This is a genomic window from Mesorhizobium salmacidum (SeqCode) (assembly GCF_037179605.1).
In the GTDB taxonomy this organism is placed as follows: Bacteria; Pseudomonadota; Alphaproteobacteria; order Rhizobiales; family Rhizobiaceae; genus Mesorhizobium; species Mesorhizobium salmacidum.
The window spans coordinates 171092-227619 of the sequence record NZ_JAPYKS010000008.1 but is presented as its reverse complement, the minus strand read 5'-3'; the positions used below and the strand labels follow the sequence as shown (position 1 = coordinate 227619).

57 protein-coding genes (2 of these 57 running past the window's edge) are annotated in these 56528 nt (G+C 60.9%); 24 read left to right on the top strand and 33 right to left on the bottom strand.

Going from position 1 to position 56528, the window contains the following annotated elements; genetic code table 11:
- The 6 genes from O7A60_RS13605 to O7A60_RS13580 all read right to left on the bottom strand — a co-directional run.
- Nucleotides 1–377 carry the 5' portion of a sulfotransferase family protein gene (locus O7A60_RS13605; RefSeq protein ID WP_337106755.1) on the bottom strand. 502 nt of this gene lie to the left of the window's left edge, so the window shows 377 of its 879 coding nt (coding positions 1–377); it begins with the start codon at nt 375–377; its stop codon lies off the left edge, out of view.
- A gap of 205 nt (nt 378–582) precedes the next feature.
- Nucleotides 583–1953 carry a polysaccharide biosynthesis/export family protein gene (locus O7A60_RS13600; protein WP_337106754.1) on the bottom strand — a complete coding sequence of 457 codons (1371 nt, stop codon included), beginning with the start codon at nt 1951–1953 and terminating at the stop codon, nt 583–585.
- 127 nt (nt 1954–2080) lie between these two features.
- Nucleotides 2081–3301: a glycosyltransferase gene (locus O7A60_RS13595; RefSeq protein WP_337106753.1), complete on the bottom strand. Its 1221-nt coding sequence runs from the start codon at nt 3299–3301 to the stop codon at nt 2081–2083.
- A 189-nt stretch (nt 3302–3490) separates the two neighbouring features.
- On the bottom strand, nt 3491–5122 hold the full coding sequence (locus O7A60_RS13590) for a nucleoside/nucleotide kinase family protein (protein WP_337106752.1): 1632 nt from the start codon (nt 5120–5122) through the stop codon (nt 3491–3493).
- Nucleotides 5123–5501: 379 nt separating this feature from the next.
- Nucleotides 5502–6062 carry a transcription termination/antitermination protein NusG gene (gene nusG / locus O7A60_RS13585; protein ID WP_337106751.1) on the bottom strand — a complete coding sequence of 187 codons (561 nt, stop codon included), beginning with the start codon at nt 6060–6062 and terminating at the stop codon, nt 5502–5504.
- Between the two features lie 14 nt (nt 6063–6076).
- Nucleotides 6077–8332: a GumC family protein gene (locus O7A60_RS13580; protein ID WP_337106750.1), complete on the bottom strand. Its 2256-nt coding sequence runs from the start codon at nt 8330–8332 to the stop codon at nt 6077–6079.
- Between the two features lie 253 nt (nt 8333–8585).
- Between O7A60_RS13580 and O7A60_RS13575 the strand changes: the two genes are divergently transcribed.
- From O7A60_RS13575 to O7A60_RS13565, 3 genes are all read left to right on the top strand, one after another.
- Nucleotides 8586–9176, top strand: coding sequence for a hypothetical protein (locus O7A60_RS13575; RefSeq protein ID WP_337106749.1), 591 nt, complete (start codon nt 8586–8588; stop codon nt 9174–9176).
- A gap of 449 nt (nt 9177–9625) precedes the next feature.
- Nucleotides 9626–10333 carry a Crp/Fnr family transcriptional regulator gene (locus tag O7A60_RS13570; protein WP_337106748.1) on the top strand — a complete coding sequence of 236 codons (708 nt, stop codon included), beginning with the start codon at nt 9626–9628 and terminating at the stop codon, nt 10331–10333.
- 720 nt (nt 10334–11053) lie between these two features.
- Nucleotides 11054–11488 carry a hypothetical protein gene (locus tag O7A60_RS13565; RefSeq protein WP_337106747.1) on the top strand — a complete coding sequence of 145 codons (435 nt, stop codon included), beginning with the start codon at nt 11054–11056 and terminating at the stop codon, nt 11486–11488.
- Nucleotides 11489–11628: 140 nt separating this feature from the next.
- On the opposite strand, the gene O7A60_RS13560 is transcribed toward O7A60_RS13565, so the two are convergent.
- From O7A60_RS13560 to O7A60_RS13535, 6 genes are all read right to left on the bottom strand, one after another.
- Nucleotides 11629–12369: a ribonuclease activity regulator RraA gene (locus O7A60_RS13560; RefSeq protein WP_337106746.1), complete on the bottom strand. Its 741-nt coding sequence runs from the start codon at nt 12367–12369 to the stop codon at nt 11629–11631.
- Nucleotides 12370–12391: 22 nt separating this feature from the next.
- Nucleotides 12392–13555: a mandelate racemase/muconate lactonizing enzyme family protein gene (locus tag O7A60_RS13555; protein WP_337106745.1), complete on the bottom strand. Its 1164-nt coding sequence runs from the start codon at nt 13553–13555 to the stop codon at nt 12392–12394.
- A 31-nt stretch (nt 13556–13586) separates the two neighbouring features.
- Nucleotides 13587–14684, bottom strand: a complete 1098-nt coding sequence (locus O7A60_RS13550) for an ABC transporter ATP-binding protein (RefSeq protein ID WP_337106744.1) — start codon at nt 14682–14684, stop codon at nt 13587–13589.
- A 10-nt stretch (nt 14685–14694) separates the two neighbouring features.
- Nucleotides 14695–15585 carry a carbohydrate ABC transporter permease gene (locus O7A60_RS13545; protein ID WP_337106743.1) on the bottom strand — a complete coding sequence of 297 codons (891 nt, stop codon included), beginning with the start codon at nt 15583–15585 and terminating at the stop codon, nt 14695–14697.
- Entirely contained in the window at nt 15582–16541 is a 960-nt protein-coding gene (locus O7A60_RS13540; protein ID WP_337106742.1) for a carbohydrate ABC transporter permease, read from the bottom strand. Before O7A60_RS13540 ends, O7A60_RS13545 begins: the two co-directional genes overlap by 4 nt.
- A 77-nt stretch (nt 16542–16618) precedes the next feature.
- Nucleotides 16619–18097 (bottom strand): ABC transporter substrate-binding protein, encoded by a 1479-nt coding sequence (locus tag O7A60_RS13535; protein ID WP_027145842.1) that lies wholly within the window; start codon nt 18095–18097, stop codon nt 16619–16621.
- 184 nt (nt 18098–18281) lie between these two features.
- On the opposite strand from O7A60_RS13535, the gene O7A60_RS13530 reads away from it, so the two are divergent.
- The 5 genes from O7A60_RS13530 to O7A60_RS13510 all read left to right on the top strand — a co-directional run bounded on the left by O7A60_RS13530 (nt 18282) and on the right by O7A60_RS13510 (nt 23269).
- Entirely contained in the window at nt 18282–18992 is a 711-nt protein-coding gene (locus tag O7A60_RS13530) for a GntR family transcriptional regulator (RefSeq protein ID WP_337106741.1), read from the top strand.
- A gap of 56 nt (nt 18993–19048) precedes the next feature.
- Nucleotides 19049–20215 (top strand): mandelate racemase/muconate lactonizing enzyme family protein, encoded by a 1167-nt coding sequence (locus tag O7A60_RS13525; protein WP_337106740.1) that lies wholly within the window; start codon nt 19049–19051, stop codon nt 20213–20215.
- Between the two features lie 56 nt (nt 20216–20271).
- Nucleotides 20272–21630, top strand: a complete 1359-nt coding sequence (locus O7A60_RS13520; protein WP_337106739.1) for a mandelate racemase/muconate lactonizing enzyme family protein — start codon at nt 20272–20274, stop codon at nt 21628–21630.
- Nucleotides 21631–21733: 103 nt separating this feature from the next.
- Nucleotides 21734–22060 carry an NIPSNAP family protein gene (locus tag O7A60_RS13515; protein WP_337106738.1) on the top strand — a complete coding sequence of 109 codons (327 nt, stop codon included), beginning with the start codon at nt 21734–21736 and terminating at the stop codon, nt 22058–22060.
- Between the two features lie 9 nt (nt 22061–22069).
- Nucleotides 22070–23269 (top strand): mandelate racemase/muconate lactonizing enzyme family protein, encoded by a 1200-nt coding sequence (locus tag O7A60_RS13510; protein ID WP_337106737.1) that lies wholly within the window; start codon nt 22070–22072, stop codon nt 23267–23269.
- A 136-nt stretch (nt 23270–23405) separates the two neighbouring features.
- On the opposite strand, the gene O7A60_RS13505 is transcribed toward O7A60_RS13510, so the two are convergent.
- Together O7A60_RS13505 and O7A60_RS13500 are read right to left on the bottom strand one after the other, a co-directional pair.
- Nucleotides 23406–23999, bottom strand: coding sequence for a DJ-1/PfpI family protein (locus O7A60_RS13505; protein WP_337106736.1), 594 nt, complete (start codon nt 23997–23999; stop codon nt 23406–23408).
- Between the two features lie 147 nt (nt 24000–24146).
- On the bottom strand, nt 24147–24848 hold the full coding sequence (locus tag O7A60_RS13500) for a GntR family transcriptional regulator (protein ID WP_140505842.1): 702 nt from the start codon (nt 24846–24848) through the stop codon (nt 24147–24149).
- 156 nt (nt 24849–25004) lie between these two features.
- Between O7A60_RS13500 and O7A60_RS13495 the strand changes: the two genes are divergently transcribed.
- The 4 genes from O7A60_RS13495 to O7A60_RS13480 all read left to right on the top strand — a co-directional run bounded on the left by O7A60_RS13495 (nt 25005) and on the right by O7A60_RS13480 (nt 29273).
- Nucleotides 25005–26231 (top strand): iron-containing alcohol dehydrogenase, encoded by a 1227-nt coding sequence (locus tag O7A60_RS13495; RefSeq protein WP_337106735.1) that lies wholly within the window; start codon nt 25005–25007, stop codon nt 26229–26231.
- Between the two features lie 17 nt (nt 26232–26248).
- On the top strand, nt 26249–27736 hold the full coding sequence (locus O7A60_RS13490; RefSeq protein WP_337106734.1) for an NAD-dependent succinate-semialdehyde dehydrogenase: 1488 nt from the start codon (nt 26249–26251) through the stop codon (nt 27734–27736).
- A 9-nt stretch (nt 27737–27745) separates the two neighbouring features.
- Nucleotides 27746–28555, top strand: coding sequence for an alpha/beta hydrolase (locus tag O7A60_RS13485; RefSeq protein ID WP_337106733.1), 810 nt, complete (start codon nt 27746–27748; stop codon nt 28553–28555).
- Between the two features lie 181 nt (nt 28556–28736).
- On the top strand, nt 28737–29273 hold the full coding sequence (locus O7A60_RS13480) for a hypothetical protein (RefSeq protein WP_337106732.1): 537 nt from the start codon (nt 28737–28739) through the stop codon (nt 29271–29273).
- Between the two features lie 22 nt (nt 29274–29295).
- Here O7A60_RS13480 and O7A60_RS13475 read toward each other — a convergent pair whose 3' ends face one another.
- The 10 genes from O7A60_RS13475 to O7A60_RS13430 all read right to left on the bottom strand — a co-directional run bounded on the left by O7A60_RS13475 (nt 29296) and on the right by O7A60_RS13430 (nt 37426).
- Nucleotides 29296–29859, bottom strand: coding sequence for a hypothetical protein (locus O7A60_RS13475; protein ID WP_337106731.1), 564 nt, complete (start codon nt 29857–29859; stop codon nt 29296–29298).
- Nucleotides 29856–30428: a L,D-transpeptidase gene (locus tag O7A60_RS13470; protein WP_337106730.1), complete on the bottom strand. Its 573-nt coding sequence runs from the start codon at nt 30426–30428 to the stop codon at nt 29856–29858. The genes O7A60_RS13475 and O7A60_RS13470 overlap by 4 nt, the downstream gene beginning before the upstream one ends.
- The gene (locus O7A60_RS13465) at nt 30415–31578 is read right to left on the bottom strand and encodes an AAA family ATPase (RefSeq protein ID WP_337106729.1); all 1164 of its coding nucleotides are present in this window, start codon (nt 31576–31578) and stop codon (nt 30415–30417) included. Before O7A60_RS13465 ends, O7A60_RS13470 begins: the two co-directional genes overlap by 14 nt.
- Nucleotides 31575–32210 carry a TadE/TadG family type IV pilus assembly protein gene (locus tag O7A60_RS13460; protein ID WP_337106728.1) on the bottom strand — a complete coding sequence of 212 codons (636 nt, stop codon included), beginning with the start codon at nt 32208–32210 and terminating at the stop codon, nt 31575–31577. The genes O7A60_RS13465 and O7A60_RS13460 overlap by 4 nt, the downstream gene beginning before the upstream one ends.
- Nucleotides 32204–32698: a TadE/TadG family type IV pilus assembly protein gene (locus tag O7A60_RS13455; protein ID WP_337106727.1), complete on the bottom strand. Its 495-nt coding sequence runs from the start codon at nt 32696–32698 to the stop codon at nt 32204–32206. The genes O7A60_RS13460 and O7A60_RS13455 overlap by 7 nt, the downstream gene beginning before the upstream one ends.
- Nucleotides 32699–32705: 7 nt before the next feature.
- Nucleotides 32706–34214 carry a TadE/TadG family type IV pilus assembly protein gene (locus O7A60_RS13450; RefSeq protein WP_337106726.1) on the bottom strand — a complete coding sequence of 503 codons (1509 nt, stop codon included), beginning with the start codon at nt 34212–34214 and terminating at the stop codon, nt 32706–32708.
- Between the two features lie 68 nt (nt 34215–34282).
- Nucleotides 34283–34558, bottom strand: coding sequence for a hypothetical protein (locus O7A60_RS13445; protein WP_337106725.1), 276 nt, complete (start codon nt 34556–34558; stop codon nt 34283–34285).
- Between the two features lie 4 nt (nt 34559–34562).
- Nucleotides 34563–36011: a type II and III secretion system protein family protein gene (locus O7A60_RS13440; RefSeq protein WP_337106724.1), complete on the bottom strand. Its 1449-nt coding sequence runs from the start codon at nt 36009–36011 to the stop codon at nt 34563–34565.
- Nucleotides 36012–36074: 63 nt separating this feature from the next.
- The gene (cpaB, locus tag O7A60_RS13435; RefSeq protein ID WP_337106723.1) at nt 36075–37115 is read right to left on the bottom strand and encodes a Flp pilus assembly protein CpaB; all 1041 of its coding nucleotides are present in this window, start codon (nt 37113–37115) and stop codon (nt 36075–36077) included.
- Between the two features lie 92 nt (nt 37116–37207).
- Complete coding sequence (locus tag O7A60_RS13430; protein WP_337106722.1) at nt 37208–37426, bottom strand: Flp family type IVb pilin; 219 nt, start codon at nt 37424–37426, stop codon at nt 37208–37210.
- A gap of 539 nt (nt 37427–37965) precedes the next feature.
- Here O7A60_RS13430 and O7A60_RS13425 point away from each other — a divergent pair.
- The 6 genes from O7A60_RS13425 to O7A60_RS13400 all read left to right on the top strand — a co-directional run bounded on the left by O7A60_RS13425 (nt 37966) and on the right by O7A60_RS13400 (nt 42817).
- Nucleotides 37966–39354 (top strand): CpaF family protein, encoded by a 1389-nt coding sequence (locus O7A60_RS13425; RefSeq protein WP_337106721.1) that lies wholly within the window; start codon nt 37966–37968, stop codon nt 39352–39354.
- Nucleotides 39354–40322 (top strand): type II secretion system F family protein, encoded by a 969-nt coding sequence (locus O7A60_RS13420; protein WP_337106720.1) that lies wholly within the window; start codon nt 39354–39356, stop codon nt 40320–40322. Before O7A60_RS13425 ends, O7A60_RS13420 begins: the two co-directional genes overlap by 1 nt.
- Before the next feature lie 18 nt (nt 40323–40340).
- Nucleotides 40341–41291 (top strand): type II secretion system F family protein, encoded by a 951-nt coding sequence (locus tag O7A60_RS13415; protein WP_337106719.1) that lies wholly within the window; start codon nt 40341–40343, stop codon nt 41289–41291.
- Between the two features lie 53 nt (nt 41292–41344).
- Nucleotides 41345–41884, top strand: a complete 540-nt coding sequence (locus O7A60_RS13410; protein WP_337106718.1) for a tetratricopeptide repeat protein — start codon at nt 41345–41347, stop codon at nt 41882–41884.
- A 2-nt stretch (nt 41885–41886) separates the two neighbouring features.
- A complete protein-coding gene (locus O7A60_RS13405) occupies nt 41887–42426 on the top strand; it encodes a prepilin peptidase (protein ID WP_140746011.1) in 540 nt (179 codons plus the stop codon).
- A 193-nt stretch (nt 42427–42619) separates the two neighbouring features.
- Nucleotides 42620–42817, top strand: coding sequence for a hypothetical protein (locus tag O7A60_RS13400; RefSeq protein ID WP_140505812.1), 198 nt, complete (start codon nt 42620–42622; stop codon nt 42815–42817).
- Nucleotides 42818–43125: 308 nt separating this feature from the next.
- Here O7A60_RS13400 and O7A60_RS13395 read toward each other — a convergent pair whose 3' ends face one another.
- From O7A60_RS13395 to O7A60_RS13360, 8 genes are all read right to left on the bottom strand, one after another.
- Nucleotides 43126–43419 carry a hypothetical protein gene (locus O7A60_RS13395; RefSeq protein WP_337106717.1) on the bottom strand — a complete coding sequence of 98 codons (294 nt, stop codon included), beginning with the start codon at nt 43417–43419 and terminating at the stop codon, nt 43126–43128.
- A 64-nt stretch (nt 43420–43483) separates the two neighbouring features.
- Nucleotides 43484–44002 (bottom strand): YciE/YciF ferroxidase family protein, encoded by a 519-nt coding sequence (locus tag O7A60_RS13390; RefSeq protein WP_337106716.1) that lies wholly within the window; start codon nt 44000–44002, stop codon nt 43484–43486.
- A 152-nt stretch (nt 44003–44154) separates the two neighbouring features.
- Nucleotides 44155–45156, bottom strand: a complete 1002-nt coding sequence (locus O7A60_RS13385; RefSeq protein WP_337106715.1) for an ATP-dependent DNA ligase — start codon at nt 45154–45156, stop codon at nt 44155–44157.
- Between the two features lie 60 nt (nt 45157–45216).
- On the bottom strand, nt 45217–45660 hold the full coding sequence (locus tag O7A60_RS13380) for a PPC domain-containing DNA-binding protein (RefSeq protein ID WP_337106714.1): 444 nt from the start codon (nt 45658–45660) through the stop codon (nt 45217–45219).
- A 26-nt stretch (nt 45661–45686) separates the two neighbouring features.
- The gene (locus O7A60_RS13375; protein ID WP_140505910.1) at nt 45687–46004 is read right to left on the bottom strand and encodes a plasmid stabilization protein; all 318 of its coding nucleotides are present in this window, start codon (nt 46002–46004) and stop codon (nt 45687–45689) included.
- Nucleotides 46005–46113: 109 nt separating this feature from the next.
- Nucleotides 46114–47826 carry an HAD family hydrolase gene (locus O7A60_RS13370; RefSeq protein ID WP_337106713.1) on the bottom strand — a complete coding sequence of 571 codons (1713 nt, stop codon included), beginning with the start codon at nt 47824–47826 and terminating at the stop codon, nt 46114–46116.
- A 10-nt stretch (nt 47827–47836) separates the two neighbouring features.
- Complete coding sequence (locus O7A60_RS13365) at nt 47837–48808, bottom strand: SDR family oxidoreductase (RefSeq protein ID WP_337106712.1); 972 nt, start codon at nt 48806–48808, stop codon at nt 47837–47839.
- A gap of 69 nt (nt 48809–48877) precedes the next feature.
- Complete coding sequence (locus O7A60_RS13360; protein WP_337106711.1) at nt 48878–49462, bottom strand: hypothetical protein; 585 nt, start codon at nt 49460–49462, stop codon at nt 48878–48880.
- Nucleotides 49463–49474: 12 nt separating this feature from the next.
- Here O7A60_RS13360 and msuE point away from each other — a divergent pair, with 12 nt between their 5' ends.
- Together msuE and fghA are read left to right on the top strand one after the other, a co-directional pair.
- Nucleotides 49475–50035: an FMN reductase gene (gene msuE, locus O7A60_RS13355; RefSeq protein WP_337106710.1), complete on the top strand. Its 561-nt coding sequence runs from the start codon at nt 49475–49477 to the stop codon at nt 50033–50035.
- A gap of 271 nt (nt 50036–50306) precedes the next feature.
- A complete protein-coding gene (gene fghA / locus O7A60_RS13350; RefSeq protein ID WP_337106709.1) occupies nt 50307–51170 on the top strand; it encodes an S-formylglutathione hydrolase in 864 nt (287 codons plus the stop codon).
- Between the two features lie 16 nt (nt 51171–51186).
- Here fghA and O7A60_RS13345 read toward each other — a convergent pair whose 3' ends face one another.
- Nucleotides 51187–52470, bottom strand: coding sequence for an NAD(P)/FAD-dependent oxidoreductase (locus tag O7A60_RS13345; protein WP_337106708.1), 1284 nt, complete (start codon nt 52468–52470; stop codon nt 51187–51189).
- Nucleotides 52471–52830: 360 nt separating this feature from the next.
- Between O7A60_RS13345 and O7A60_RS13340 the strand changes: the two genes are divergently transcribed.
- From O7A60_RS13340 to hutC, 4 genes are all read left to right on the top strand, one after another.
- Entirely contained in the window at nt 52831–53604 is a 774-nt protein-coding gene (locus O7A60_RS13340; protein WP_337106707.1) for an SDR family NAD(P)-dependent oxidoreductase, read from the top strand.
- An 80-nt stretch (nt 53605–53684) separates the two neighbouring features.
- The gene (gene hisD / locus O7A60_RS13335; RefSeq protein WP_337106706.1) at nt 53685–55007 is read left to right on the top strand and encodes a histidinol dehydrogenase; all 1323 of its coding nucleotides are present in this window, start codon (nt 53685–53687) and stop codon (nt 55005–55007) included.
- A 15-nt stretch (nt 55008–55022) separates the two neighbouring features.
- Nucleotides 55023–56051 (top strand): zinc-dependent alcohol dehydrogenase, encoded by a 1029-nt coding sequence (locus O7A60_RS13330; protein WP_337106705.1) that lies wholly within the window; start codon nt 55023–55025, stop codon nt 56049–56051.
- 1 nt (nt 56052) lies between these two features.
- Nucleotides 56053–56528, top strand: partial view of a histidine utilization repressor gene (gene hutC / locus O7A60_RS13325; RefSeq protein ID WP_337106704.1) — the 5' portion only. It continues 256 nt past the right edge of the window; the window shows 476 of its 732 coding nt (coding positions 1–476); it begins with the start codon at nt 56053–56055; its stop codon lies off the right edge, out of view.

Sequence of the window (56528 nt, the reverse complement as noted above, 5' to 3'; positions counted from 1 at the left end):
TGCCATTTAAGTTCCATCGAGCTTATGTAAGAAAAAGGATTTCTCGTTATATAGAGAAATATCCCGTCTGGAAATATCTTGTGAACAAACGGCACCCGCAGGACATTGGCAGGCGTATTTTCCATGATCTGTCTGTCGCCGTGTTGCGACTGATATTCAAGGAATCTGCCGCGAATGTAGCGAGCGACCCTATCAGTAGCGTCGGTTTCGACGAATTCGTCATGACGCCGCGCCGGATCGGCGTATAGCCACACTGTTTTCGGCTCGTACCAGGTAACGATGTCGGGGTGCAGCCCGATTAATTTTTGTGCGATTGTGGTTCCAGACCGATAGTTGCCGATCAGGAAAATCGGAGGTTTCAGCTCTGTTGCTGTCATGACAGGTCTCCGTCTCTAAAGGTTAGCCAGGATCGCGCCAACCGGCGTGAAAAGCTCCGCCGCGCCGCTACTGGTCTCTGAACGCACGCATGATCTGGTCCCTCAAAGGTCCGCCCGATCATGGCCCAACGAACCCACGATCGTTGCGGAGCGAGGCCGCAGCCTGAAGCGAAGCCGTGACCGAGGAAGCGGGCATGTGTTCTTGCTATTGACCGATAAGGCTTGGCTGAAGCGCCGGGCCTTTCGCATTCGGGATCGCCGTTGTTCCGGAAGTGTCCGGGGCGTAGAACCCTTTGTTGGCCACAATCGAGACTTCGATGACGTCGCCAGCTCTGACTTCCGTGTTTTCATCCGCGACGATGTCGTGGGCGGCTTTCTGGTCGCGCCTGAAGATCGAAATCTTCACGGAGCCTTGCAAGTCGTCGAAGGTCCTCTGTTCGCCATATGTAAATATAAAGAGAAGCTTGTCGGCGACATACCTTATTTGACTTTGAATTTTCCCCAGCTCGACCTGTGTGTCTTGGGTCTGCGAGATCAAGTCCATTTCATAACTCTGCTTCTTTTTTCGCAGCTCGCTTTCAGCGGTCAGCATCGCCTGCTGCGCCTGCTCCTGCTGCAGCTCGGTCTGCGAAAGTTCGGCGCGATAGCTGGTATGTGCTCGTTCGGCCGTCATGACATTGGAATTGGTGACCAGGCCTTTTTCCCGCAATGACCGGGCAGACTGCAGTTCCTCGAGTTGAATGTCCGCGGTCTTTTCCCGTTCCTTTCGAGTGGCAGCGACCATATCCGCTTCCTTCCTGGCCCGCTCCAACGAGACATCAAGGTAGGAAATGTCGTCCCGATATGCGGCAAGGCGCGCGTCCAACTGCGCTTGTTCGGATGCTACGATGTCGTCAATCAAGTGGACGCCAAACTCGACTGGCGGATCCGGCGGGGCAACGAAGGATTTGTCCTGTCGGCTTTCCGCCTGGAGCCGGGCAAGCCGAACCTTCAGACGGTATTCCTCAATCGCCAGACCTGCGCGCGCACTGCGTAGATCAGCTATTTGCAGCGCCGGCTCCGTGTTTCCCGCGGTCGTAGCCCGAAAGCCGCCTGCTATGGCGAGTGCATGGCGAACCGTAATGCCGGGTTGAAACGGGTACGATCCTGGATGAGCAACCGTCCCGGAAATAAAGAATGGCCGGTACTGGCCGATCTCCACTTTCACGTAGGGCTCGAGGATGAGCTTCTGCTGCTGGAATGCACGCTGAATGGCCTGCGAAAGGGCAACGCTGCTGAGGCCGCGGGCTTGGACATCACCCAACATGGGAAGTGATATCGAGCCCCGATCATCGACCACGACTTCCAGAGGATAGGCTGTCTCGCCAATCACGGATACTCGCAGGACGTCTCCGGTGTCGAATGTATAGCCATCGGCACGGGAAGCGTCTGCCGCGAGCAGAACAATGGCAATGGCGAGGCCACCAATCATTGCGAGCATGCGGCCGGCCACGGGGCCGGATCTTGGAAATAGCCATCGGGACCAATCCTGCAGCGAAGGCTTGGATGGAAATTGCTGGTTGGCACGCAAACGCATCGTCGTACTCCCGTTGTCATGCTGCCGTCAGGACCAGTCGACATTCATCGGCGGAACGTCACGGCAGGTATTCGTTGTCGAGAATTAAGCCTTGGAAATCCGGGCTCCGTCGAAGGAGCAAAAGGGATCAAAATCCGTGCAGTCCTACGGTCTGCTTGGCGAGGCCATCGCGAATTCGCGGGTCATTCGGCCTTGCGGCTGAGAGAGCCGACTCAAGAACGGACTGATAAATCGACTCGACCCTGTCGCACATGGCATCCATCCCCCATGACGAAAGGTCGGTGAATTTCGCGCTGGCAGCCAGTTGAGCGCGATAGCGCTCATTTTGCAGAAGGTCGGCGATCGCCGCCGCTGCGGCGCCAACATCTTCTGCTGGCGTCACAATTCCGTTCACGCCATGCTTCACCACTTCTTCCACGCCCGGCAGGTGCGAGACCACGCTGGCTCGACCACCCGCCAGATACTGCATTACGACCCGAGGCAGTCCTTCTCGCATGGACGTCAGAACACATACATCGGCCAGGCTGATTAGTCGTTCAGGCTCACAATGGTAGCCGATCATGCGAACGTTGTTTGCGAACGGGGATCGTTCAATCGCCGCTTCAACAGCGGACCGAGTCGGCCCTTCACCGGCTAGGATCAGTCGCACGTTTGGGATTCGGTCGACGACTTGCCCAAATGCTTCAATGAACTCTACATGGCGTTTTCTCGGTTCCAGTGCGGCCAGCATAAGGATTACCGGTGGCTTAGGCTCTCCGGCGGCCGTTCCCAGGAGCAGATGCGGCTCCTGCGGCCATTGCGCGTTCGCGAAGCGTGTCAGATCGAAACCGGAATGGACGACGTGGTGCTGATCGGGACTGCCCAAATGATTGGCGATGCAAATGTCTCGCATGGCCTGGCTGACATCGATGAAAGCGCGCGTGACTTTCGCGGCCAGGCGTTCGGCAGCCAGGAACATGAGCCTCTGCGCGTTGCCCACATGCACGAAAGGTAAAATGTGCACGCCATGTACGATGCAACGGACATTGGCTTCCTTGGCGGCAAGGCGACCGACGATCCCGGCCTTGCTTTGATGTGTGTGCACGATGTCAGGTTGCCAATCGCGTAGAAGGCGAGTGAGTTGCCCGAATGCGGAAATGTCACGGGATGGCGAAATCGAGTTGATCAGTTTTTCCAGAGTCACCACCCTGATGGCTCCGGCAACCGACGCCCGTAATCCAGCATCGTATTCTTGGCCGTGAACCAAAAGCACTTCGTGGCCATGCCGCGCCTGAGCGAGACAGCAGGCCAATGTGTTCTCTTCGGAGCCTGCCCGAAGCAGTCTGGTGAGCACATGAACAATCTTCATTTGCTTATACCTCAGGGGACATGAATCCGGGCGGCGCATCCGGGTGAGCGAGCGCCTGAAGGCGGAGCGTTGAGGGCTGCTCGGCGGCTTCCTTGGCGCGGCCTGGATTGGCTGTTGCTTGGCGCGATCGTGGCAAGCTGGCCAGCGCGTCTGCTGTGGTGAATGCCGGCGTTAAGCCGCCAGCTGTTCTTAGAAGGACAACCAGATATGCCTGAACAGTTCCTGGCCGACCGCCTCTATGCCGGCGCTCGCGTCAATGGTTCGGATGTTCTTGTCCCTGTCTCGCAACTCCGCCATCAGCGATAGCCGCGCATCGAACGCTTCCTTCCTGATCTCTCCCGGCTTGCGCTGCTCGGAGACGGCAAAATCTGAAACGAGATGCAAAGTGAGTTGTGGCCGGCATTCTGCCATCTTTTGATAGAGCCTTTGCTCGAGGCGGGCGAGAACCGACAGGCCGGGGACGGAGAAGAGGTGCGGTGGGACGGTTGGCCCGTCCAGATATCCGCTACACAGCGCCTGCGGCCACCTGTCACAAATGACGATCAGGCCGCGCGTAGCCCATCGATGCGCACGTTTCACGACAGCGTATCGCTCTAATGCGATCAAGACTGCCCAGAATGCCAGCGCGGCAGCGGCGAGTCCTCCCTTCGACCAATTTCGGCTGAAGGAATTGTTGCCATCGTGCTGGGCCAACGACTTTAGACGGCGTCTGTAGGGAAAAACCAGAGTCTGCAACGCCTTGCGGAGCCACCACCCATTGCCGTCTCCGATTCCGACATATGCTTGCGCACACCCGAATTTCCATCGAAATATCCGTGTCAGCCGATCAGCTTGAGTGCTCTTTCCCATGCCATCAGGGCCGACGAGCGCCACTACAAAACCGCCAGCCGCAGGCCGCCTCTTTGGTGGGAATGTGCCGGGCATCAGGCGCTGAAGGGACCTCAACGCCAGATATGAGGTCTTGCGGGCCAGATGAACGCCGGCATCGGCGATCCCGTAACCTCCTGTAAAACCGCAGGCTTCACGGATTGAACGCCGGAGTCTGGCAAGATCTCTGCGGTTTGCCATCAAACCGTCTACGCTTTGCAGAAACCTGCAGCTCGCCAGTCTGCCGCCGCCAAGCGTGTATTCCGCGACACCCAAGCCTTGCTGGCCTGACGGAAGTGGCGGGCGTGCAAACTGGTCCCTCCAACCACCACCGACGGTGATCCACTGTCGCCAAGGCAATGCCCAGGTCCGGAAGGCGAAGCGGGCAATGGTTATTCGAATCTCGTCCTCGGGTGAGACGACTGGAATCGACACCCCATCCACACAAATCGACTCCCATCGTGTAATCGCCGCATAGTCGAATACCGGATATCGCTTGCGAAATTCCCAGCCGACACGGATCCCGATATGCATGTCGAGATGGAGATAGCGGCCATTTGGAAAGTCAGGCAGGAACCAGTCCTCCCGGCCGGCACAGACATTGTCGTAGCAAGACAGGCTCACGCTGCGACAGCCGTGCAGCTTGCTCACGATCGAGCAGAAGACCGGGTAGTCGTGCTTGTCCAGAAGGAGATCCAGGTCGTCGCGGCCCGCAAGTCCGCTTTGCAGGGATGCGAGATCCTGAATTATTCCGTACTTCAGGCCGCTCTCATTGAATGCTCGAAACAGTTCGATGGCGATCGGGAGGGCCGGGACTGTTTCGAGGGGCAGCAAGGAGGCGCTTGCGTCGGTTTGAGAAACACCGGCATCTGCTTTGTTGATCGACGAGCTCGCCCCAACAACCCTGGCTGGCGCTGGAACATTCACCCCCGGCGTCAACGCTTCGACCAGCATGCTTGCCTTGGCTTTTGGAACCCAGCGACGATATTGTTGCGGCTGCAGGCCGTCCCGAGGCTCTCCGGGATCCGTCGGACGGTAGCTTCCGGGTTTGGATTTACGTGAAGGTTGCAAGGGGTTTCCCCTGGTTGATCGCGTCGAGCGTCATTCGCTCATCGTCGCCGGTCATCGTATCGGCGAGGTATATCCAACCTATTGGCGCTGATTTCGTTGAGACGCAGCACCCAATGTTTTCAACGCCGGCCTGCAGCCTTGGATGTCGCCTTGCAAGCTGCCGCATCGAGGGTGAATTGGGTGCCAACTCATCCTTCCTTTGCCGGGTGGTTTCGGCGTCTTTCGAGCAAAAAGATATTATACGAAAACTAACGTATAGAATTCAGGATATAACCGAAAGTTTATCTCGGTCGATCGTGATTGGAATCGAACGATTCATTATATCAAGAAGAATTTTGACTGCTCCAGAACTTCCTACATGATCAAGAACGCCAAGCTGTTCCGAAAACGGTCCATCTATGATTCGAATTCTTTGACCTGGCCTCAATAAGATATCGGGATGCAAAATTCCGTCGTCGTCGGTTGCGGCTATCAGGGACTCGATCACGCCGTATGGCGCCGGGACCGGCATTCCTTTGCTCATGACAAGTCTTCGCACGCCGACGGTCGAGTTGATCGGGTACCAACTTTGCTGAGCAGCCAGCGAGACGAACAGATAGCAGTCGAAATACGCACTGGCCACGGTTCTGACAATGCGAGCGTGGCGAACGGTTCGCCTTCGCTTGGGCAGGTATGTTCGGAAGGTTTGCGATAGCAGGTGCCGCTCCGCCAAGCTCTCGGAATGTTGGTGCGTCTGGACCACGTACCAACGCGCAAGGTCCCCGCCGTAAGTCTTTCCAACCGGCTCCGGGAAGCGATCATAGTATAATTCAGCGTGCTGCATGGCGAAACATTTCTCTAGTTGAGATAGTAACTGTCCGAAACACTACTTTCGAGGGACGTGTATCGGCCATATTTTGGCAGCTTTGGTTCGTCCACCATTGTCAGGGCGATGCCGGCAATCTTCGATCGACCGCCAAGGTGTCGAATTCCTTCTGCAACGGCCTCGCGCGCGGTTTCGCGCCACTTCACGACAAAGAGGACCTTGTCGACATACCGCGCCAGGATCGTGGCGTCGGCCGCGGCTCCAACAGGTGGTGCGTCAACGATCACCGTATCGAACTTTCCGCGAAGCTCTTCGAGAACCGAGCGCATCCGTGCCGAAGCAAGAAGGGCAGGCGGGTTCCGGGTCCTTGCGCCCGCAGGGAGCAGGGATATCCCCGAGCGTTCGTCCAGATGAATTGCGTTTGCTGCCTTCACCGGCAACGTCAGAAGGTCGACTAGGCCGACCTTGTCTGCCATGCCGAAGAAGGCCGTGGTGGCCGAAAGCCGCAAGTCCGCATCGACGACCAGAACCCGTTCGCCGTCGGCCGCTGCGGAGCAGGCCAAGCTCAATACCAGGGTTGTCTTTCCTTCGCCGGGCATCGCCGATGTCACCAGCATGAGGCGCGGCAAGCGGGCCTGGTCGGGCGTCGCATCGATGCCCAGGCGGAGCCGCCGCACGGCCTCGCTAAACCTCGATAGCGGTCTGCGCTCGAGATAAGCCACAGGTTGAGCTTGGGACTGGGCGTCTCTCGACCAGCCCGCCATCCGTGGGATGGATGCAAGAACCGGAACGGACAGCTCTTCCTCTATCTGCTTCTTTGCCAAGAAGCCGGAAGCGAAAAGTTCACGAAGAACGGCGCCTGCGCCCCCGACGAAGAAGCCGAGCACAAGTCCCAACGCCGCGAATAGAGGCCTGTTCGGAAAGCTTGGCGAACCCGGAATAACCGCATCGGTTATCACGCGCACGCCGCTGTTCAGCAGGGTAGACTTCTCCTCGGTGAGCTTGGCGCGTGAAAGGAATGTCTCAAACAGCTCCTTGTTCGCGGCCGCAATCCTTTCTAGGTCGCGCAACTGCACGCCAACCTGACCTTCGACTTCGGATCGGTTGGATACCGAATTCAAGGCTCGGCTGAGAGAAGCTTCCCGGGCCTCGGCAGCGTCCACTTCATTCTTCAGATTGCCGATAAGACGCTGGACTTCGGCGGTAATCTGCCCCTCGATGTCGCGGCGCTCGGCTTGCGCCGCCAGGACATCCGGATGCCGATCGCCATATTTCAATTTAAGGTCGGCTTCCCGCCGTGTCACTCCAGAGATCTGGGCCCGAAGCGCGCTGATAACCACGGACTGCAAGACGTCCGGCATCGACTGGATGTCGCCTCCGCTAGTCAGCAATTTGTCAACTTGTTGATATTGTGCCCGTTTCTCCGACAATTCGGCGCGTGCGGTGATTAATGCGACATTCAATTCAGACAGCTGCTGATCAGTCAAACTGCCTGCTGGCGTCGCCAATAGATTGTGATCGATCCGAAACTTCTGGACAGCTTGTTCCGAAAGGCTCAGTTCCGCTCGCAGAGATGCGGCCCGCTCACTGAGCCATGTGGACGCTTTCCTGGCCCCTTCGTAACGGGACCTTACTCGATCAGCGAGGTAGGCCTGGGAGATTGCGTTCGCCAGCGATGCTGCTTTCCCCGGGTCGTAGGCGGTCACCGAGATCTCAATAACATCCGCCAATCCGACACGCGAAACCCCAAGGGCGCCCTGTAGCCATATTAATGCCCCCGGCCCGATCTTCGGGTCTTCCGTCAGTTTTTCGCTGTCGACGACCTTCTGAAGAAGCGAGGCGGATCTCAGAACCGCAATCTGACTTTCGATAAATGTCGAATTGTCGGCAAAATCAGAATTGGAATAATCCTGCGGGGTCATATAGTCGACCGGGGAATCGAGTAAGACTTGTGCGACGCCCGTGTAGGATGGTGGAAGGAGATAAGCGGCGGCGACAAATAGGGCAAAGGTGATTACAGCAATGCTGCACACAAGCTTCCAGCGGCGGAGAAAGAAATCAAGAATCTCCCGCACGTCGAGCGGCAGTAATTCTCTGGTCATGGTCGGACTGTCAATTGAACTTGCCATTGCCGAATCCTTAGCGATCAACAGAACAACGCCACCCTTCAGCGTCGGCTGAATGTGCTTCACTTCAAAATTGTTTTGGGCAGTTGCCTGTGAGGCGCGATGAGGCTGCTGACAGGGTTCGCACCCGCCATCCGGCATGTCAAAATCGCTTCCGCCCACCAACGATCGCGTCGCCGGTCAGCCGAAAACATAACAGCTTCGCGCACACCGCCGCCATTACCATTATTGAGTAGTAATTCGGCTAAAGGTCGATCTGGTCTACCCGATGAGCCTTTCAGACCTTAGGACGTTCGCAGGGACATCTATCGCTCGTCCGGGTGCTCTATGACGCGACCACCGAGCCGGCGCGCGGGACGGCCTACGCTCCCACACGACGAAGAGGCCGGCCGGCCCCGTTTGTTTCGAGGTTGATATGGACACTTACAGCGACATTGTTCCGGGACTTGTAGATTGGGCGGTCAACAGACCGTTAGCCATTCTGATGCTGTCTGCAACCTGGCCGTTGATGCTTCTTCTAAACAAGGGCCGGTTGCTGGGCTATGGTGCCCTTGCCTTTTTTATTGGAGTTGGGGCCTTGATCGTGTTCGGCATCGAAAGCCCCGCAGGAGCAGCTATTGTCGTGCTCGCCTACAGTTTGCTGGTTTCAGTTGCCCTGATTTCCACCAGCAGGCGACTTGCCGAAATCGAAAATCGCCTTGCGTCCGCCATATCGGTGCTCGATGACCTGGAGGTTGCCGAGGAAAGACGGCAGACCTACAAGGCCAAGCATCCCTCGGCTTCGCGGCTTCGCCGGAAACCGGCAGCTAGAACAATGGAGTCGGTGGTTGCGGGGGGCATGACAGAGGGTCTCGAAAGTGGGACGCAGGTGATCCCTGGGCCTCCTTGGCAAGAGTTCCAACCGCTAGATCCGACAGTGGGATCGGCGGTTTCGGCATTAACTCAACCAACAGGATCCGACGTTCTTTCAGAAGAAAAACGTCGAACAAGACTGGTGTCAAGTTGAGTAGGTCTGCCTTGCGGTAGTTTCGCGGGCGGCAGGGTTGCTGCTGGCGGACCCACGGGCTACTTGCAGAAGTCGATCCGGTAGAGATCATAAGAGCCGGCTTCGGCGGAGATGCACGGCAGCTGGTTCGTCACAAATCCTTGCCGATGGACCGCACCGCTGCCGAGCGGAACAAAGGTGCCGCGGCCAAAACAATGAAAATCGTGACCCCCGACTGGCCCAGTGCGCCTGACGCTCTTGGCTTTCCGCGCTGTACCGGCATGAGTGGCCCCAGCAGGCATTGCGGCTCTTTATGACCTTTGCTGCATGCTGATATCCTCCGAAGGTGGTAAGGTAGTGCCCAACGGTGGTAGGTTGCGCCTCCATTCGGATGAAACTATAAATGGAACTTTATATGTAGCTGGTAGTTTGGACCTGAGGGACGATCACGGCTGGGGTAATCACACAAAATGAGCTTATCAAAGCAGGCTCTTGGATTGGCGAGGGAGCCTACCCTTGCTGAACCAATTTCAGAAATGGGAATCTCAGTACTGCCTGGAGCTGTCCGGCGCCTTTATCCGGCGAACACGACGATTGCACGGGAGTATCAGGCTAGATCCTTTATCCTAGTTATAACCGCGGGGTGGGCCGCATTCGCCAAAACGCTGCGGAATGGCTCTCGTCTCATCGTCGATTTTGCGCTCCCTCACGAAATTGCCTTCATCGAGTTCTGCGGAGACGGGAGCGAGACGGTAACGGCTCTCTCGGACGTGACCGCGATCGAATTGACGGGTCCGGTCCATACATGTTTTTCGCGCTATCCGCCGTCCATTTGCGAGGCCATCATGCTGGCTGAGGCACGGCGGTACTCAAGGATCACCGAACATCTGGCGGGAGTCAGTAGAAGAGGACCTATTGAACGCACGGCTCACCTTCTCCTCGAACTGGGCTGCCGCGCACATAGATCGGTCACAGGTTATCCGCAGCGCTTTGAATGCCCGCTGACCCAGGCCCAGTTGGCCGACGCGTTGGGGCTGTCTGCTGTGCATGTAAGTCGCGTGTTGAAGGATTTGCGAGAAAACGGGCTGGTTTCGTTCCGCAATGGTGTGGTCGAGTTGCATGACCACGCGGGACTTATCAAAATAGCTGGATTTGATCGGTCTTACATTTCGAGTTGATGGCGAATTCCGGTCTCAACTGCGCACCGGCCCTCGCCGAGGGTCAACTACCGAGCCGTAGTCGATGCAGAGCCGTAAAGGGAAATGGCCGGTGCGGAGGGGCAGCCTTCCGGGGACGTGAAGACCGCACCGGCCACTGCGGCGGGCTTAACGCTACGCACCCGTACTGGTCAATCTAACGCATCCTTGCAACCAGGCAATTACGCCAATCGGTGGTGTCCAGGTCAGGGAAATACAGAGGGAATCGTACGCCCTCCGTCTTGGCGAGTCTCTTTTCTAGAGCGATTTGTGGTGGCCGATACTTCGGTCGATGGCACATTTCCTATCGGGAGGTGCGCTATCAGTGCACCCGTCTGACGGTATGGTTGCGGAAGCTCCGGCTAGCTTGTCGGTCGCTGTCCCTGGCCAGGGGCGCCGCAGATCGTCGACGCCTCGGCCATGAACCCTTCCTGTCACCGCCATACGCAGGTCGTCGACTTGGGCGTAGCCGTCATGCTGCCGCGATCGCCTCAAACCAGGCCTGTCGGAGGCCACAACATCGATCATGATACCCCTGCGCATCCCAACTTCCGCAAACACAGCGAACACGCTCCTCCGTCTCAATCGGTCAACTAGGCGCGTCTAGTTCTTTTGCGTTGTGACCTCATCCAAGTAGTCGAATGGACTGGACGCCATACAAGGCCGTAACTTTTTTGTTTGGCTGCGGGGTTGGGAGGTCGTATGACCATACCGTTACAAATCAAAGAGTTGTTGGAAATCGAGGCGTACCGGCGAACCATCAAGATGCTCGACCACGCCTATGACGTCGACCTGGCAAATGCTTGCACGCCTGTGGAGCGGGAAAAGGCTCAGTACCGACATTATTGGGAAACATTACTGTACTATGAACAGATTGCAGAGATAAAAACGCGGCGGCTCATCCGGAAGGCGGAGCGTCTCAATCTGTCGATCGGCCCCGCGGACAGCGACAGCCCAATGTGGAGGAGATCGTCTCAGCTAAACAGCTGGATACTTACGACGGTTGGCTGTTCTGAAGTACAAAAAATAATCCGCAAAGAATACAAAGATCGACGAGCGCGAGACACTACCTGGGCTGGCGTAATCATCGGTCCACTCACCCGGCTAGCATCTGTTTGGCTGGTCGAGCGCGGGTAGCCGTACAGCAGCCAACGCACGCTCCCAGTCATGATCGCCGAGAAGGCGGCGGACATGATCCTATTTGGATCGCGCCGACAATGTTCTGGCGACGTGCGGCTGCCTGCATTGGAGGGGCATCCCATGACCTCGTCCGTTCATCAGAGTTTCAGGTTGGTTGTCCGCCAAGCTTCATACTCATCGTTCGCACTTGGGTGCAGCGGATAATAGCGTTGCAACGGCCCGCCCTCCATGAGTTTCATGCGCGAAAATTCCTCCCAGTCGTGATGCTTTTGGGATTCCTCGATCACCTTTGCGGCCATTGCGACGGGCAGCACGACCACCCCGTCGTCGTCGGCGACGATGATGTCGCCGGGGATCACCGTGACACCGCCGCAGGCAATCGGAACGTTGACGGCGTTGGGATAGATGCTGGTTTGCACATGGTAGTTGGGCGTCCAGCCGCGCAGCCATAGCGCCAGATCGAGCTTTTCGACGTTGGGCCGGTCACGCATGCACCCGTCGATCACGATACCCGCGCCGCCTCTGCCCTTGAAATACGTCGACATCATATCGCCGAAGACGCCCGAGCTCATGTCGCCGCGCGCGTCGACCACGACCACGTCGCCTTCCTGCGCGTGGTAGAGCACGTGTCGGTGCAGTTGCGTCTCCGGATCGGCATATTCTCCCTCGGTGAAGAGGTCCGGCCGCTGCGGCATGAATTGCAGCGTCAGTGCCGGCCCGACGATCGACTTGCCGTGGTTCTGCGCCACCGGGCCGACCATGTGCGGATTGCGGAAGCCCATATGGCCAAGCGTGCCGGCAACCGTCGCCGCGCCGATCTCCCTTAGCGCGTCGATCAGATCCTTGGGCGGCCGCGTGATGTCGGAAGTATGCGTCATTGTGGACTCCGATTGAAAGGAACTACCAGTTCGTGACAGAACCATCGCGGCGCTTGAGGTGGGGTGCTTCCCAGAAACGGAAGCTCTGCGCCTGGACCGCCTCTTCGTTGACCTCGACGCCGAGCCCCGGCAGATCGCTGACGGGATAGTCGGGGCCGTCGAGCCGCGGCTGTACCGGGAAGAATTCGGAATTGTCGAAGCCAAGCTTTGCTTCGGGCACCCTGGTCTCGAGCCACGCGAAGTTGGGTACCGCGGCGGCCAGATGCACGGTCGCGGCCGTGCACACCGGACCAAGCGGGTTGTGTGGTATCAGGTCCACATAGTGCGCCTCGCTCCAGCCGGCGACTTTCATCGCTTCGGTGAACCCGCCGACATTGCAGATATCGAGCCGGTTGAACTGGTGGATACCGCGCTCGATGTAGGGCAGGAACTGCCACTTGCTCGCAAATTCCTCGCCGATGGCGAAGGGGATGTCGGTCATGGTGCGCAGGGACTCGTAGGCCTCCGGCGTCTCGTCGCGTATCGGCTCCTCGAGGAAATCGAGCACGCCGCGGTCGAGCTTGTTGCAGAAGCTCGCTGCCTCCGCCACCGACAGCCGGTGGTGATAGTCGATGCCGAGGACGACATCGTCGCCCAGCGCCCGGCGCGCCTTGTTCAGCATGCTCGCGGTAGCGCCGATCGACTGGCGTGGCTCGAAGATGTCCCTGCTGTTTTGCCCGGCGGGAAAGAAGCGGATGGCCTGCCAGCCCTGCGCACATAGCTCGCGGGCCCGCTCGATGGCAATGTCGCCCTCGGCCTCGTCTCCGGTCGAGGCGAAGGTGGGGATCCGGTCACGCTGTTTGCCGCCCAGCAACTCGTAGACCGGCACCCCCAGCGCCTTGCCCTTGATGTCGTGAAGGGCGATGTCGATGGCGGATATCGCCGCCTGCAGAACTCGCCCGCCTTCGAAATACTGGCTGCGATAAACCTCTTGCCAGATGCGCCCGATCTGCATGGGGTCGCGGCCGACCAGGAACTCGCGATAGTGCTCTACCGCGCCGGCCACGGCCTTCTCGCGTCCGCTCAGGCCGCTCTCGCCCCAGCCGAATATGCCCTGGTCGGTCTCGACCTTGACCAGCATCTGGTTGCGCGTTCCCACCCACACTGGATAGGGCTTGATCGCGGTGATCTTAAGCTTCGTAGTCATCCACGCCCACGTTCCACACGCATCCGCCTGCTCAGCTGGCCTCGAGGGCCATTTCAGTTTCGCCGTCGAACAGATGCATCCGCTCTTGGTCGAACTCGAGCCAGATCCGCTCGTCGGGCGCGACGGCAATGTTCGGCGGCACGCTGACGTTGACGACGGCGCCGGACAGGAACGCCTGCACGAAGGTGACGTCTCCGGTTGGTTCCACCGTGTAGACCTTGGCCGGGATGCTGCCTGGCGCCGCACTCTTGTGCAGCTTGATCGTCGAGTGACGTGCGCCGAGCACGACTTTTTTGGTCGTTGCCTTCGTGACCTTCTGGACGTTGCGCGGCGAGAGCCCGAGGCTCCAGCCCTCCGCGCTGGTCAACACGGTACCGCCCGGTGCCGTCGATGCCTCCAGCGGAATAAGGCTCATCGCCGGGCTGCCGATGAAACTGGCGACGAACATGTTCACCGGATGGGCAAAGACCTGCGCCGGTGAATCGTATTGCTGCAGGAAGCCGCCGTTCATCACCGCCATCTTGTCGGCCATCGTCACGGCTTCGAGCTGGTCGTGCGTCACATAGATGATCGTCGCCTTGAGGTCCTGATGAAAGCGCTTGATCTCCGACCGCATCTGTACGCGCAGTTTGGCGTCGAGGTTGGAGAGCGGCTCGTCCATGAGAAACACGGCGGGGTCGCGCACAAGGGCGCGGCCCAAGGCCACACGCTGCTGCTGGCCGCCCGAAAGTTCGCGCGGCTTGCGTTCGAGCAGGTGCGTCATGTCGAGCACGCGCGCCGCTTCCTTGACCTTCTTGTCGATCTCGTCCCTGGGCAGTTTGCGCATCTGTAGCGGGAAGGCGAGATTCATATAGACCGACTTTTGCGGATAGAGCGCGTAGTTCTGGAACACCATTGCGATGTCCCTGTCCTTGGGATCGAGATCGTTGACCACCCGTTCCCCGATGACGATGTCGCCCGATGTGATCGGGGTCAGCCCCGCGACGAGATTGAGCGTGGTTGTCTTGCCGCAGCCTGAAGGGCCGACGAGCGCAACGAACTCGCCGTCATTGACCGTCAGCGAAACGTCGTTGACGGCCTTGAAGTTGCCGTAGGTCTTGACGAGATCTTTGAGGACCACGTGGGCCATCGGCAACTCCCTAATGCTTGACCGCGCCTTCTGTCAGGGCGCGTACGAAGTATCGTTGCAGGACGAGGAACAGCACCACGACGGGCACGCTCATCATGAAGCTCGCCGCCATCAGGCCCGGAAAGTCCGTCGTGTTTTCCGAGAAGAAGCGCTGGATGCCGACCGGCAGCGTCAACTGGTCGTTCTTGGAGAGGAAGGTGTAGGCGTAGATGTACTCGTTCCACGCGCCGATGAAGGAATAGATCGCGGTGGCGATGATCCCCGGCGTCGAGAGCGGCATCACGATCATGATGAAGGCCTGGAACCGCGTTGCCCCGTCGATGCGTGCCGCCTGCTCGAGCTGCACCGGGATATTGTCATAGAAACCCTTGAGCAGCCAGATCGCCAGGGGCAGGCCGAAGGTGAGGTAGGTCAGGATCAGCGAGCCATGCGTGTTCACCAGCCCGATCGCGCGCATCAGGATGAAGAGCGGCACGAGAAAGATCACTGCCGGGAACATGTTGCGCAGCAGCACGGCGAAGAACAGGAAGTTCCGGCCCGGGAAAGTGAAGCGCGAAAACGCATAGGCCGCAGGAACAGCCACGATCACCGAAAGGATTGTCGTGACGGTCGACACGAACAGGCTGTTCCAGAAGAAGCGCAGGAAGTCCTGGCCGACACTGTTCTGCGGATCGAGCAGCTTCTGGTAGCTGGCAAGCGTGGGCTCGTCAGGCCACCATTGCGGCGGGAATTGCGTCGCCGCGAAGCCCGACTTGATCGAGGTGATCAGCATCCAGATCATCGGCAGCGCTGTGTAAAGCAGCATGAACAGAAGGAAGATGCGCCCGGCCCACCGCCATCCGTCGACGCGCATGCGGCGACGGGTCTGGCCTCGAGAGGCTGTCTCGGCGATCGTGCTCATGCGCCACCCTCTTTCCGCTCATTGCCGCTCAGCGCACGGACGTAGAAGTAGCCCAGCATCATCAGGATGAGGAACAGGAGCACCGAATAGGCCGATGCCACGCCCCAGCGTTGCCGGCCGAAGGCGAGCTCGTAAATATGGGTTATCCAGATATGCGATGCGTTCGATGGTCCACCTGCGGTCATGATCCAGGGGATGATGAAGGAATTGAAGTTGGCCACCGCAAGCAGCAGGATCGTCACCACCGAGACGTTGCGCAAGTGCGGGAAGGTGACGTGCCAGAAACGCTGCCATGCATTGGCCCCGTCGACTTTCGCGGCGCGCAACAACTGGTCGGGCACAGTCTGCAGGCCGGCCATCATCATGATCATGGCAAATGGAAACTCGCGCCAGATATTGACGACGATCAGGGCGGGGAGCACCGTGCTGACGTTGTCGATGAAATTCGGCGGCCGGTCGGTCAATCCAAGGCCCACGAGCACCGCGCCGATGATGCCGAAATCCGAATGGTAGATCCACTTCCAGATATAGGAGGCGGCGACCGCGCTGATCACCCAGGGAATGATCAGGATGGCACGCAGGATGCCACGGCCGACAAAGTCGCGGTGCAGCGCCAGCGCCGTGGCAAACCCCAGGACAAAGGAGATGAAAGTCGACCCGAATGTCCAGATCAGGGTGTTCCAGGTGACTTTCCAGAACACCTCACTGGTGAGGATGGTGGTGTAGTTGTCGAAGCCGATGAAGGTCTTGTCGCGGAGCTGCAGGCCGGGCGGCGTCTTATAGAATGACAGCTCGATCGTGTAATAGATCGGATAGGCGATGACGACGAGCATCACGGCGATCGCGGGGAGCACGTATGCGTAGTCGGCGCGATGGTCCCAGATATTCCGCAACGCGCCGGACCTGCCGGGTTGCGATTTTCGGCGAGCCTCGGCCTTGCCGGTCACGATCGTCACTGTGGCGTGCCCTTGTTCTTCGGGATGAACCGGCTGCACTCGCGGTGCAGCCGGCCAGATCGGAGGTCAGGTCCGGACTAGAGTCCGCCCATCAGGTCTTTCACCTTCTTGGCCGCGTCATCCGCTGCCTGGTCGACGGTCATCGCTCCGGTCAGGGCATTCTGCAGCATGTCCGGGACGATGATGTTCATGATCTCGGGCGACTCCGGCAGCGCCGGGAACGGGATCCCATACGGCAGCATCGAGGTCGTGACATCGAGGAACTTGATGTGGTCCAGACGTTCCTTCATCCATTTGGTCTTGAAGCCGTTGAGATTGCCCGGGTTGGAGCCGGCATAGGCCATCTTCAGCGACCATTCCGGGCTCGTCCACATGCAGATGATCGCCTTCGCGGCCGGCTCGTCCACCTTGCCGCCCTCGACATATTCGGGCTTCAGGATGTGAATGTTCGAGCCGCCGAACACGACGGCGCGCTTGCCGTCAGGGCCGGTCGGGATCAGGCCGTAGCGCATATTGTCGATGACGGTCTGCGCCTTCTCCTTGTCGGTGCCCGTCGCCTTTGCCTGCAGGTCGAGCATGACGTTGTAGTCGGACGGGTGCGAGATCATCATGCCCAACTGGCCGGCGACGAACAGAGGCTGGTTGTCGGCCTGCTGGTTGGTAAGTGCCGAGACCGGAACCGACTTGTCGCGGACATACATGTCGTATGAGGCTTGCAGCGCCGCCTTGCTCTGCGGGCTGTCGAGCTCCACCTCCTTGTAAGTCGGGTTCGCGGTGGCTTCGTCGAAGACGCCGCCGCCATAGGCCCACAACTGCGGCATGAAGCGATAGGGCGTATTGCCGGCATTCTTGCGAGCCACGAGGCCGTAGCCTGCAATGCCGAGCTTGTCGTGGATCTGCTTGGAATATTTGACGACGTCGTCCCAGGTTGCCGGAGCCTTGTCCGGATCGAGGCCCGCACGCTTGAAGATGTCGGCGTTCCAGATGAACGCCATCGTCTCGTTGTTCGTCGGTATGCCGTAAGTCACCCCATCCCAGGTCACGGCCTTCATGGCGCCGGGCCAGAAATCCTCGGTCGAATAGCCGACATCCTCTGGTTTGAGCGGCTGCAGATAGCCCTTCGAGGCGAATTCGGTACCACCCAGGATTTGCAGGCGGACCGCCATCGGCGCGGCATTGCCCAGGAGTGCCGTGCGGAATTTGTCGAGAAGGTCGTTATAGGTGAGGGCCTGTTCCTCGAGCTGGATGTTCGGATAGGTCTTGCGGAAAGTCTCGAAGAAATCCTTGTAGTACTGGCGCAGGAGGTCGGGATCGCCCTCGAACACGCCCTGATACCAGAAAGTCAGTCGCCCCTTGTAATCGAGCGGGGTGACCTTACCGCAATCGCCGGCCGTGTCGAATTCCTGTGTTCCGGCGATGGAGCGCACATATTCGGGCGACCATTTGCTCAGGTCGACCGGCGGCGCACCCAGCGCCGATGTGGACATAAGCGATGCCGCCAAAACACCGACGACAGTGCCGCGCAGGACCGCACTGCCGAGCATGATCCTCGTCATAGGTATCCTCCCTGGTTCTCTGCCCTGCGATCGCGAGGATGGTTCTTTCAGTACAGTGTATCCTCGCGATCGCTTAGTACGTTTTCAGATCGTGGATTGCCTGTCAACGAGCCAGATCGTACATTGTATACGGAAACTGTGCGTGATATCGGACAGACTGTGTATTAATTTGGGGAGCCGGCTCTTGGCCGAAACAAACGATTTTAAAGCAAAGCCGCCTCCGGGGATCGACGCCATCGGAGCCTCCAGCGAGGGCGCCTCCCTTTACGAACTGATAAGGGAAGACATCATCGAGGGACGGCTCGCCGCCAACGAACGGCTTGTCGTCACCGATCTCGCGCGCCGCCACGGCACCTCGACCAACCCCGTGCGCGAGGCCCTGCAACTGTTGCGGGGCGAGGGGTTCGTCATCTTTTCTCCCAATCGCGGGGCGCGTGTAAGGCCCATCGATCAGGACTTTGTCCGCGACATCTACGAGATCGGTGTTCTGATCGAACCAGCCTTGACGCGATGGTTTGTGGGCATGGCCACCGGCGAGGACATCGCCGAACTGGAACGTATCCAAGGCCTGATTGAAGAGAACAACTTTGCCGACACATTCAGGCACAGTGAGCTGGATACCGCCTTTCACACCGTGATGTACCAGCGGCACTATAACCGCCATGCCGCCGAACTCTGGTGGAAGCATCGCGAAGTGCTGCGAGCGGTGAGCCGACGCTTCAATTTCACGCTCGCGCGGCGTGCCGCGATCATTCGCGAACACCGCGAACTCATTGCGCTCATAAAAGCGGGAGAGGCAGACAAGGCAGCCGAACTCATTTCCCGTCATGTCGAGGGTTCCGGCCGGCATGTTCTCGAACACATGCGTGCGCGCAACGCCGCTCGGGCCGGATAGGACGAGGGTCAGGTCTGGAACATCGTGGCTGACCCTCACTGGCAAAGGTAGTTGAAATGAAAATCACCAGCGTTCGGCCGTGGCTGATCAAGTCCGATGCTTCTTATTGGGGGGAATTCCTGTTCGTCGAGGTGACGACAGACGAGGGGCTGAGCGGCTGGGGAGAGATCACCACCACCACCAAGCTCGCCAACCGCGCCCTCTGCACGATCCTTCGACAGATCGGAGCCGCGGTGACGGGCGAGGATCCGGCGCGCATCGAGTATCTCTGGCACAAGATCTTCCGCAGCTTCACCTATATGGGCAGTCGTGGCGCCGCGGTCGAATGCGTGAGCGCGATCGACATAGCCCTGTGGGATCTCAGGGGCAAAGCTCTCGGCAAGCCGATCTACGAGCTGTTGGGCGGGCCAGTCCGTGATGAAATCGCGCTCTACACCCACCCAAACCAGGCCAAATTCACCAGCAAGGATGCTGTGGTCCGCGAAATCCTGCACATCGTCGAATCCGGACACACTGCTCTCAAGTTCGATCCTTTCCCCCACCAGGGTCGCGGTGCCGGCGGCGTGTCCCGCGAACAGCGGGACGGCTATCTCGATGGCGGCATGACCCGTAAGGACGAGCGCGAGGCCGCCGAACTCACGGCTCTGATCCGCGAAACGGCGGGGCCCGATGTCGACATCCTCATCGATGCGCATGGGCGGTTCGACGTTCCGACCGCCATTCGCCTCTGTCGCAGCCTCGAGGAAGCCGGCCAGATCGACTGGTTCGAGGAGCCGTGCCCGCCCGAGAGCCTTAACGCCCTCAAGCAGGTGCGCGAGAAGGTCAGTGCGGCCATCTCGTGGGGCGAGCGCGGCCACACGAAGTGGGATTTCGTGCCGGTTCTCGAGAACAAGCTCGCCGACTACATCATGCCCGACGTCACCTGGACCGGCGGCATTACCGAACTCAAGAAGATCTCCGCTCTGTGCGAAGCCTATTACATCCCGGTCTCGCCACATGACGCCGCCGGGCCGATCAACGTGGTCGCGGGAGCACAGGTGATGATGACCGTTCCGAACTTCTACAAGCTCGAAACGTCGGAGTGGAATTTGGGCAAGTACGATCATCTCATCGACAGGCCGCTCGACGTTTCGAACGGCAGCCTCAAGCTTTCGTCGAGGCCGGGTCTCGGCATCGAGATGAACCGCGATTACCTGCAAGCCCATGAGATCGAACTGGGCTAGCAACGTTGTCGGCAGCATGCGGGCGACAAGCCTGCAAATCAGGACGAGGATAAGTCATGCCAAAGACGGATGGAGCCGGCGAGGCCCTCAACCGGGTCAACACCAACTCGAAGCCGTCCGAGCTTCGCATCACCGACATGCGGGTGGCCGAAATCGTCGGCGCGCCGTTCACCTCGGCGCTGCTCAAGATCTACACCAACCAGGGCATCGTTGGGCTTGGCGAGGTGCGCGACGGCGCCAGCGCCACTTACGCGCTGATGCTGAAGAGCCGGCTGCTTGGTGAAAACCCCTGCGACATCGACCGTCTGTTTCGCCGGATCAAGCAGTTCGGCGGGCACGGCCGGCAGGGCGGCGGCGTCTCGGCGGTCGAAATCGCGCTGTGGGACCTCGCCGGCAAGGCCTATGGCGTGCCGATCTACCAGATGCTGGGCGGCAAGTTTCGCGATCACGTGCGCGTCTATTGCGATACCGACGCCGAAAAACCCAGCGGCACCGAAACCGGCAAGCGCCTCAAGGAACGGATGGGCCGCGGGTTCACCTTCTTGAAGATGGACCTGGGCTTGATGCAGATCGCCCATGTCCCGGGCGCCGTGGTCGCACCTGCCGGCGCGCTCGAAGGGTTTCACGGCAACCCGCGCGGCCGCGGTGGCTCGTTCGAGGAGCGAAAGGCCCGCAATCTCGCTTATGACGCGCAGAACGTGCAGCACCCGTTCACAGGCCTGCATTTCACCGAAAAGGGGATAGACCTGCTCGAGCAGTATATCCACGAGGTTCGCGAGGTCATCGGATACGAGATCCCGCTTGCCATCGACCATGTCGGCCACATCTCGCTGCAGGATGGCATACGCCTGTCGCGCCGTATCGAGAAATACGTTCCGGCCTGGCTGGAGGACGTGATCCCCTGGCAATACACCGAGCAGTACCGGCAATTGCAGCAGGCTACCACGGTGCCGATCTGCACCGGCGAAGACGTCTACCTCAAGGAAGGCTTCGAGCCGCTGCTCAAGAGCGGCGGCCTCTCGGTCATCCACCCCGACCTGCTCACCAGTGGGGGCATTCTCGAGACCAAGAAGATCGGCGATATGGCGCAGGATCACGGTGTCGCCATGGCGATCCATATGGCCGAAAGTCCGATCGCCGCGATGGCCGCCGCGCATGTCGCCACCGCGACCGAGAACTTCATGGCGCTCGAATACCACTCCGCCGATGTCGGCTGGTGGGACGATATCGTCACCGGCCTGCCCAAGCCGCTTGTCAAGGACGGCTTCATCACCGTGCCCGACAAGCCGGGGCTGGGTATAGACGATGTGGTCGACGAGGTGATCACCCAGCATCTGCAGCCCGGTGTCACGGGGATATGGCAATCCACCGAGCATTGGGACAATGAATATAGCTGGGACCGGACCTGGAGTTAGCCCAGACCCCTTGCCCTCATTCCCCCAGGCTCACAGGGCCAACGACCGGCCATTCGTGTCGACCTCTCCCAAGGGAGAGGAGAAGAAAGAAACGGACGAAACCATGATCTACGAACTGCGTATCTATGACTGCCTGCCGGGCAGACTGCCGACTTTGCTCAAGCGCTTTTCCGACCAAACGCTGGCCATCTGGGAGAGGCATGGCATCCGCCAAGCCGGGTTTTTCACCACCGCGATCGGCGAAAACAGCAATCGCCTCACCTATTTCCTCGCCTGGGAATCGCTGGCCGAGCGTGAGGCGAAATGGGCGGCTTTCGTCACCGATCTGGCATGGCACAGGGCCCGGGACGAGTCTGAGCGCGACGGGCAGATCATTGCCAATATCAGCAGCCAGCTGCTCACGCCGACAGCTTTCTCGTCTGTGAAATAGGACTGCGCCATGAAGATCACCGACCTGCGGTGCGCCGTAATCGGCAAACATCCCATCGTCCGTATCGTCACCGACGAAGGTCTCTACGGCCTTGGCGAGGTCGAGTACACCAAGCCTTATCTCAAGCCATGGGTGCTGCATTTCCGCGAGGCGCTGATCGGCGAGGATCCGACCGACGTCGAGCGGGTCATGTTGAAGATCCGCCAACGCGGCTCTTTCAAGCCCTATGGCGCGGCGGTCAGCGCCATCGAACATGCGCTGTGGGACATAGCCGGCAAGGCCGCCGGCGTGCCGGCCTACAAGCTGCTAGGCGGCAAGGTGCGCGACAAGGTGCGCGTCTACAACGGCTCGATCCGCCAGAAGCGCACGGGCGACCGGCCGGAGGACTACGCCGCCGACGTCAAATGGATGATGGAGCAGCCGCAGAACTTCTTCATGGTCAAGCAAGGAATCTCGTTCCATTCCAACATGAAGGACACCATCGAGGACTTCCATTACGGCGTGACGCAGAAGAAGGCCGGCTATCATGGTGCGATGGATCAGGGTGTGATCAGCGAACGTGGTTTCAACCACATGCTCGACTGCGTGATCGCGATGAAGGAAGTGCTGGGGGACAAGGTCAGCCTTGCACTCGACTGCGGCCCGGGCTGGATGCTGCCCGATGCGATCACGTTCGCTCGCGCGGTCGAGAAATACAATTTGATGTGGCTCGAGGACATGCTGACCGGCGACTATGTACCGTGGGTCAATCCGCAGGCCTACCGGGAGCTGACCACCTCCACCTCGACGCCGATCCATACCGGCGAGCAGATTTACCTCAGGCACAATTTCAAGGAGCTGATCGAGACGCAGGCGGTGCGCGTCATCGGCCCCGATCCTGCCGACATTGGCGGCATCGCCGAGCTAAAATGGGTCGCCGAGCACGCCTATATGCACTCGATCCTGATGGCGCCGCACGGCACCGCGAACGGCCTGCTGGGCCTGGGCGCGCTGATCAATGTCTGCGCCACCTTGCCCGCCAACTACGTCGCGTTCGAATATCCCAGCGCCTCGGACCCCTGGTGGAACGACATCGTCATCGGCCTGCCCAAGCAGATCGTGAAGGACAGCATGGTGGATCTGCTGGAAGCACCGGGGCTAGGTCTCGACATCGACGCCGAAGGCGCCAGGAAGTATTTGCTGGCGGAGGATGCCGGCTTCTTCGATTGATTGGCGCCGGTGGCCCTCGATCTCATCGACCGAGGACATACTTCAAAGTGCGGATGCGAGCGGCTACCATTGGAGCGTAGCCTGCACACCTTGCAACAACGGAAATCGGCGCATTGTTGACGTGCGCCAGCCTTGTTTAGTTATGGCGGATCTCGGTCCCGAGCACCTTCAGGCATTCGCGGATGAAGGCAGCGAGGGCTGTCCAACCCTTGGCCGACACCATGGTGCCATCGACGAAGGCTTCCGTGGGAGAGAGGTCGACATAGGTTCCGCCTGCCAACGTCACTTCCGGTTCGCAAGCGGCGAGCGCGCCAACCTTCTTGCCGCGCACGACGCCGTCAACGGCAATCAGAATCTGGACCCCATGGCAGATCGTGAAAATCGGTTTCCCGGTGTCGTGGAAGTGCCGCACCATGGCTTGCACACGCTTATCCGTGCGGATGTATTCCGGGCCGCGGCCGCCAGCGCAGTATACGGCGTGGTATTGATCGAGCTGCTTTTCCGCCTCAGAGAACGTCTTGTTGATCACCTGAAAGTGGCCGAGTTTTTCGGTGTAGGTCTGGTCGCCCTCGAAGTCGTGCAGGGAGGTCTTGATGAGATCTCCGGCCTGCTTGTCCGGGCAGACCACGTGGACGGTGTGACCGACGGCTTCCATCGCCTGCTGGTAGACGAAGATCTCGTACTCCTCGGTGAACTCGCCGGTGAGCATCAATATTTTCTTGCCTGACATAGTCGGTTCCTCTGTCGTGTGAAAAAAAGCCGGGCAAGCCATGCCGCGCCCCGCATTGGCTTTGTCCGTCCTCAGAATGGAGAATTGGGGAAGCAGTATTCCTCGGCGTTGTCGTTGGTGGTCAGCGGCGCGGACATCGGTTTAGCCTCAATCGAAGGCCGGCAGCAGGCGATCGCGCGAGTGCTCGATGTGGGCGCGCATTGCTTTCGCGGCCGCATCGGGATCGGCCGAACCGAACGCGGCAAGGATCGCCTCATGCTCGTCCAGCGCCTCCTCGGTCACGCGGGAGTGGTACATCAGGCGAAAAATGTGGAAGTGGGTGTGTTGATAACCCAGCGTCTCGCGAATGAGCTCGTTTTCGGCATATTCCATGATCTTGTCGTGGAAAATCGCGTCCTGCCGGGCGAAGTTTGAGTAGCGCAGACGCTCGTCCTTGCCCTCGCGGCGCGACATCACCCCTGCTGCCTCCAGCAGCGTGCCGAGTTTGGCCTCGTCCATCGCGGCAGCGGCCTTCGCCGCGCCGTGCGGTTCGAGCAGGAGACGCATTTCGTACAATTCGTCGAAACGGCGCCGGCTGATCTGCGGTGCGGCGCGGTATCCGATAAGATGCGTCTTCAGAACCAGGCCTTCGCCTTCCAGACGCCCGAGCGCTTCGCGGATCGGCGTATGGGAAACGTCGAACTCCTTGACCAAATTGTCGACGGTGATGCGTGAACCGGGCGCGATCTTCAGCGACATCAGCTGCGCGAAAATGGCCTCGTAGACGTCCTCGGCCAGGCTGCTCGCGCGCTGGATGCGACCCGCTCCCGTGGGTGCTTCACCATTATTGCTCAAAATGACAGGTTGCATTCTTTCGCCTCTCGACAAGGGAGACTGCTAACACGAGGGTTTGACCAATGCAATACTATATCCTATACGATTTTATCGGTGCCGTTCAGTTCAGGATCTTCGGTGCGGATTTTGCAATGCGAGTTTCTCCGACACCCCTCAAGGATGCAGCCTGCCATGAGCCTTCTCACAGCCCTCCGGCTCCCACGCGAAATTCTATTCGGGAAGGGGCAACGCCATGCACTGCCGGTCGTGGCCGCTCGCTACGGTCGACGCGTCCTGATCTGCACCGACGAGCGTTTCGCCGGTACGGCCGTGTTCGCCGAAATCATGGCATCCTTGCAGGCAGCGTCGATCGAAGTGCTGGTCCATGACGATGTCCTGCCGGATGTGCCGCGCGACTCCGTGGCGGTGTGCGTCGAGGAAGCGCGGGGCTTTGGGCCCGATATGGTGATCGGGATCGGCGGCGGCAGCTGTCTCGATTTCGCCAAATGCGCCGCCTTGCTGATCAGCCACGGCGGCGAACTCCACGACTACTACGGCGAGTTCAAGGTTCCGGGGCGGACGCTGCCGCTCATCGCCGTGCCGACCACGGCGGGCACAGGATCGGAGGTGACACCCGTCGCGGTGATATCCGATCCGGACCGCACGCTCAAAGTCGGCATATCGAGCCCCCATCTGATCGCTGCCGTTGCCATCTGCGACCCCGAACTGACAATGACTTGTCCGCCGGGCCTGACGGCGATCGCCGGTGCGGACGCCCTCACGCATGCGATCGAGGCCTTCACGGCCATGCGCCGGGACGGTGACTTCAGCCTGCCGCAGCGCCACGTCTTCATCGGCAAGACGCCGCTGACCGACCATTTCGCGCTGCTGGCCGTCAAACTGCTCGGCCGCAGCCTGGAGAAGGCGTTTACTGACGGCGGCGACGCCGAGGCGCGCGCCGACGTGATGATGGGAGCGCTGGCGGCGGGTTGCGCGTTCGGCACCGCCGGCACGGCGGCCGCGCACGCCGTGCAATACCCGGCAGGCGCGCTCACACACACGCCGCATGGGCTGGGGGTGGCGACAATGATGCCTTATGTCATGAGCTACAACAGCCGTGTGGCCGCGGCGGAGATCGCCGAGATAGGGATTGCTCTTGGCCTTGAGCCGCACGGTCGGAGCGCCGACGAAATGGCGGGCGCGACCATCGAGGAGATCAGGCGTTTGTTTGCGGCGATCGGTATCACTCCGACGCTGGCCGGTCTGGGGCTTCCGGCCGACAAACTCGACTGGACCGCCGAGCAGGCACTCGGCATCGATCGGCTGATCAAGAACAATCCGCGCCCATTCGACCTCACCGCCATGCGCCGCCTTGTCCAGGCTGCCTATGACGGCGATCTCGACGCCTGCGCCATGTGAACGTCAGGAACAAGACGATGAACCTTCCCTATAATGCCTTCCAGCTCGATCAGGACCCCTACGAAGTGCGAGGTTTTCCGCACCGACTCTACATTGGCGGACAATGGCTGCCGTCTTCCGACGGCGGGCTCATTGAGGTCACCGATCCGTCCTCCGGTGCGGTAATCGCGGCGGTTCCCGATGCGACCCTGGAGGACGCCGCCGCAGCAGTCGAGGCAGCGGCCAAGGCCGCCAAGGGGTGGCGTGAGACCGCGCCACGCAAGCGCTCGGAGATTCTCAGGCGCTGTTTCGAGCTGATGGTCGAGCGGTCGGAGACGCTTGCCATGCTGATCTCGCTGGAGAACGGCAAGGCACAACGCGACGCGCGCGGCGAGGTGGCTTACGCAGCCGAATTCTTCCGCTGGAACGCCGAGGAAGCTGTTCGCATCACCGGCGAGTTCGGCACCGCTCCGTCCGGAACCAACCGGATCGTGGTCGACTATCAGCCGATCGGCATCTGCGTCCTCGTCACGCCGTGGAATTTCCCCGCCGCGATGGCGACACGCAAGATCGCACCGGCCCTCGCGGCAGGCTGCACGGTCATTCTGAAGCCGGCCAGCGAGACGCCGCTGACCGCCGATGCACTCGCCGCGCTCTACAGCGAAGCCGGCGTCCCGGACGGCGTCGTCAACGTGCTGACGACGTCGACACCCGGCCCCCTGACTTCGGCCATGCTGGCCGACCCGCGCGTCAGGAAGTTCTCCTTCACCGGCTCGACCGGGATCGGCCGGGCCTTGCTCGCCGAGGCCGCCAAGCATGTGATCTCCTGTTCCATGGAACTTGGCGGCAACGCGCCCTTCATCGTCTTCGACGATGCCGATCTCAATGCGGCCCTCGATGGCGCCATGATTGCCAAAATGCGCAATGCCGGCGAAGCCTGTACCGCCGCCAACCGCATTTACGTCCAGTCGGGCATCCACGATGCGTTCGCCGACGGCCTGTCCCGGCGCATGGCCGCGCTCAAGATCGGCGCCGGCACCAGGGCAGAGACGGAATGTGGGCCCATGATCACCAGGAAGGCGGTCGACAAGATCGACCGGCTGGTCAAGGATGCGGTCAATCGGGGTGCCAAAGTGTTGTGCGGCGGCTCGGTGCTTGAAGGAGATGGCTTTTTCTATCCTCCGACCGTCCTGTCCGAAGTCTCGCCGGACGCCGATATGGCGCATGAGGAGATCTTCGGCCCGGTGGCGCCTATCACCCGCTTCGAAAGCGAGGCGCAAGCCATCCTCCACGCCAACAACACCGAATACGGCCTCGCCGCCTATCTCTACACGCGCGATGTGGCCCGCGGCATGCGGGTGGCCTCGGAGATCGAGGCCGGCATGATCGGCCTTAACCGCGGCTTGATGTCGGATCCCGCAGCGCCCTTCGGCGGGGTAAAGCAGAGCGGCCTCGGGCGGGAAGGGGGCCAGCATCACGGCATCGCCGAGTTCATGGAGGCCAAATACATCGCTGTAACCTTCTGAGCGGACACCATGTCGAAGGATCCTTTTCGCACCCGCGACCACGTTGCCGATTTCGATGGCATCGTGGCCGATATCGTCGCCCGCAGCGCCGCGACGCGGGCAGCGCTGCCCATGCTGGCGGATGTCGCCTATGGCCCGCACGAGGCCGAACGCCTCGACCTGTTCTTTCCGGAGGGGCCGCGTAAGGACCTTCCTGTGCACATCTTCATCCATGGCGGCTACTGGCGCATGTTCACCAGAAGCGACTATTCCTACATTGCCGAACCGGTCACGAGCGCCGGGGCAATCGCGGTCGTGATCGACTATGCGCTGATGCCTGCCGTCCGGATGGCGGCAATCGTCGACCAGGTCCGGCGCGCGAGGCAATGGGTGCTGGATAATATCGCCGGCCATGGCGGCGATCCCGGCCGGCTAAGCGTCAGCGGCCATTCCGCCGGGGCGCATCTGGCGACCTTTTTGTTCAACGAGGGTTCGGCCCCTTCGGCGGCACTCCTGCTCGGCGGGCTTTACGATTTGAAGCCCCTTCAGCATTCCTTCCTCGAGCCTTTGATAGGTCTCACCGACACGGAAGTTGAGGCATTTTCGCCGCTGAGCAAATCCCACTCTCCCCGGACGAAAGTCACGGTGTTGGTCGGCGAGCGGGAGACGGAACCTTTTCACCAGCAGGCCAACTTGTTTGCTGACCGCCTGACGGGACAGGGCCTGGGTGTGTCGAAGGGCGTTCTCGAGGGACGCAACCACATGGATAGCGTACGTGATTTGGGACTGCGCGGGACAATCGCCGGCGACTGGCTTCACGACGTCGTCGTGGCCGGATAGGGTCGACCCGTGTCGGTACCGCGGCCGCACGATGCTGTCTCATCGGCTCGAGAGTTCAGGCCTCGACTCGCCGCGACACGGGTGTCCGAAGGCACCGGTCCCGGTGGGCAGACGCAAAAACGCCCCGTTAAGCTTCGCGCAATCTATGCGGCCTAGTCTGCCCGCCAGATTGCGAGGCACCATGAACCGCAAACCACTCTTGCTTTTCGCCTTCCCGGCCTTTGTCCTGCTGATCCTGGCTGCGGAGCGAATGGCCACCATCCTGCTCGGAACCTACCCCGCAAGCCCCGATATGTGGAAGATCTGGCTCGCCTTGCACCCGTCGTCCGGGATGGTCTGGCAGCAGGTCGATGTCTATCTGGGAGGGTCGATGGTCCTGGATTTCGCGTTGCTGGGCGCAGCACTGGGGATCTGCTGGATGGCATGTCAGGCCAGAAGGTCGGCCGCTTTCTTTCTTGCCAACCATGGCACCCTGATCCTCGCGGCGTCGATGATTTTGATCGGCGGCCGCCCGCAGACCGCCAGCACCATTGCCGCGTTCACGGCGCCGAGCGGCTTTCAGTTCTCACTGATGATGGACTTCACCTGGCTGAACTGCATGCTGGCGGTCATCGGGGTGACGACGTGCACCTATTGCCATTTTGCCTATATCCGTGAACTCGGCATGCGTGTTGAATCGCGGCGTGTCCGGATCATGGCGCTGCAGCGAGATTTCTAGCGCAGCGCTGCCGAGGCCAGAGCTAGTTTATCTTGTGATAGGTGACCTTGCCTTCCGGGGATACGCTCCGCTGATAGTTGGAGCTTGGCGCGGGAGGCACTGCGGGAGCCGGCCTCCTTCGCGTCACGCGCGGCATTTCCTCGACGGCTGGCTGGTCGTCGGCGGCGCTGGCAACCGCCGCCGTATCTTCGGCGGGTGAGGGGAGTTCCACGACGCGCGGCATGTCGCCACCGTGATTTTCCGACATGTCCGGCGCCTGCCGGGCGATGGTGGCGTTGACCTCGCCGAAGCTCGCCCGCAGCCGGTCGTCCAGCGCCTCGAACCGGCTTTGGAATCCGTTGTTGACGGTGTCCAGCCGCGCGCTCATCCGCTGCTCGAACTGGCCGAGGTCTTCCAGTCGCGCCTCGATCGCGCGCAGGTCGTTGATACCACGGTAGAGATAGACGGCCGCGGTGGCGTTCAGAAGGGCAAACAGCGTCAGGCCGACACAGACGGCAACGGCTAATCTGAACCGGCTTTTCTCCTTGTCGAGCAATAGCGGTTCGGCCGCCGCCACCAGTTCGTCGGGATCGCTGATCGTCGTCATTGGACCACCACCTTGGTGCCGACAGGCACACGCCTGAAAAGATCGATGACATCGGTATTGGTCAGGCGAAAACAGCCCGACGTGCCGTCGAAACCCACGCCCGAAGGGTCGTTGGTGCCATGGATGCGATAGAGCGTGTCGCGACCGTCCCGAAGCAGATAGAGCGCCCGTGCGCCGAGCGGGTTGTAGGGCCCCGAGGGCACCATCTCAGGCAACTCCGGCCGGCGGGCGCGCATTTCCCGGGGTGGGCGCCACGCTGGCCACTCCGTCTTCGCCCCCACCTGGACCGTACCTGTCCAGCCAAATCCATCGCGGCCGACACTGATCCGGTAGCGCAGGGCCTCGCCCTTGCCGGTCACCAGATAGAGCGCCTTTTCCTGCTTGCGGATGATGATGGTTCCGATCTTCTCGGCCGTGGAAAACGCCACTGTCTTGCGCAGGCTGGGTCCCATGGCCGGCAAGGGCGGGCGGCTGTCCGCCCACGCGCTCTGTCCGGCCGCAGGCGCCAGCGCCAGGCCGAGGAGACAGACGGCCGTCAGTCGAAAACGTTGGCCGCTAGCGGGCCGCATCGTCGAGCCGCTCGCGGAACATCTTCTTCAGATCCTTGTTGAAGCGCGCGCGTCCATCCACTTCGGACGGCAGCATCGCGCGGTTCAGGGCGTCGGCCAGCAGGGCGTTGTCGAGGCCGACTGACTTGATGTTCGGCGCCTTGAAGATTTTCTCCAGCTCGCTGCGTGAGAAGTGGTTGCCGAACCATTTGCGCTTGTGCTTGTTGGCCACCAGCGTGATTGAGACGGCATTGCCGCGCAGCTCACGGATCTTCTTGTAGAGCCGTTTGCCTTGCCGCAGCGAGGCGACGTTGAGCTCGAAGACGATGAAGATCTCGTCGCTCGTCGACAGCACGGAATTGTGCCAGGGCGTTTCGATATTCGGCAGGTCGATGACGATGTCGTCGAAACGGTAGGCGACGAGGTCGAGCAGCCGGAAGACGAAATCGGCGCCATGCGGCTCGAACGGCAATTGCGGCCGCTCGAAGGCATAGAGCGTCAGGCCGGACGGCCGCGACAGCTTGATGACATCCATCAGTTCGACATCGAGCCGTTCCGGCTGGCCGATGATGCCGGCAAGGTCGAACTGGTTGAACAGGTTGAGATAGGCGCCGCAATTGGCGCTCTGGAAATCGAGGTCGACCAGGCAGGTCGAGGCCGCGCGCTCGGTCGATTTCGAGCCCAGGAATTCAGCCGCCGATAGCGCCAGCGTCGTGGCGCCGGCGCCGCCGCTGGCGCTGATGAAGGTGATGATGCGGCTCTTGGCGCCCTGGTTGCCGCTGTCATGGAAGGTGACGGCGTTGAGCAGCTCCTTGCCGTCGAGCGGCTTGTGCAGCCAGTCCGAGGCATTCATGCGCACCAGCACACGCGTCTGCTCCGAGGTCAGCTCGTCGGAAACCGCGATCAGCGGCACGGTCGCCCACAGCGCGCGCGCCTCGACGATGCCTGGATTGCCAAGCAATTCGCCATTGCCGAGATCGAGGATGACGATGCCCGGGCGCGTATCGGCCGGCGGCCCCTTGAGAAAATCACCCGTCTCGGCAACCCGCACATCATAGATCGCCAGCGCATCGAGCCGCGTCGCCACATCGCGCTTGAAATTCGGATCGGAGGAAAACAGCGCGACCTGCTTTCGCTTGGTCGGCAAAACCTTGGTGTTGATGGCGTTCATGGCCAGGTACTCTTCATGTCTTCGCCCGTGACCGTGCTCAGCATGGAGGGCATGGTGATGTTTCCGAACCCGAGCAATCCGCCCAGGAAGAAGAACTGGAAGGGATGATTGGTGATGCTGACGGTGATGGTCGGTACGGGGCCGCTGGGGCGCGTCCAGTAGCCGAGGCCGGAGGCCTGATATTGGATCCGCACCTCGGACTTCGCCAGCATTGGCAGGAAAGTCTGCATTCCGGCCCGTGTGCTGCTGCCGCTGAAAATGAAATCAAAAGCGGCTTGGCTTACATTGAGGTTCTGACACGTAGCGCCCGCGCCACAAGTGCAAGTGACGCTCCCGGCGGTATTGGCAGTGCAGATATAGTTGTAGGTGTTTGCAGCCACCGCGGTGCCGATTTTAGTTACATCGCTCTGCGTTATTGTCTCCAGCAGGAGCCCGCTGGCGACAGGTGTAGAAATCTGCGCCAGCCTTGCGCCGGCTTGCACCGCTTTGTTCCCTGCATTCCATTGGTAAAAGGCGTAGCCGAAATCGACGAAGCCAAGCAGAAGCGTCAGCAGTAGCGGCATCACTATGGCCATTTCGACCATTGTCGCTCCGGACTGGTTGGCCCAAAACTTGATGCGCTCCGTCACCATCCAATGACTCGCTCCTGATGGGACACGCTCAGCGTGAGAGCACCAAAGCCGAGATACGACCAGAAGCCGATGTCCGGATAAGAATAGGAGGTACTGACGTCCACGACATCGACAGTGCTGTTGCTGCTAAGATAAAGCTGCGTGCCCGTGGCCACATCAACCGCGTCCAGCGAGCGCGCCTTGGTGATCTCAACTGCCGCCGGCAGCCATCCTGCCACCCTGGCGCTGCCGTTGGCGACCGCCCCCTTGGCAGCAAGGTTTTGAGCCCGCCCCTTGCAGGTCTCCCAGTCACTGCTGCATCGTGCCATGTAGCGACCCGCATCCTCAACGCCGGCTTCGAGAAGCAGGCGCGTGTTCAGGATGTTGGAGAACTCAAACACACCAGCCGACAACAGTAACACGAGTGGTATGGTGATCGCGGCTTCCACCAAAGCGGCGCCATTTTCGTCGCCTTGGAACCGCCCAATGATTTTGCCGAACCTGGTCATGTCGACTCTACCGATACAACTGGGCTTCGTTGCGGAATGCTTTGTCTAGAAGGGTGTTGTTCGCAAACCCTCCATCGACGTCGACGATCTCAAGGCTGATCGGCTTTTCGCCAGCCGAAGGATCTTCGGGGTCTTTGGTGTTATCCTGCTTCTGGATGGGGCTGTTTATAAAGACGCTGGCATAGCCATCAGGCTTGAGCTGGACATGGCCATTGATCTTGGCTTGGTTGGCGATGCAGTCGACGATCGCCATGTTGAGCAACCGCCGATCGGGGTCAGCTGTCGGCGTCGTGCCTTTGAAGCAGGCCGGAACGCCGGTTTCCTTTGTCGGCGCCTTGGACTTGTCCCCGACGAGCCCCTTCGCAATCTCGTACTTATAGACGTCATATCTCGAAGCCGGCACAGCGGCGCCGGTCGGGTTGGTGGTGCTCGGGACGGAGGGGTATGCGGCACCGTGGTTGATCAGCCAGTAATTGCTGCGATCCCAGGTCGAATTCGTCATCCCCGTGGCGGAATCGAAGCTGTTGCCCGGCGGCAGCGCCATGGCCGTCCCGTCCGTATTGGGTGTGTATTTATTACAGTTAGAGGTTTTATCTACCCCCTTGCGAACATTGCTCGCCGGCCGATATTGCCAATCGGTGTCATGGCTCTTCAGCGAAGTGCTGTAGATGTCGAAGCGTACATTGAGACCAGCGTTGACCTGGCCCAGGGTGACGCCGGTCTTAGTGGTGAGCTTATCGCGTTGATAGCAGGTGCCGGCGGTTCCGATAGCGAGCGCATCCCGCAGTGACGTGAGATTGTTGTCGATCAGTCCGAAATTGCCTGGGCCGGGGTTCGAGTCAACCTTGAGGATACGGTATTCGCGGCTATAGGTGAGCCCGGCGGCGAACGCCTGCTGGATGGTTTTGCTGGTCAACGGGTCGGTCGTCTCGAACGGATTGCACATGAAAATCGGCACCGTTTCGCAGATCGACTGGACAAATCCGGCCACAGCCTGGGGCTGAATATCGAAGGTGTTGTTGCCGCCTAGAAAGCTTGCCGGAAAAATTGCCGCGAAAGCACCGGCACCATCCGCGTCACCGGACGGGTTTACTGTCACCAGGGAGAATGTCACGGCTTTGGGATCGGTGCTTGACCAGTCATGGCCATTAGTGTCGACACCCGCGGCATTTAACCTGATGCTGTCGTCGGCAGGTATCCCAGTCAAATATTTGACGGTCACATCAGCCAAGGCGAGTGTATGATCGCCTGACGTTGAAAACTTTGTTTTGTTGGTGAGAAGTGTCGTCTTGGCCAGTTCGGCTCGGGTGATCGAATCCGATCTGCCATCCAGTTCCGCGGCCGTTGCAAGCGCTAGCGCATCGACACCTTTCTGCAGATCGTTATGCAGTCCGCTGGCCCGGCTCATATCGATTGCCAGCAGAGCGAAGCCGATAAGCACCGGCAGCATGATCGCCACGAGGATCATCGCTACGCCGCGTTGATCGTTCCAGAAGGCACGAATGGTCCCCAACATGACCTTACTCTCTACTCTCTTGCAGGGCCCCTCGCATGCCCGGCGCCCTCCGCATCCTTCCGTTCAGTTCACGGCGTCGTCACACCCGACCCGCCGACATTGACCGTGATGGCTGGCGGCGGCGGCGGTGGTGGCGGATATTTGTAATTGTGCGCAACAAGTGCGGCGCGCGTGCCGTCGCCCTCGATATGCGTGTTCCTGGAGGCCGGGTTGAGCGGGTCCACCGTCTGCAGCAGCGAATTATATTTCTGCGTGTCGCCGGCGGCCAGGGTCACCGAGTCGTAGTGGTTCAGATAGTCCGCGGCACAGCCCGAAAGCGATCCGGCGCACACAATGAGAATCAAGGCGCTATTTCTTGACATAGAGCATCTTGTCCTTCGATTTGAAGTCCAGCATGTGGCCATAGGGGCCGGTGACGCCGTCGCCCGTTTCATACTTGCGGATCATGTCCTTGTTCACTTCGAGTTGACCGAGCACGAAGAATTCCGGATCGTTCGCGGGTCGTGTCTTGTCGAAAGGCGTCGCCAGCTGCTCGCCGGGCTTCACCGGCCGCACGATATGCGGCGTGACGACGACGACCAGTTCGGTCTCTTCCTTCTGGCTGCTCGAATTGCGAAACAGCGTGCCGATGACAGGCACCTGGCCCAGCCACGGCACCTGGTTCTGGAGCTTGGTGGTCTTGCTCGACAGAAGCCCGCCGACCGCGAAGCTCTGGCCGTCGCGCAGTTCGACGACGGTTTCCAGCTTGCGGTTGGTGAAGATCGGGTCGCCGGCGGTGGTGAAGCCGGTCAGGTCGCTGACCTCCGGTGCCAACTGGATGTGGATCTTGTCGTCGGCGAGCACGATCGGCGTGAACAAGAGATTGACGCCGAATTGTTTGTACTCGATCTGGACCTCGCCGTTCTTGTCGACGCTGCGGATAGGCACCTGGCCGCCGGCATTGAAACTGGCGGGTTCGCCGGAAAGCGTGGTGAGGTTTGGCTCGGCAAGCGTGCGCACCACGCCCTTTGCCTCAAGCGCCTCGATGATCAGGTCGACCTTGATGTTGCTGTCGATGACGCGGGTGATTAGCGCTGCAAACGGATTGCTGTTCGACAGCAGGCCGGTGACTAGGTCTGCTGCCGGATTTGCCACTACGCCATCGTCATCGACGGCCGCAATGCCAGTGCCGGTGCGGGTCGTTCCCCTGCTGTTCTTGGTCCTAATCGACACGCCGAGATCGCGGCCGGCGTTGCGCTTGGCTTCCAGCACGCGCACTTCGAGATTGACCTGCTGGCTATCATCGACAGTGACGGCGTTGATGATGGCGTCGGGTCCGTATTGCTGGGCGACTTCCATGATGGCCGCCAGAGTGGCGCCGTCCTTGACATGACCGCCAAGCCGCACCCTGCCATTCACCGAACCGATTTCGATGCGCGACCTTGGCGAAACCTGGCGGATTGCCGCCGCCATGTCGCTGACATCGACGCCGACCTCGATCTGGATGACGCCGAGCGATCTCTTGTCGGGTGAGAACAGGTTGACAGTGGTGGTGCCGGCGCCCTTGCCGATGACGTAGAGCGTGCGGTCGGTCATTGGCTGCGCATCGGCGATCTTCTCGTCGCCGACGACGATATCGCCGAGATTGGCATTCACCTGGAGCGTCACCGATTGCGACATCGGCAGGAAGATACGATGGACGCTGGGGTTCGACACGTCGATGAAGCGGTCGGCCGCATCGGCCGCAAGGCTCGTCAGCAACAACGCCCCCACACAGGACAACGCGGCCGCCGCTATCCTCAACCAAGACCCCTGCATCCCCGTCTCCTAAATGCTGCTTGAAACAGCCACCGTGTCGCGCGGTATTATGCCGCACTATTATCATGGTTGTCGCGGCACGTCATATGTCTCGAGCTTCACGCCACGAAATACGCCCACGGTCACATTCTTTGGCGGTTCCGGCTGCACATATTTGACCACTTCCTTGACGACCTCGCGCACTTCAGGCGCAGATGTCACGGCCGGAGCGGGTTTGACCTTGCCCATCTCGTCAAGCCGGCTTCCCACCCGCTCCACGGCCTGAGCCAGCCCGGCCAGCTTGTCGTCGGCCCGCTTACGCTCAGCTGCCGCCAAGGCTTCCGCTGCAGCCTTCTTGTCGAGTTCTGCCTTTCGAGCGGCGACATCGGCCGGCGTTTCGCCGGTCAGATCGGAAAGTGTTACCCGTTCGGTGGTTTCGCCGTTGCTGGCGGCGGCCTGGCGAAGCGCCAGCGACAATTGCCCGGCACCTGCCGCTAGTGTCAGCTTCTGCGCATCCTTGGTGCTGGCCTCGAGCGTCACCGACTTCACCACGGTTGGGCTGTCCTTACTCACATCGGCCACCTGGTCGATGGCGAGCACCTTCATGCCCTGCAGCAGCACATCGACAAAACTCTTGTCCGCGCCATCGTCGGTACGCACCGAGCGCGTCAGCAACACATCGACCCGGTCGCCCGGGAAGACGAATCCCGCAACGCCGAGCACGTCGTTGACCCTGATGGAAACGGCCTTCATCCCTTCGCCGAGGACCGCCGAAAGCGTGGCGCGCTGCCCCGGCCCAGTGATCTTGCTGGCGAGGACAGGTTCGTTGGCACTAATGGTTTGAAGAGCCTGCCTCGTGCCCTCGCCTGCCAGAGCTTCCTTCGTTGTCTTGAAGGCGCCCGTTGGAACCGCGCCCGCCGGCCACGCGACTTCGCGCAATTTATCTGCGGTGAGCGCGTCGCCGAACTTCAGCGGCATTGCCGCTACGACGACTGTGCTGCCTTGAACGAGGCCCGTTTGCGCCATGGCGCTACGCTGGCCGGCCAGCCAGATATTGACCAACACAACTGCCAGAACGCCGAACACGCCGGCGAGAACGATCATGATAAGCGTATTGGCGCGCATGCCCCAAGCCCCAAGCCCCAATGCGGGATTCGCCCGCTGCGATCGGATTCAGGCCCGGCTCGAACGATCCGGGCCTGAGTGTAGTCAGGCGATCAGGTGCCGACGCCAGTCGCCGCGTTACACGAACCAACTGTCGCTGCGTCGAGGGCGGTGCAGAGTGCCGAGAAACGACCGTTTACCCAGCCGCCAATGGCGAGGACAGTCAGAATCGATGCAACGGCGATAATGCCGATAAGGATGGAATATTCGACCATGGCAGCGCCGTTTTCATCGTCGCGGAACTGCCGGGTCATCGTCATGAGCTTGTTCATGTCAATTTCTCCCTTGGAGGTTTGAACCCGACGAGACAGAGCAAAGGATGAAATCCATACCCAAGCATCCCCCGTCATCTCGATCCTAGGTCCCGAGAAATTGCAGAGTCAAATGGGATTAACGGTTCCTTAACTTTCCAATACATGAACTTTCGAGCTCTAAGCGCCTTCAAATTTCAGCAAGAGCTTGATTCGTCTGATTTTTCAAGCGTCCTTAACCATTCGTTCACAATTATGCCTATCCACTAATGAAGTGATCGCTACTTTAGCCATATGGCATATCCCTTTATATCGAAGGGGTTATAGCCAGATATGGAGTGGGTGCCGATGTCGGAGCTCGCGACGGCCACAGGACCTCCGAAGCATAGTGCGCCTCTCACATCTGGTCGCGCGGAGACCAGAAATAAAAACGATATTTTTTGGGTGCGCTCCTTAACTATGTTGAAAGTATTGACCAAGCGCGAGGCACCACGGCGCTTGTGCCCTGATTGGTTAACGTTTAGTTTCCGCTAATGCAAGGTTAGGGAGCATAGGCGATTATGCTGGGGCGGTTCATCAAGGGGCAAGGCGCACGGCCGGCCATGACAAACGCGGAGACGCTGACAGTTCTGCCTGTCGCTCCCGCCCTTTCTCCGGTCACCGAAATCGAATCGCATGGCAACGATTTTCTGACACTCAAGGTTGAGCTTCATCGCCATCTTATCGATCGGTTCAATCTGACCGCTCTGGAAAATGCATCGAAGGATGAGATCCTGATCGAGATCCGCCCGATCGTGCGCGAATTCGTGCGGGGTCGAAACGTGCCGTTGAATGCACGCGAACTCGACCAACTGACAAGCGACACCGCTGACGAGATGCTGGGGCTGGGCCCGATCGAACCGCTGCTAAAAGACGATTCGATCACGGACATCATGATCAACACCCATAAGCGCGTTTTTATCGAGCGGCGTGGCATCGTCGAAGAAACAGCAATCCGGTTTCGTGACGAGGCGCATCTGCTGCGCGTTATCAACAAGATAGTCTCGAATATCGGGCGTCGGGTCGATGAATCCTCGCCGATGGTCGATGCCCGCCTGGATGACGGCTCACGCGTCAACATCGCCGTGCGGCCGATCTCGGTCGATGGTCCGCTGGTATCGATCCGCAAGTTCTCCAAGAATCCCTATTCGCTCGAACGCCTAGTGGCGCTCAATTCGATCCGTCCGCCAATGGTCGATCTGTTGCGGATCGCCGTGCAGGCGCGCAAATCGATCCTGGTTTCGGGCGGCACCGGCAGTGGCAAGACTACGCTGCTCAACGCGCTGTCGAGCTACATCCCCTCGAAGGAACGACTCATCACCATCGAGGATGCGGCGGAACTGCAGTTGCAGCAGCCTCATGTCGGCAGGCTTGAAACGCGGCCACCCAATGTCGAGGGCAGGGGCGAGGTTCGTCAGCGCGAATTGCTGAAGAACGCGTTGCGCATGCGGCCGGACCGCATCATCGTCGGCGAGGTGCGCGGCGAGGAAGCTTTCGACATGCTGCAGGCCATGAACACAGGCCATGAGGGGTCGATGACCACCATCCACGCCAACACGCCGCGCGACGCGATCTCGCGGCTGGAACAGATGGTCGGCATGGCCGGCATGCCGATGACGCACGACTCGATCCGGGCGCAGATTGCCTCCGCCATTGACATCATCGTTCAAACACAGCGTCTTTCGGACGGCGGCCGGCGTGTCACATCCATATCGGAACTGACTGGCATGGAGGGTAATGTCGTCCAGCTTCAGGAAATTTATCATTTCGTCCGGCGTGAGGTCACAGCCGAGGGCAAGGTCATCGGAGACTTTCGCGCAACCGGCGTCCGTCCGCGGTTCGCTCCGGAGGCCGCGACCCTGGGGCACCATTTTGCCAAGGACGCCTTCAACCCGCAGGTCGCCCTCTGATGCTGACCGGTCAAGCTCTGCTGTACTTCATCTACATGCTGGCGGCAGCTTCGGTCATTCTCGCCGGCGAAGCCCTGTATCTTTCATTTGCCGGCCGCCGCTCCCGGTCTCTAGCAGTTAATCGCCGATTGAAGCGGCTCGCTGGCGACGTCCCGGCCGAACAAACGTTACAGGGACTGCTGCGAGAGCGCGGGCTCACGGACTCGGGCGATTTTCTTTTCGGTATGGTCTGGTTGAACAGGCTCTATACCCAGTCCGGTATCACCGGAAATCCGTTGACCTTCGCCGCAACATTTCTGCTTGCAGGGCTGGCGATGGCGTTGCTGCTGGTACTCTTCAATTTTTCCGCTTTGCCGTCGCTCATTGTCTTTCTGGTCGTAGGGCTTGTCCTGCCGCTTCTCGTCCTCCGGCGTGCCCGCAACAAGCGAATCCGGAAGTTCGCCAAACAGCTGCCGGATGCGCTCGATATGATCGTTCGTTCGCTGCGCGCCGGACACCCGGCTTCGGTCGCGATCGGTCTGGTCGCGCGCGAAATGCCCGATCCACTCGGCACCGAGTTCGGCATCGTCTCCGATGAAATCACCTTTGGCCTCAGCATCGAGCAGGCCGTGCGAAAGCTCTCGCAGCGTGTCGGCTTCGAGGGCCTTCAGCTGCTGTCGGTATCGATGTCGATCCAGGCCAAGACGGGCGGCAATTTGACCGAGATTCTGGCCAATCTTTCCTCGGTTCTGCGTGAACGGCAGAAATTGCGAATGAAAATCAGGGCGCTTTCGGCCGAAGGTCGCGTCTCCGCGTGGATCATTTCCTTGTTTCCTATTGTGATGTTCTTCACGCTTCAAATCCTTGCCCCAGGCTATTACGGCGGCGTCTGGGGCAACCCGCTTGTCTTCCCGATATTTCTGCTTTTCGGGTTGTGGGCGCTGCTTGGCGACTTCATCATGTACCGGATGGTTACTTTCGATTTCTGACTGGGGCGACGAAAGAAATTGTTTTCGAACATTCAGGACCTGGGCTTCTTGGTGTCTATTGCCGTCTTTGTGGCGGCGGTGTCGTTCTTCCTGTTCGGTGCGCTTGTCTTCCTGCCGGCTCTGCAGACACGAAAGCTCGTCGCGCAGAGCCTGATGGGCGAAGAAATTACAGACCGCCGATCGATGCTCGGACAAGATCAGCTTGCCAAGCTTGCGGCACAACGGCCGGTCGATGCCTACTTCAAGTCGATCGAGAAGGAGCGGGAAGAGCCAAACGCCTTGGAAGCGAAGCTGTTTCGCGCCGGCTTTTATCAATCAAGCGCACCGCTGATTTATACGCTGTCCCGCCTTGTCGCGGTCTGCGTCGGTTTTCTGGCAATGTATGCACTCCTGTCGCGGGTTCTGCCGCCGCACCTGCCAGGTTTCATCACCCTTGCTGGTTCTGCCCTGTTCGGGTTGGCCTGCATGGTGATTCCCGCCATTCTGCTCGACCGTTTCGAGAACAGTCAGAAACAGATCTATCGTCGAGCCTTCCCCGACTTCATGGACATGATGATCACCTGCGCCGACGCGGGCATGAGCCTGGAGGGGGCAGTCGAACGCGTCAGCCATGAAATGGCCGCCACCCACAAATGGCTGGGAATACAGCTGTCGATCATGAATTTGCAGTTGCGTGCTGGCAAGCCGTTGCGGGAAGCGCTACGCGAACTTTCAGATCGCATCGGACTTGACGAGGCGCGGGCACTGGCCGTCCTGTTCCGTCAATCGGAAGAACTCGGCACCAGCCTCACCGATGCCTTGCGTGTTTATAGCGCCGAGATGCGTGGGCAACGAATCCTGAGTGCCGAGGAACGGGCCAATTCTCTTCCCGTTAAAATGATGATCCCGTTGGGGTTGTGCATCTTCCCTGTCGTGATGATGGTCATTATGTTGCCGGTGATCATCCGCATGAGGGGCATTTTCTTCTAGTTACATGTATGCTTTGGTCCTAATGTGAGTCGGGGATCCTCGAGGGGAACTATATGAAAAGGGTTATCGCTGTCGCAGCTTGTCTGTTGACGGTTGTCCTTGCCGGCTGCCAGACGGACGCCACCAACGGTGTCGTCCGTACCAACGAGCCGTCGAAGGGGGATGTGACCTCATTCGGCGATGCTTTCGACGGGCTGAAGACGGTCGGCGACGTCGAATACTACGCCTCGGACCAGGCTGTTGCCGAAGCCAAGAACCAGTTCCGCGCCGAGAATTACGGCAATGCCGGCGCCTTGTTCTTCAAGGCGACGCAGCTGGCGCCCAATGACGGCGGCGCCTGGATGGGACTTGCTGCTTCCTGCGACCGCATCCACCGCTTCGACCTTGCCGATCGCGCCTATGGCCGCGCATTCAAGCTGATGGGGGCATCGCCCGAATACTACAACAATGTCGGTTATTCCTATTTGCTGCGCGGCAAGCTGCAGGACGCGCGCAGCAATTTCCTCAAGGCCTATGAACTGGCGCCCAACGATCCGACCGTCGCCAACAATCTGAAGCTGCTCTCGTCCAGCGTGCAGAACATCGAGCGCTGAACGTGCTGCTGATCGAAGCCATACTGCTGAAGGTACTGGCTGCGGCCCTGCTCGCACGGACTGGCTGGCTCGATTTTACCACTCAGAAAATATCCAACCGCGACGTGCTGTTGCTGCTCTGCCTCGGGCTCGGATCGCTGCTGCTTATGTCGCTCCGGGCGGGGTCCTGGTGGGATATGGGTTTGAGCGCGCTTGCAGGGCTGTTGCTGTTTCTGGCGCTCTTCCCATTCTGGTTGCTGCGCAAGATCGGTGCCGGCGATGTCAAGCTGCTGGCGGTCGTGCCGCTTCTGATCGGCGGTAGTGGCCTGACGGTATTTTCGCTGCTGTTGATGGTTTTCGCGCTCGCCACGGCCCTGGTCGTGAAGAACCCGCTCCTGCTGCCTCAAAGTGCCTTCCGCGTCTACGTCCAGCATCTCGATCAGCGGGGCGTGGTGCCTTTCGGTGTGCCGATCTCGGCGGCCGCGATCTGTACGATAGCGCTCCAAGTCTACTGGAGTTTTGTCTTGGCCAACAGCTCTGGAATCCTGGGCCAGCTCAACTAGCACCTCGTCGCTGTGTAGATACTGTTCAGCGCAACGGTCTGACAATCGTGCTGCTCGTCGTCGCCCTGAACGCAGCAAGCGGGCTCGGGAATCACCACGGTTCACGAAATATTATGTGACGGAACGTCCGGGCAACCAGTTTCTTTGACCCTCGAGGCGGTCGTTCGCCTCGGTAACTCAAAGGAGAAGAAGAATGCCCAATAAAGGTGGAAGCCATGAGCAACATGTGAAAGCAGGCCAGCAGAGCCACAAGAACATGGATGACAAGAACCGTCAGCAGCAGGCGGCCGGTGGCAACCAGCGCCAGCAAGGCGACAGCTCCGGCAATATGCGCGGCGGGACCCATGAACAGCATGTGAGAGCTGGCGAGCAAAGCCACAAGAATCGCTAGCAAACCCCTGTGGCACCGAGCCCGTCCCGAGCGCTCGGGACGGGCTCTGCGCGGTGGTAGGTGCTGCGGTCAACCCGCCCGGTCCGGCGAAAGAGAGGCCGCCGAAAGAGAGACAGATTTGATGCCCGATCCGAGAGAACCCGACCCCAACCGCGACGTGCCCATGCCCGCTCCCAACTGGAAGCCCAAGCCGATTGGAGAACCGGAGCCGGACGGATTGCCCGATGAGGCGCCGTTGCCCAATCCTGATGAGAATGAAGAGCCCCCGTTACATGCGGACGGCTGACCCGATTGCGGACGTCGTTCGGTCACTCGTCGTCGGCGTGGCCGCCTTCCCTTGAAGGATTGCGTGAGATGGCCGCCTCCTCGACGTCGTCGGGCAATGCCTCGTCGCTTTCCTGGTAGGCATTGTCGTCATCTTCCTCGGGCAAGTCGCCCTCAGCCTCGTCTTCCACCTCGGCGTCGTCGGGAAGGATTTTCGCGCCTGCGAGCGCGTCCCAGTCCTGCTGCTCGATCACGGGACCTTCGGTTTCCGCCTGGTCTTCGGCTTGCGCTGTGTCTTTGGGCTGCACTGAGGGTTGCTTTGTTTTGCGGGGGTCCATCGTCGTTCTCCGAAATCCGGGGAGTTGCCCCGATCGCCTGGCGCCCGGGGCAACCGCTCGCCTGCTAGGCGGCCTGTTCCAGGGCACGTTCATTGACGCCGCCCTCGCCAAGGCTGGAAAGTGCCTTGTCGGTCGCCGTCTCCTCCTCAAGGGTCTCGTTGAGGAGTTTGACCACGTCGCTTTTGCCGAGCTGTTCGGCCCAGGCGATCAGCGTACCGTAGCGCGCGATCTCGTAGTGTTCGACGGCCTGCGCCGCTCCGACCAGCCCAGCGTCCAGAGCGGGGTCGCCCTTATATTCCTGGAGGACTTCCGAACCCTCCTCGATGATGCCGTCGATGGCCGGACAGGTCTTGCCTCGGGCCGGCTTGTCGAGAAGCTCGAAAATCTGTTCTAGGCGGTCGACCTGGCCCTCGGTCTCCTGCAGATGTTTCTCGAACGCCGCCGAAACATCTTCGGATTCAGCGCCCTTCGCCATTTTCGGCAGCGCCTTCAGGATTTTCTTCTCGGCATAATAAATGTCCTTCAGCCCGTCGAGGAACAGGGCTTCAAGGCCCTTCGGTGCCGCTTTCTTCGCAGTCGCCATGATTGTCATCTCCAATTATCAATTATCGTGAAGCCCACCAGCGGTGTAGCTGGGGCACAACTTGCCATCGGGGCGGTTGTTCCAGCCATTTCGCAAAGAGCCGGCCGGGAGGGCGCCTCCGGCCAGCGAGCGCGCCCGTGGCGCGAACTGCGTCACTCGATCTGCCGCATGGTGCACTGGTGCGGCGCCTTGTCCGGGCGCCAGCGCAACAGTTTGGTGCCATGCCGGAACCTGTCGCCGGTGACATGATCGAAGCGGACCTCGACCACCAGTTCCGGCCGCAGGGGCTCCCATTCGCCGCTGCGCTGCGTGCTCCAGCGGCTCGGTCCGCCCGGCGCCTTGCCGGTGAAGCCGGGTCCGCCACGCAGCTTTTCCAGCTCTCGGGTGACACGGGCCCGGTCATCCCTGCCGATGGTCGAGGTAAAGCCGACATGGTCGAGTTTGCCGCTCTCATCATAGAGGCCGAGCAGGAGCGAGCCGACCTCGCTGCTTCCGGTCAGATAGCGGAATCCGCCAACCACGCAGTCGGCGGTACGCAACCGTTTGACCTTGACCATCGCGCGTTCGCCCGGCCGGTACGGGTCGGCCAGCAATTTGGCGACGACGCCGTCGGTGGGGCCATGGCCGGCCCCTTCCAGCCAGCGCCTGGCAGCCGGCGGATCGGTCGCGCTGGGCGAGAGCCGCAAGCCGGGCTTGGCGCAATCGCGAGCGAAGGCCTCGACCGCCCGGCGGCGTCGCGACAACGGCTCGCCAAGCAGGATCGTCCCGCCCGGCGCGGCCGGCATGTCGAACAGGATCAGCCGGGCAGGGGTTTGCGCACTCAGCTTGCGGATACGGCTTTCGGCCGGGTGAAGCCGCATCTGCAGCGCGTCGAAGGATAGCTGGCCATCGAGTTCGATGACGATTTCGCCATCGACAACGAAGTTGCGGGCCTCCACCTGCTGCAGCATGGCGACGAGTTCCGGGAAGTAACGGCCAAGAGGTTTCCCGGATTTGGCGCGCAAGTCGACATCCGTGTCGCCCTTGAAGGCGAGGCAGCGAAACCCGTCCCATTTGGGCTCGTATTGCCAAAGGCCTTCCCCCTCCGGCAGGGCGTCGGCGGCCTTGGCCTCCATGGGCGGCGTGTCCAGGGGTAGGGCGAACCTGTGCGTCATTGCCTGAACCATCGCTCTCCGGGGCGTCGCGCCCCTCGGCAAAGCGCCCGCAAAGACACCTCAGCCGCCGAGATCGATCAAAGCCACACCGAACTCGGCACGCTTGCGGCGGCGCAGGTGACCCGGCGCTTCCACCACGGTGACTTCCAATGTCGGCCGAACGGTGCCTTCGAGCAGATGGCCGCCCCTGGTCGTGCCGTCGCTCAAGCCAAGCACCGCGTGGACATGAAGACTTGGCTTGCCATCATCGCCCGTCGCGACATCACCGATCGCGCTCAGGACCTCGCATTGCTCGTCGACCGGGATTTTTCGATAGCGCTTCGCCTCCAGGTCGAACCAGCCGACAGTGGCCCGTTGGAACGCGCCGATCGCGGTTAGGGAAGCGCTGCCGATCGTCTGCTCGACCGCGAAGCTGGTCAGCGCCGAAAATGCTTCCTCGCCCGGGTCGAGCACCACGACAAATGTCCGTTGGCCCTTGGTCTCGTTGACCAGTCGCGATTTCATGCCGGTGTTCCGATCTTCGAGGCCGTTCAGTGGGCGTGGTGTTCGGCGTTCCTCTTGCGGGTCGCCGCCGCCTTCCTTGCCGATTCGGACCGGCTCGCGGCCGATCGGGAAGCGGACGCCTTTCCGCCGCTCTTGCCGCCCTTGTGCGCCGCCGGATGACCTGTGTGCTTGCCACGCCCGGAGCCGCCTTCCTTCTTGCCGCCACCATCGTCCTTGTTGACCGTCGCCCATGCGCGTCGCTCGGCTTCCTTGTCGGAAACGCCACGCTTCTCATAGCCTTCGGCAATATGATCGGCCTTGCGTTCCTGCTTGTCGGTGTATTTGGATTTCTCGCCTCGTGGCATGATCGTTTCTCCTTCTCGATGGAGGTTGAACGTCAAGTCGGCGCCCAGGTTCCAATCGCGGTCGGCGAACCGGCCGTTCCCGACATCGTTCATGACCGCCTCCGAGCTGCTATTCCTCAGGCGCCGTCGCCGGTGCGGTGTAGCGCCGCCGAACGGCATCGAGAACCCGTTTGCGGCTCTCCTCCGCCGAAAGCTTCCTGTCCTTTTCCGCCTCGGTGGTTTCGCGGGCGAGATCCTTGTCCCTGATCTGCTGGCGGAACCATTTCGAATAGTCGCCCGCGCGCAGATGGAACTCCCAGGTCTTGTCGTCTATGCCTTCGGCCATTTGGGCAAAGATCATCAGATTATGGGCCCTGAGGTTCATCGCGTCGTCGGGACCGCGGAAATAGAAGCTGCCGGTCTCATCGAGTTGGCCCTCGGCATATTTGCGGCTGTGGCGCTTGAGAGACTGACGAGGTTCGATGACCTTGACCGTCGTGAGTTTTTTGCGCGCCTGCGGCCGCCAGAACAGAACCCGGTCGCCCTTGGGCGTGGGAATGTCTTTCGGCGGCTCGATTCCCGTCTCGCGGCAGAAGGCCTTCACCACGTCCTTCGCCTTGGGGCCAAGGGCGATGACGGCCGTAACCAGGCGCAGGGCGTCGGTCGAAATCGCCTCGGGATGGACGGTGATCAGGATCGTGCCCGGCAGTTCCAGGGAGAGCACGGAGCGCGTATCGTCGCGCCGCTTCGGAAGAAGATGGTGCGCTTCGTCGATGACCAGCCAATGCGGTCTTGCGGTGCGGCGGCGAAAACTGCCAAGGCCAGGCAGCAGGTCGGCAAAGAAGTCAGGCCGTTCATCGACACGAAGCGCCAACCCGTTGACGACGATATTGCTGTCGGCCTTGGCCATCAGATCCAGCACCTGCGCCTTTGTCGGCGCGCTCGACCCATCCCCCAGCCGAACGGCGCCCTCGAGGCCATCATAGTCACCCTCGGGGTCGAAGACGCAAAACTGAAATCGGCTCTCGACGAAGCGTTCCGTCAGCGCGGTGGCCAGGGTGGATTTGCCGATGCCCGAACTGCCGGCGATGAGCACGCTTTCAGTCGGCGACAGATAGATGTCGTCGCCACCGGACGACCCCAGGACAACGCCGTCATGACGTTTCGGCACGATCCCGTGGTCGCGTTCGATCAGTTTGGCGATCAGTTCCTCGACGCCTTTGCCGCGTGCGCCGCGTGTGACCAGGTTTGCGGTGCCTTTGACCGCGGGAATGGCATTGTCGACCGCAACGCTGCAGCCGCAGGCCTGCAGGAAGGCATGATCGTTCTCGGCGTCGCCGATACCCACCACATTGTGCGGCGACAGGTGAAGGTCCTCGAGTGCGGCGGCCAGCCCGGTGGCTTTGTTGACGCCGCTCGGCAGGATCATCACCGCGCCCTTGTTGAAGATGATTTCGAGCTCGAGCCCCATCTTCTTGATGACCTCGAGCACGGTCGCCTGATGTGGCTCCCACGTGGCGACAATCGACCGTCCCGCCGAAAGTGGCTTTACCCCCTGTTTTTTCAGCCTGGCGATGAATTTGGGCTCCGGCGATGGCGAGATCACCCGCTCCTCCTCACTCGCCGGGGTGTAGATCAGGGCGCCGTTCTCGGCGACGACCTTGTCGAACATGCCGATATCGGGAAACACGCGCTTGAGGTCGGGCAGCTCGCGTCCGGTGACCAGAAGCAGTTTGCGGCCACTTTTCTTGAACCGCTCCAGTGCAGCGAGCGTTTTCTTGGAGACAGCCCCGTCATGTGCGAGCGTCCCGTCATAGTCGGTCGCCAAGGCAATGAAATACATTGCGATGACCTCAGTAGCCGCCGACGATCGGCAGGATCTCGCCGGTGATGTAACTCGAGCAGTGCGGGGAGGCGAGGAACACATAGGCCGGAGCCACTTCCTCCGGCTGTGCCGGCCGTTTCATCGGCGTATCCGCGCCGAATTTCGAGACGTCGTCGGCTTCCTTGTCGGACGGATTGAGCGGCGTCCACACCGGGCCAGGCGCGACCGCGTTCACCCTGATGCCCTTGGCGATGAGATTGCCCGAAAGCGCGCGCGTGAAGGCGTGGATGCCGCCCTTGGTCATCGAATAGTCGACCAGTTGCTTGGAGCCGTCTATGCCGGTAACCGAACCGGTGTTGACGATCGCCGAGCCCGGCTTCATGTGCGGCACCGCTTCCTGTGCCATATGGAAGTAGCCGTAGAGATTGGTCTTCAACGTGGTGTCGAAATGTTCTTCGGTCAGGTCGCCGAAGTCGCTGGAGTGGATCTGGAAGGCGGCATTGTTGACCAGCACGTCGATGCGGCCGAACGTTTCGACCGCTGCCGCCACGGCATCGTGGCAATCCTGCCGTTCGCTGACGTCGGCCTTTATGAGGATGCAGCGTCGACCTTCTTTTTCGACGGCGGATTTTGTCTCTTCGGCGTCCCTGTCCTCGGCCAGGTAGACGATCGCGATATCGGCGCCTTCGCGGGCGAACAATACCGCCACCGCGCGACCGATGCCGGAATCGCCGCCTGTGATGAGAGCCACCTTCTCCTCGAGTTTCCTTGATCCGAGATAATAGGGTGCATCGTAGAGCGGGGCAGGTTCGATCGCCGCTTCATACCCGGGTTTCGCCTGATGTTGCTTGGGGAAGGGCGGCTCGGGATAGGCGCGCGCGCCTGCCTGCATGGCGTGTTCAGCCTTGCCGTCGCGCTTCGATTTGTCCTTGGCACCGATGCCGCGCTGGATATGGCGTTGCTTGGCGGCTTCGCCGGCGGTCTTGGATTTCATCTCCATGGTTGTCTCCTCGGCTGAAGAAAGTTCAACGTGCGGCGGACCGAAAGGTTTGCGCGATGCCAAAGCTTGTCAGTCCTTGACATAGGCTCCGGGTTGGCGGCCCGATCTTGGAGACTTCGCGTCCTTCGAGTGTTCGGAGATCGTCGGGCCCGCGCCGGATGTCTTTTCTGTTGCCGGGCTGGGTGTCGCCTTGCCAGGCCGGCCTCCGGACTGATGTGTTTCTTCCTTTGTCTGATCCGCTGGTCGCGTGAGCCCCATTCCGCCTGCCGGCGGCTTGTTGCTCGCTGCATCGGGCGAGAAATCATCGCTCGGATCCAAGCCGGTCCTCGCCGGATATTTCCGTGCGCCGGTTTCGTATTCGGTCCTCTCGCGTGCCATGGCTGCCTCCGTGTTTGCCTGAACGGAAAACAGCCGCGGGCCGATCAGGTTCCGAACAAACGGTGATGGTCGTTTCTTTTGCCAGCGGTCGCATCGGCCCTGCGTGCGACGGCTGCAGCCCGCGCGCTCGCCAAGCCATGCTCCTTTTTCAAGGATGGCGCTCCGGAAGAAAAATGTTTTCCGATTTCGCCCCACGGCGACCGTCGATTCCTTTTGTTCTGACGTAATGTCTATAAAAACTATGGACATTCCGGCCAGCTGGTTCGAAAAGATCACAGGGCATCCATCATGACCAACCCGGCCATTGTCGGCTTCTCCGGCAATTTCACGCGGCCCTCCAAGACCCGCGGCTTCGTGGACCATATCGTGGCGGAGATCGCCGGGCGATACGGCCTTACCGCCAGCACCCATGATATCGTTGATCTCGGTCCCAGCCTTGGCAATGCCAAAGGGACGCGCGACCTGGATGTACAGGCTCGCGCCATTCTCGAGCGGATCCTGGCCGCCGATGTCCTGGTGGTCGGCTCGCCCACCTACAAGGGCAGCTATACCGGTCTGTTCAAGCATTTCTTCGATCTCGTCGACCCGGCGGCCCTCAGGGGCAAGCCGGTGCTGCTGGCGGCGACCGGCGGCGGCAACCGCCATGCGCTGATCGTCGAGCATCAGCTGCGGCCGCTGTTCGGCTTCTTCGAGGCTCTTGCGCTGCCGACGGCTCTCTACGCCTCGGAAAAGGATTTCGTCGACGGCGTGCTGGCATCCGAAGCGATCCGGGCCCGTATCGGTCTCGCGGTGGACGATGTCGGCCTGGCACTTTTCGGCCGGCAACGCGCCAGGATCGCTGCCGAGTAGCGCGCTGCGGAATATCTCCCACTCCGACCCATGAGCGCGCTGAAGCGGCCCCTGAACGCGCTTAGCGCGCGGTAGGGTGGCGACATCCAGCACGCTGCCTGTGCCACCTGACCGTCAGCGGCGTTGCCAGGGTGATGCCGATTTCGATGGCGATGGCCGACGCCCGGTCGGACCTGGCCCAATATCCAAAGCCCAATCCGTCGAGGTTGCCGTAGTCCCGGCCGATGCCGTAGACAAGCGGCGGTGAATCACATTGGCGGAGAAGAAACACATGTCGGATCGGATGAAAATCATCTCCGCTGCCAAGTCGCATGGCGGCGTCCAGGGCGTCTATTCCCACGCTTCGGATGTCTGCGCCTGCGACATGACCTTTGCCGTCTTCGTGCCGCCACAGGCCCGTGAAAGACCTTGCCCCGTCATATGGTACCTATCCGGTCTCACCTGCACCCACGCCAATGTCATGGACAAGGGGGAGTACAGGCGCATGGCGGCCGAGCTTGGCCTGATCGTAATCTGTCCCGATACCAGCCCCCGCGGCGCCGGCATTCCCGACGAGAAGGACAATTGGCAGTTCGGCAGCGGCGCCGGATTCTACGTCGATGCCACACAGGAACCCTATGCCAGTAATTATCGCATGTATTCCTATGTCGCCGAGGAATTACCAGCGCTGATCGCGCGGGAGTTTCCGGCCGACATGATGCGTCAGGCGATCTTCGGCCACTCGATGGGTGGACATGGCGCATTGACCATCGCGCTTAAGAACCCCGAACGCTTCAAGAGCTGCTCGGCCTTCGCGCCGATCGTGCAACCCAGCACCGCCGGCTGGTCGAAGCCGGCCTTCGAAAAATATCTCGGTGCGGACGAGAAATCATGGCGGGGCTATGATGCCACCTTGCTCATCGAGGAGGGCCACCGCTTCCCGGAGCTTTTCGTCGACCAAGGGACATCGGACGGATTTCTCGATGATGGACTGAGGCCCTGGCTTCTGGAAGCGGCATGCGCCAAGGCCGGCATTGCGCTGACGCTGCGCATGCAGGACGGCTACGATCACTCGTATTTCTTCATCTCGACATTCATGGACGATCATCTGAGATGGCACGCCCGAAGATTGTCCGGCGCTGAAGCCGGAGCATAGCGGCGGGCTCTTCTCATCAAAGCCCGAACCGGTCCTTCACCCGGCCCGAAAGGATCGCCGCCTTGACGCCAAGCGGCCAGAAGCGATGGAACCGGATTGGCTTGAGCGGCGATATCGGCATGGGAAACGGCGATGTCTCGTCGCCCCGCAGGCGCCGCGCCAGGGCAGCGCCCATCGCCGAGGCCATGGCAACACCGCGGCCATTGTAGCCAAGGCAGATCAGCACGCCGTCTTTCGGCTCGTGAACGTGCGGAAGATGGTCCTTGGTGATCGCGACCCGGCCGTTCCAGCCATGTGTCCACCCGGTTCCAGCAAGCGCCGGCCAGAGCCGTAGCGCATGGTCGGTGAGGTAGCGGATGGCGGAAGCATCGCCGATCGGGCTCATCGAGCCCCGACCGCCCATGAGAAGCCGGTTCTGGGCGTCGATGCGATAGTACACGGTGATGTTGCCGGTTTCGTAGACGACGGGCCTTTCGGGGAGGATTGCCGCCGCAACTGCCGGCGCAAGCGGCTCGGTCGCCGCGATGGCGCTGAACACCGGGACGAGCGACTGCTCCAGGCCCGGCCACAGGTTTCCGGTATAGCCGTTGGTCGCGATCACGACCTTCTCGGCGCTGACGGAACCGCCTGCCGTCTCGATGACCCAGCGCCCGGCCTGCCTGCTCAGCGAGAGCACCTCGCTGCCGCCGAAGATCCGCGCGCCGGCCTTCTGCGCGGCGGCTGCCAGGCCAAGCGCGTATTTCAAGGGATGGAGGTCGCCGCCGCGGGCATCGAACATGCCGGATATAGACCTGTCCGTGCCGATACGCGCCGCCATCGCCTTTGCGTCGAGCATTTCAACCGGCATTCCCCGCCGCTCGCATTGCGTTGCCGTGGCCCGCACGGAGGCCGCCGGCTTCGGCCGGATCGCCGCGCGTATGGTGCCGTTCTGCCGGGCCTCGCAATCGATCGACAGGCGCCTGATGAGACCGAAGGTGAAATCCGGCGCGCCGTAGGAGAACTCGATCATCCGCGGCCCAAGCTCCGGGCCGAACATCGCCTCGATGGTGTCCGGATCGTATTTGAGGCCGGGATTGACCTGGCCGCCATTTCTGCCCGACGCTCCCCATCCAGGCTGATGGGTCTCGATCACGCAGACGTCTTCGCCGGCTTCCGCCAGATGCAAGGCGGTGGAAAGGCCCGTGAAGCCACCGCCAACGATGGCGACCCTTGCCTGCTGCGGACCGGCAAGGGCGGGGTAATTGCCGGCGCCGCCAGCCGTTTCGCGATAGAGGCTCCTGGGCGGGCTGCTTTCCAGCATATGACGGGCTCTCACGATAGGGCGGCGGGCTTGACGGGCAACCGGCTTTCAACTGCCCGATATCCGGCACGGACGGCAGACCCAGACTTTTTTGTCGGATACGCCAGGCAATTCTGCAGGGCTTCGGAAATCACAGCTTTGGACATGTTGGTCTCCCCCATCGCCGGCCGACTATCGTCTTGGACAAACCTCGAACAATCGCCGCCCGTGGCATCTCGTATGAAAGAGCCAACTTTGTGATCGCGCGTGCGGCGGATAACGTCACCCTCAATCTCACTCGAGGCTGTTTGTACATGCTTGTATATGCAAGTCTATCTGATAGTCTCTCTGCCGCGCAACCGGAGCGGCCAAGGAGGATCAATGCGCAACGCTTCTCTTTTCGACCTTTCGGGCAGGAAGGCGCTTGTCACCGGCGCCAGCCGCGGCATTGGCCGCAGCATCGCCGAGGCGCTGAGCGCCGCCGGCGCCGACCTCGCGGTCACGGCGCGCAGCCTGGCCTCGCTCGATGAGACGGTGGCGGCCATCCGCGGGGTCGGCGGGGTCGCGCATGCCATTGCCCTTGACGTGACCAATGTCGGCCGGTGCCGTGCGGCCACCGCCGAGGCAGCCCGCCTGCTTGGCGGCCTCGACATTCTCGTCAACAATGCCGGGGTGGAAGAGGTCCGGCCCTCGCTCGACGTCGACGAGTCCCTCTGGGACCGGATCATCGATACCAATCTCAAAGGGGCGTTCTTCTGCGCCCAGGCGGCGGCGCGGCAGATGCGGGACGCCGGGCGGCCCGGCGCTATCATCAATCTCTGCTCGCTGACTTCAGAAGTCGGCATTCCAACGGCGGTGCCATATGGTTCGTCGAAATCGGGCCTGCTCGGCATGACACGGGCGCTGGCAGTGGAATGGGCGGAACTTGGCATCAGGGTCAACGCCATCGCCCCGGGCTATTTCAGGACGGCGATGACGGAAATGTTCTACAGCAACGAGGCGTGGCGGGAATCCATGCTCGCCAAGATTCCGCAGCATCGTTTCGGCGATCTGCGCGATCTGCACGGCATCGCCGTGTTCCTTGCCTCGGATGCCGCAGCCTACATAACCGGCCAGTCCATTCCGGTGGATGGCGGTTTCCTCGCATCGATCTGAGGCGGCTCGCCCAGGCTCGAAAACAGAGTCTTCCGCAATGTGACCGGCCGGCACATTGCGTTCCAACAGGAGGGAATACCATGCCTGACGTCAGCTTCCACGATCTGTCATCCCTCGATGCCACCCGGCGGGCCGGTCTGCTGAAACGCGCCGAGAGCGATCTGTCGGTCTTCGTCGAAAAGGTCCGCCCGATTATCCAGGCGGTCAGGGACGAGGGCGACGCCGCCCTGATCCGCTTCGCCAGGGACTTGGACAAGGCCAATGTGGCCGAAGGCGAACTGAAAGTGTCGGAAGCGGAATTCGATGCGGCCTTCGACAAGGTCGAGAAGGATGTCGTGGAGAGCATCGGGTTCGGCATCGAAAACATCCGGCATTTTCATGAAGAGCAGAAGCCGGAAACCATGTGGCTCAAGGAAGTCCGGCCGGGCGCCTATGCCGGCGACAGATATACGCCGATCGCATCGGTCGCGCTCTACGTGCCGCGCGGAAAGGGCGCCTTTCCGTCGGTGACGATGATGACGTCGGTTCCGGCCGTCATTGCCGGCGTGCCGCAGATCGCCATTGTGACGCCGCCAACCTCGGATGGTTCCGTGGACGCGGCCACGCTGGTCGCCGCTCGCCTCGCTGGCGTCGAGACCGTGTACAAATGCGGCGGCGCGCAAGCCGTCGCCGCGGTCGCCTACGGCACCGAGACGGTGAAGCCGGCGCTCAAGATCGTCGGCCCGGGCAGCCCATGGGTGGTGGCGGCCAAGAGCGTGCTGTCCTCGATCATCAACACGGGTCTGCCGGCCGGGCCGTCGGAGGCCATTATCTTTGCCGACGACAGCGTCGACGGAGGCCTTGCCGCGCTCGATCTGCTGATCGAGGCCGAGCACGGGCCGGATTCCTCGGCCTATCTGGTGACGCACAGCCGCAAGGTTGCCGAGGCAGCACTTGCTGCACTTCCCGACCACTGGTCGCGCATGACCGAGCAGCGTGTGGATTTCTCGCGCGCGGTGCTGACAGGAGAGCGCGGCGGCGTCGTGCTGACCGCGTCGCTGGAAGACTCTTACCGCTTCATCAACGACTATGCGCCCGAACATCTCGAGATACTCTCGAAGGAGCCGTTCGCGCATCTCGGCCACATCACCGAAGCGGCCGAAATCCTGATGGGTCCGCACACGCCGGTCACCCTCGCCAATTTTGTCCTCGGGCCGAATGCCGTGCTGCCGACCAGCCGCTGGGCGCGGACCTATGGGCCGCTTTCGGTGACGGATTTCGTCAAGCGTTCGTCGGTCGGCTATGTCACCTCGGCCGCCTATCCGGAACTGGCGCTGCATGCCCGCAGGCTCGCCCGCTACGAGGGGTTCAGTTCGCACGAAAACGCGGTTTCGGAAATCCGCGACCGCTATCTCGCCGGCTGAGCGGAGACGATCGCGATGAAGGCGGCACGACGTTATGGACCGGGCGATCTGCGCGTCGAGGACGTCGCCGCGCCAGGCATTCCGGATGCCGGCTGGGTGAAGCTCACGGTCGATGCCGCAGGCATCTGCGGTTCGGACCTGCACAATTTCCGCACCGGCCAATGGATCAGCCGGTCGCCTTCGACAGCTGGCCATGAGCTGACCGGCACGGTGATCGCGCTGGGCGAGGGCGTCGACACAATCGCTGCCGGCGACAGAGTGGTTGCCGATTCCCGTTTCTGGTGCGGGGATTGCGCGCAATGCCGCGCCGGCACGCGGCATCTCTGCACTTCGCTGGGCTTCGTCGGCGAAATCTGCGATGGCGGTTTTGCCGAACAGGCGGTGTTGCCTGCACGTCTGCTGCACGTGATTGACGCCGGTCTTGACGAACGGGTCGCTGCCATGGCCGAGCCGCTCGCGGTCGCGCTGCACGCGGTGCGGCGGCTACCGAAGACTGTGGGCGCGGTGCTTGTCGTCGGTTGCGGCCCGATCGGGGGTCTCGCCGCGCTGCTGCTGTCCCGAACCTTCGCTGGCACCGTGCTTGTCGCCGACCGCAACCGGGACCGCTGCGCCCGGGTGGCGCGGGTGACCGGCGCCACCATCGTCGATCTCGCCCGCGATGCCATTGTAGCCGCGACCGCCAATGCCCCGCTGCTGGCGGCTGTCGAGGCGACGGGCAGCATCGCCGCCTTCAACCAGTTGCTCGGCGTTCTCGATCCCGGCGGCGCGGTGGCGATGGTCGGCATCTTCCATGGCCGGCTCGACATCGACCCCAATGTTCTGGTCGAGCGCGAGATCGCATTGCTTGGATGCCATGCCTTCGCCGACGAATTGCCAGAGGCCGTGCGGATGCTGGGCGAACTGAGTGAACCGCTGCTGGCCCTGGTCGACCGTGAGATCGGCCTGGACGACATTCCAGCCGCCTATGAGCGGCTGCTGGCCGGGAAGAGCGATGGGCTGAAGACAATCATCCGCGTGCGGCAACCTGCCGGAAAGGATTTTTGAAATGATCGATTTGCCCGATACGGCGAGCCCCCTTTACGAGAAGGTGAAGGATTACATCCTGATCAACATCGGAACGGGCAAATGGGGCAAGGATCGCAAGCTGCCGTCCGAGAACGAGCTGGTGGTTTCGCTGGGTGTGTCGCGGATGACGGTTCACCGGGCCCTGCGGGAACTGACCGCCGCGGGATTCCTGATCCGGCTGCAAGGTGTCGGCACGTTCATCGCGCCACCCCGGCCACAATCGACGCTGATCGAGATCAACAACATCGCCGCCGAGATCGTCGAGCGCGGCAACAGGCATCGCTCCGAAGTTCTCGTCCTCGAAACCATCGTGCCCACGAAGGAACTCGCGCTGTCGTTCGAGTTTGCCAAGCGCACCTCGGTCTATCACTCCGTCGTCGTCAATTTCGAGAACGACCTGCCGGTGCAACTGGAGGAGCGTTTCGTCAATCCGGGCCTGATCCCCGATTATGACAA

Bases quoted from the DNA above. Each gene is read 5' to 3' on its own strand.
- O7A60_RS13395 (WP_337106717.1), bottom strand. From the start codon at position 43,419: ATGGACCCCCGCAAAACAAAGCAACCCTCAGTGCAGCCCAAAGACACA.
- O7A60_RS13520 (WP_337106739.1), top strand. From the start codon at position 20,272: ATGCCAAAGACGGATGGAGCCGGCGAGGCCCTCAACCGGGTCAACACC.
- O7A60_RS13510 (WP_337106737.1), top strand. From the start codon at position 22,070: ATGAAGATCACCGACCTGCGGTGCGCCGTAATCGGCAAACATCCCATC.
- O7A60_RS13330 (WP_337106705.1), top strand. From the start codon at position 55,023: ATGAAGGCGGCACGACGTTATGGACCGGGCGATCTGCGCGTCGAGGAC.
- O7A60_RS13455 (WP_337106727.1), bottom strand. From the start codon at position 32,698: ATGACCAGGTTCGGCAAAATCATTGGGCGGTTCCAAGGCGACGAAAAT.
- O7A60_RS13595 (WP_337106753.1), bottom strand. From the start codon at position 3,301: ATGAAGATTGTTCATGTGCTCACCAGACTGCTTCGGGCAGGCTCCGAA.
- O7A60_RS13385 (WP_337106715.1), bottom strand. From the start codon at position 45,156: ATGACGCACAGGTTCGCCCTACCCCTGGACACGCCGCCCATGGAGGCC.
- msuE (WP_337106710.1), top strand. From the start codon at position 49,475: ATGACCAACCCGGCCATTGTCGGCTTCTCCGGCAATTTCACGCGGCCC.
- O7A60_RS13370 (WP_337106713.1), bottom strand. From the start codon at position 47,826: ATGTATTTCATTGCCTTGGCGACCGACTATGACGGGACGCTCGCACAT.
- O7A60_RS13345 (WP_337106708.1), bottom strand. From the start codon at position 52,470: ATGCTGGAAAGCAGCCCGCCCAGGAGCCTCTATCGCGAAACGGCTGGC.
- O7A60_RS13390 (WP_337106716.1), bottom strand. From the start codon at position 44,002: ATGGCGACTGCGAAGAAAGCGGCACCGAAGGGCCTTGAAGCCCTGTTC.
- O7A60_RS13535 (WP_027145842.1), bottom strand. From the start codon at position 18,097: ATGACGAGGATCATGCTCGGCAGTGCGGTCCTGCGCGGCACTGTCGTC.
- O7A60_RS13465 (WP_337106729.1), bottom strand. From the start codon at position 31,578: ATGAACGCCATCAACACCAAGGTTTTGCCGACCAAGCGAAAGCAGGTC.
- O7A60_RS13490 (WP_337106734.1), top strand. From the start codon at position 26,249: ATGAACCTTCCCTATAATGCCTTCCAGCTCGATCAGGACCCCTACGAA.
- nusG (WP_337106751.1), bottom strand. From the start codon at position 6,062: ATGCAGCACGCTGAATTATACTATGATCGCTTCCCGGAGCCGGTTGGA.
- O7A60_RS13555 (WP_337106745.1), bottom strand. From the start codon at position 13,555: ATGACTACGAAGCTTAAGATCACCGCGATCAAGCCCTATCCAGTGTGG.
- O7A60_RS13365 (WP_337106712.1), bottom strand. From the start codon at position 48,808: ATGGAGATGAAATCCAAGACCGCCGGCGAAGCCGCCAAGCAACGCCAT.
- cpaB (WP_337106723.1), bottom strand. From the start codon at position 37,115: ATGCGCGCCAATACGCTTATCATGATCGTTCTCGCCGGCGTGTTCGGC.
- O7A60_RS13525 (WP_337106740.1), top strand. From the start codon at position 19,049: ATGAAAATCACCAGCGTTCGGCCGTGGCTGATCAAGTCCGATGCTTCT.
- O7A60_RS13480 (WP_337106732.1), top strand. From the start codon at position 28,737: ATGAACCGCAAACCACTCTTGCTTTTCGCCTTCCCGGCCTTTGTCCTG.
- O7A60_RS13515 (WP_337106738.1), top strand. From the start codon at position 21,734: ATGATCTACGAACTGCGTATCTATGACTGCCTGCCGGGCAGACTGCCG.
- O7A60_RS13575 (WP_337106749.1), top strand. From the start codon at position 8,586: ATGGACACTTACAGCGACATTGTTCCGGGACTTGTAGATTGGGCGGTC.
- O7A60_RS13570 (WP_337106748.1), top strand. From the start codon at position 9,626: ATGAGCTTATCAAAGCAGGCTCTTGGATTGGCGAGGGAGCCTACCCTT.
- O7A60_RS13470 (WP_337106730.1), bottom strand. From the start codon at position 30,428: ATGCGGCCCGCTAGCGGCCAACGTTTTCGACTGACGGCCGTCTGTCTC.
- O7A60_RS13375 (WP_140505910.1), bottom strand. From the start codon at position 46,004: ATGCCACGAGGCGAGAAATCCAAATACACCGACAAGCAGGAACGCAAG.
- fghA (WP_337106709.1), top strand. From the start codon at position 50,307: ATGTCGGATCGGATGAAAATCATCTCCGCTGCCAAGTCGCATGGCGGC.
- O7A60_RS13420 (WP_337106720.1), top strand. From the start codon at position 39,354: ATGCTGACCGGTCAAGCTCTGCTGTACTTCATCTACATGCTGGCGGCA.
- O7A60_RS13410 (WP_337106718.1), top strand. From the start codon at position 41,345: ATGAAAAGGGTTATCGCTGTCGCAGCTTGTCTGTTGACGGTTGTCCTT.
- O7A60_RS13380 (WP_337106714.1), bottom strand. From the start codon at position 45,660: ATGAAATCGCGACTGGTCAACGAGACCAAGGGCCAACGGACATTTGTC.
- O7A60_RS13475 (WP_337106731.1), bottom strand. From the start codon at position 29,859: ATGACGACGATCAGCGATCCCGACGAACTGGTGGCGGCGGCCGAACCG.
- O7A60_RS13560 (WP_337106746.1), bottom strand. From the start codon at position 12,369: ATGACGCATACTTCCGACATCACGCGGCCGCCCAAGGATCTGATCGAC.
- O7A60_RS13440 (WP_337106724.1), bottom strand. From the start codon at position 36,011: ATGCAGGGGTCTTGGTTGAGGATAGCGGCGGCCGCGTTGTCCTGTGTG.
- O7A60_RS13460 (WP_337106728.1), bottom strand. From the start codon at position 32,210: ATGGTGACGGAGCGCATCAAGTTTTGGGCCAACCAGTCCGGAGCGACA.
- O7A60_RS13425 (WP_337106721.1), top strand. From the start codon at position 37,966: ATGCTGGGGCGGTTCATCAAGGGGCAAGGCGCACGGCCGGCCATGACA.
- O7A60_RS13500 (WP_140505842.1), bottom strand. From the start codon at position 24,848: ATGCAACCTGTCATTTTGAGCAATAATGGTGAAGCACCCACGGGAGCG.
- O7A60_RS13590 (WP_337106752.1), bottom strand. From the start codon at position 5,122: ATGCTGGTCGAAGCGTTGACGCCGGGGGTGAATGTTCCAGCGCCAGCC.
- O7A60_RS13505 (WP_337106736.1), bottom strand. From the start codon at position 23,999: ATGTCAGGCAAGAAAATATTGATGCTCACCGGCGAGTTCACCGAGGAG.
- O7A60_RS13600 (WP_337106754.1), bottom strand. From the start codon at position 1,953: ATGCGTTTGCGTGCCAACCAGCAATTTCCATCCAAGCCTTCGCTGCAG.
- O7A60_RS13400 (WP_140505812.1), top strand. From the start codon at position 42,620: ATGCCCAATAAAGGTGGAAGCCATGAGCAACATGTGAAAGCAGGCCAG.
- O7A60_RS13340 (WP_337106707.1), top strand. From the start codon at position 52,831: ATGCGCAACGCTTCTCTTTTCGACCTTTCGGGCAGGAAGGCGCTTGTC.
- O7A60_RS13565 (WP_337106747.1), top strand. From the start codon at position 11,054: ATGACCATACCGTTACAAATCAAAGAGTTGTTGGAAATCGAGGCGTAC.
- O7A60_RS13485 (WP_337106733.1), top strand. From the start codon at position 27,746: ATGTCGAAGGATCCTTTTCGCACCCGCGACCACGTTGCCGATTTCGAT.
- O7A60_RS13550 (WP_337106744.1), bottom strand. From the start codon at position 14,684: ATGGCCCACGTGGTCCTCAAAGATCTCGTCAAGACCTACGGCAACTTC.
- O7A60_RS13495 (WP_337106735.1), top strand. From the start codon at position 25,005: ATGAGCCTTCTCACAGCCCTCCGGCTCCCACGCGAAATTCTATTCGGG.
- hisD (WP_337106706.1), top strand. From the start codon at position 53,685: ATGCCTGACGTCAGCTTCCACGATCTGTCATCCCTCGATGCCACCCGG.
- O7A60_RS13450 (WP_337106726.1), bottom strand. From the start codon at position 34,214: ATGTTGGGGACCATTCGTGCCTTCTGGAACGATCAACGCGGCGTAGCG.
- O7A60_RS13545 (WP_337106743.1), bottom strand. From the start codon at position 15,585: ATGAGCACGATCGCCGAGACAGCCTCTCGAGGCCAGACCCGTCGCCGC.
- O7A60_RS13430 (WP_337106722.1), bottom strand. From the start codon at position 37,426: ATGAACAAGCTCATGACGATGACCCGGCAGTTCCGCGACGATGAAAAC.